The organism is Aureimonas sp. Leaf427 (assembly GCF_001425485.1).
Taxonomy (GTDB): Bacteria; Pseudomonadota; Alphaproteobacteria; order Rhizobiales; family Rhizobiaceae; genus Plantimonas.
Window position 1 is genome coordinate 395,019 of sequence record NZ_LMQW01000023.1, and the last position, 47,555, is coordinate 442,573.

46 protein-coding genes, 2 tRNA genes and 1 pseudogene (1 of these 49 only partly in view) are annotated in these 47,555 nt (G+C 64.4%); 29 read left to right on the top strand and 20 right to left on the bottom strand.

Annotation, left to right across the window (positions count from 1 at the left end):
* On the bottom strand, nt 1-233 hold the 5' portion of the coding sequence (locus ASG62_RS15155) for a hypothetical protein (protein ID WP_056691970.1). 100 nt of this gene lie to the left of the window's left edge; the window shows 233 of its 333 coding nt (coding positions 1-233); the start codon lies at nt 231-233; its stop codon lies off the left edge, out of view.
* A 172-nt stretch (nt 234-405) separates the two neighbouring features.
* Between ASG62_RS15155 and ASG62_RS15160 the strand changes: the two genes are divergently transcribed.
* From ASG62_RS15160 to ASG62_RS15170, 3 genes are all read left to right on the top strand, one after another.
* Nucleotides 406-481 (top strand) — tRNA-Asn (locus tag ASG62_RS15160).
* A 277-nt stretch (nt 482-758) separates the two neighbouring features.
* Nucleotides 759-1,043 (top strand): hypothetical protein, encoded by a 285-nt coding sequence (locus tag ASG62_RS15165; RefSeq protein ID WP_056691973.1) that lies wholly within the window; start codon nt 759-761, stop codon nt 1,041-1,043.
* 10 nt (nt 1,044-1,053) lie between these two features.
* Complete coding sequence (locus tag ASG62_RS15170) at nt 1,054-1,251, top strand: hypothetical protein (RefSeq protein WP_056691975.1); 198 nt, start codon at nt 1,054-1,056, stop codon at nt 1,249-1,251.
* Between the two features lie 62 nt (nt 1,252-1,313).
* Here ASG62_RS15170 and ASG62_RS26530 read toward each other — a convergent pair whose 3' ends face one another.
* Nucleotides 1,314-1,739 (bottom strand): hypothetical protein, encoded by a 426-nt coding sequence (locus ASG62_RS26530; RefSeq protein ID WP_156382165.1) that lies wholly within the window; start codon nt 1,737-1,739, stop codon nt 1,314-1,316.
* 124 nt (nt 1,740-1,863) lie between these two features.
* On the opposite strand from ASG62_RS26530, the gene ASG62_RS26535 reads away from it, so the two are divergent.
* From ASG62_RS26535 to ASG62_RS15180, 4 genes are all read left to right on the top strand, one after another.
* Nucleotides 1,864-2,133: a hypothetical protein gene (locus ASG62_RS26535; RefSeq protein ID WP_156382166.1), complete on the top strand. Its 270-nt coding sequence runs from the start codon at nt 1,864-1,866 to the stop codon at nt 2,131-2,133.
* A 568-nt stretch (nt 2,134-2,701) separates the two neighbouring features.
* Entirely contained in the window at nt 2,702-2,884 is a 183-nt protein-coding gene (locus ASG62_RS26540) for a hypothetical protein (protein ID WP_056691999.1), read from the top strand.
* A 479-nt stretch (nt 2,885-3,363) separates the two neighbouring features.
* Nucleotides 3,364-3,624, top strand: coding sequence for a hypothetical protein (locus ASG62_RS15175; RefSeq protein ID WP_056692002.1), 261 nt, complete (start codon nt 3,364-3,366; stop codon nt 3,622-3,624).
* A gap of 504 nt (nt 3,625-4,128) precedes the next feature.
* On the top strand, nt 4,129-4,314 hold the full coding sequence (locus ASG62_RS15180) for a hypothetical protein (RefSeq protein ID WP_056692004.1): 186 nt from the start codon (nt 4,129-4,131) through the stop codon (nt 4,312-4,314).
* 898 nt (nt 4,315-5,212) lie between these two features.
* Here ASG62_RS15180 and ASG62_RS15185 read toward each other — a convergent pair.
* From ASG62_RS15185 to ASG62_RS15205, 5 genes are all read right to left on the bottom strand, one after another.
* Nucleotides 5,213-5,755, bottom strand: coding sequence for a PAS domain-containing protein (locus ASG62_RS15185; RefSeq protein WP_056692008.1), 543 nt, complete (start codon nt 5,753-5,755; stop codon nt 5,213-5,215).
* Between the two features lie 275 nt (nt 5,756-6,030).
* Complete coding sequence (locus ASG62_RS15190) at nt 6,031-6,408, bottom strand: helix-turn-helix domain-containing protein (protein ID WP_082537057.1); 378 nt, start codon at nt 6,406-6,408, stop codon at nt 6,031-6,033.
* 602 nt (nt 6,409-7,010) lie between these two features.
* Nucleotides 7,011-7,511 (bottom strand): hypothetical protein, encoded by a 501-nt coding sequence (locus tag ASG62_RS15195; protein WP_156382167.1) that lies wholly within the window; start codon nt 7,509-7,511, stop codon nt 7,011-7,013.
* A 14-nt stretch (nt 7,512-7,525) separates the two neighbouring features.
* The gene (locus ASG62_RS15200; protein ID WP_056692016.1) at nt 7,526-8,026 is read right to left on the bottom strand and encodes a hypothetical protein; all 501 of its coding nucleotides are present in this window, start codon (nt 8,024-8,026) and stop codon (nt 7,526-7,528) included.
* A gap of 100 nt (nt 8,027-8,126) precedes the next feature.
* Complete coding sequence (locus ASG62_RS15205; RefSeq protein WP_162247009.1) at nt 8,127-9,569, bottom strand: chromosome partitioning protein ParA; 1,443 nt, start codon at nt 9,567-9,569, stop codon at nt 8,127-8,129.
* 402 nt (nt 9,570-9,971) lie between these two features.
* Here ASG62_RS15205 and ASG62_RS15210 point away from each other — a divergent pair, with 402 nt between their 5' ends.
* The 6 genes from ASG62_RS15210 to ASG62_RS15235 all read left to right on the top strand — a co-directional run bounded on the left by ASG62_RS15210 (nt 9,972) and on the right by ASG62_RS15235 (nt 15,893).
* Nucleotides 9,972-11,432 (top strand): cryptochrome/photolyase family protein, encoded by a 1,461-nt coding sequence (locus ASG62_RS15210; protein WP_056692024.1) that lies wholly within the window; start codon nt 9,972-9,974, stop codon nt 11,430-11,432.
* Nucleotides 11,433-11,590: 158 nt separating this feature from the next.
* Nucleotides 11,591-12,637 (top strand): cysteine synthase A, encoded by a 1,047-nt coding sequence (locus tag ASG62_RS15215; protein WP_056692027.1) that lies wholly within the window; start codon nt 11,591-11,593, stop codon nt 12,635-12,637.
* Complete coding sequence (locus tag ASG62_RS15220; protein ID WP_056692030.1) at nt 12,634-13,371, top strand: alanyl-tRNA editing protein; 738 nt, start codon at nt 12,634-12,636, stop codon at nt 13,369-13,371. The genes ASG62_RS15215 and ASG62_RS15220 overlap by 4 nt, the downstream gene beginning before the upstream one ends.
* 43 nt (nt 13,372-13,414) lie before the next feature.
* A complete protein-coding gene (gene sseA / locus ASG62_RS15225) occupies nt 13,415-14,290 on the top strand; it encodes a 3-mercaptopyruvate sulfurtransferase (protein WP_056692033.1) in 876 nt (291 codons plus the stop codon).
* Nucleotides 14,287-14,817, top strand: coding sequence for a GNAT family N-acetyltransferase (locus tag ASG62_RS15230; RefSeq protein WP_162245999.1), 531 nt, complete (start codon nt 14,287-14,289; stop codon nt 14,815-14,817). The genes sseA and ASG62_RS15230 overlap by 4 nt, the downstream gene beginning before the upstream one ends.
* Before the next feature lie 86 nt (nt 14,818-14,903).
* Complete coding sequence (locus ASG62_RS15235) at nt 14,904-15,893, top strand: alpha/beta hydrolase (RefSeq protein ID WP_056692232.1); 990 nt, start codon at nt 14,904-14,906, stop codon at nt 15,891-15,893.
* Nucleotides 15,894-15,908: 15 nt separating this feature from the next.
* On the opposite strand, the gene ASG62_RS15240 is transcribed toward ASG62_RS15235, so the two are convergent.
* Nucleotides 15,909-16,166: a DUF1127 domain-containing protein gene (locus tag ASG62_RS15240; protein WP_244487507.1), complete on the bottom strand. Its 258-nt coding sequence runs from the start codon at nt 16,164-16,166 to the stop codon at nt 15,909-15,911.
* An 81-nt stretch (nt 16,167-16,247) separates the two neighbouring features.
* Between ASG62_RS15240 and ASG62_RS15245 the strand changes: the two genes are divergently transcribed.
* Nucleotides 16,248-17,663 carry a PLP-dependent aminotransferase family protein gene (locus tag ASG62_RS15245; RefSeq protein WP_056692039.1) on the top strand — a complete coding sequence of 472 codons (1,416 nt, stop codon included), beginning with the start codon at nt 16,248-16,250 and terminating at the stop codon, nt 17,661-17,663.
* Between the two features lie 33 nt (nt 17,664-17,696).
* Here ASG62_RS15245 and ilvA read toward each other — a convergent pair whose 3' ends face one another.
* From ilvA to ade, 3 genes are all read right to left on the bottom strand, one after another.
* On the bottom strand, nt 17,697-18,953 hold the full coding sequence (ilvA, locus tag ASG62_RS15250; protein ID WP_056692042.1) for a threonine ammonia-lyase IlvA: 1,257 nt from the start codon (nt 18,951-18,953) through the stop codon (nt 17,697-17,699).
* Nucleotides 18,950-19,117: a hypothetical protein gene (locus ASG62_RS26545; RefSeq protein WP_156382168.1), complete on the bottom strand. Its 168-nt coding sequence runs from the start codon at nt 19,115-19,117 to the stop codon at nt 18,950-18,952. Before ASG62_RS26545 ends, ilvA begins: the two co-directional genes overlap by 4 nt.
* Nucleotides 19,118-19,217: 100 nt before the next feature.
* Nucleotides 19,218-21,020, bottom strand: coding sequence for an adenine deaminase (gene ade, locus ASG62_RS15255; protein ID WP_056692235.1), 1,803 nt, complete (start codon nt 21,018-21,020; stop codon nt 19,218-19,220).
* Nucleotides 21,021-21,162: 142 nt separating this feature from the next.
* Between ade and ASG62_RS15260 the strand changes: the two genes are divergently transcribed.
* Both ASG62_RS15260 and ASG62_RS15265 read left to right on the top strand, forming a co-directional pair.
* Nucleotides 21,163-21,390, top strand: coding sequence for a hypothetical protein (locus tag ASG62_RS15260; protein ID WP_056692045.1), 228 nt, complete (start codon nt 21,163-21,165; stop codon nt 21,388-21,390).
* Nucleotides 21,391-21,524: 134 nt separating this feature from the next.
* Nucleotides 21,525-21,610, top strand: a tRNA-Leu gene (locus tag ASG62_RS15265).
* Between the two features lie 73 nt (nt 21,611-21,683).
* On the opposite strand, the gene wrbA is transcribed toward ASG62_RS15265, so the two are convergent.
* A complete protein-coding gene (gene wrbA, locus ASG62_RS15270) occupies nt 21,684-22,283 on the bottom strand; it encodes an NAD(P)H:quinone oxidoreductase (protein ID WP_056692050.1) in 600 nt (199 codons plus the stop codon).
* Nucleotides 22,284-22,499: 216 nt separating this feature from the next.
* On the opposite strand from wrbA, the gene ASG62_RS15275 reads away from it, so the two are divergent.
* Nucleotides 22,500-23,276 carry a competence/damage-inducible protein A gene (locus tag ASG62_RS15275; RefSeq protein ID WP_056692053.1) on the top strand — a complete coding sequence of 259 codons (777 nt, stop codon included), beginning with the start codon at nt 22,500-22,502 and terminating at the stop codon, nt 23,274-23,276.
* A gap of 27 nt (nt 23,277-23,303) precedes the next feature.
* Nucleotides 23,304-23,801, top strand: coding sequence for a xanthine phosphoribosyltransferase (gene gpt / locus ASG62_RS15280; RefSeq protein ID WP_056692056.1), 498 nt, complete (start codon nt 23,304-23,306; stop codon nt 23,799-23,801).
* Nucleotides 23,802-23,825: 24 nt separating this feature from the next.
* Here gpt and ASG62_RS15285 read toward each other — a convergent pair whose 3' ends face one another.
* On the bottom strand, nt 23,826-24,980 hold the full coding sequence (locus ASG62_RS15285) for a sensor histidine kinase (RefSeq protein WP_056692060.1): 1,155 nt from the start codon (nt 24,978-24,980) through the stop codon (nt 23,826-23,828).
* A 591-nt stretch (nt 24,981-25,571) separates the two neighbouring features.
* Here ASG62_RS15285 and ASG62_RS15290 point away from each other — a divergent pair.
* From ASG62_RS15290 to ASG62_RS15310, 5 genes are all read left to right on the top strand, one after another.
* Nucleotides 25,572-29,417, top strand: coding sequence for a vitamin B12-dependent ribonucleotide reductase (locus ASG62_RS15290; RefSeq protein ID WP_056692239.1), 3,846 nt, complete (start codon nt 25,572-25,574; stop codon nt 29,415-29,417).
* Nucleotides 29,418-29,685: 268 nt separating this feature from the next.
* Complete coding sequence (locus ASG62_RS15295) at nt 29,686-30,807, top strand: patatin-like phospholipase family protein (RefSeq protein ID WP_082537061.1); 1,122 nt, start codon at nt 29,686-29,688, stop codon at nt 30,805-30,807.
* Nucleotides 30,808-30,818: 11 nt separating this feature from the next.
* Nucleotides 30,819-31,895 carry a cyclic GMP-AMP synthase DncV-like nucleotidyltransferase gene (locus tag ASG62_RS15300; RefSeq protein WP_056692243.1) on the top strand — a complete coding sequence of 359 codons (1,077 nt, stop codon included), beginning with the start codon at nt 30,819-30,821 and terminating at the stop codon, nt 31,893-31,895.
* Complete coding sequence (locus ASG62_RS25645) at nt 31,888-33,684, top strand: ThiF family adenylyltransferase (RefSeq protein ID WP_082537062.1); 1,797 nt, start codon at nt 31,888-31,890, stop codon at nt 33,682-33,684. Before ASG62_RS15300 ends, ASG62_RS25645 begins: the two co-directional genes overlap by 8 nt.
* 37 nt (nt 33,685-33,721) lie before the next feature.
* On the top strand, nt 33,722-34,204 hold the full coding sequence (locus ASG62_RS15310; protein ID WP_244487513.1) for a Mov34/MPN/PAD-1 family protein: 483 nt from the start codon (nt 33,722-33,724) through the stop codon (nt 34,202-34,204).
* Nucleotides 34,205-34,300: 96 nt separating this feature from the next.
* On the opposite strand, the gene ASG62_RS15315 is transcribed toward ASG62_RS15310, so the two are convergent.
* The 4 genes from ASG62_RS15315 to ASG62_RS15335 all read right to left on the bottom strand — a co-directional run bounded on the left by ASG62_RS15315 (nt 34,301) and on the right by ASG62_RS15335 (nt 38,502).
* Entirely contained in the window at nt 34,301-35,209 is a 909-nt protein-coding gene (locus ASG62_RS15315) for a hypothetical protein (RefSeq protein ID WP_056692066.1), read from the bottom strand.
* Between the two features lie 517 nt (nt 35,210-35,726).
* Nucleotides 35,727-36,281, bottom strand: a complete 555-nt coding sequence (locus ASG62_RS15325; protein ID WP_056692072.1) for a hypothetical protein — start codon at nt 36,279-36,281, stop codon at nt 35,727-35,729.
* Between the two features lie 370 nt (nt 36,282-36,651).
* Entirely contained in the window at nt 36,652-36,960 is a 309-nt protein-coding gene (locus ASG62_RS15330) for a hypothetical protein (RefSeq protein ID WP_056692074.1), read from the bottom strand.
* A 225-nt stretch (nt 36,961-37,185) separates the two neighbouring features.
* The gene (locus ASG62_RS15335) at nt 37,186-38,502 is read right to left on the bottom strand and encodes a TniQ family protein (RefSeq protein ID WP_056692077.1); all 1,317 of its coding nucleotides are present in this window, start codon (nt 38,500-38,502) and stop codon (nt 37,186-37,188) included.
* 187 nt (nt 38,503-38,689) lie between these two features.
* Here ASG62_RS15335 and ASG62_RS15340 point away from each other — a divergent pair, with 187 nt between their 5' ends.
* The 3 genes from ASG62_RS15340 (at nt 38,690) to ASG62_RS26550 (ending at nt 43,291) form a co-directional block, all read left to right on the top strand.
* Entirely contained in the window at nt 38,690-41,017 is a 2,328-nt protein-coding gene (locus tag ASG62_RS15340) for a DNA cytosine methyltransferase (protein ID WP_056692080.1), read from the top strand.
* A gap of 398 nt (nt 41,018-41,415) precedes the next feature.
* Nucleotides 41,416-42,324 (top strand): hypothetical protein, encoded by a 909-nt coding sequence (locus tag ASG62_RS15345; RefSeq protein WP_156382169.1) that lies wholly within the window; start codon nt 41,416-41,418, stop codon nt 42,322-42,324.
* A 154-nt stretch (nt 42,325-42,478) separates the two neighbouring features.
* Entirely contained in the window at nt 42,479-43,291 is an 813-nt protein-coding gene (locus ASG62_RS26550) for a hypothetical protein (protein WP_057180479.1), read from the top strand.
* Between the two features lie 112 nt (nt 43,292-43,403).
* On the opposite strand, the pseudogene ASG62_RS25650 reads toward ASG62_RS26550, so the two are convergent.
* Nucleotides 43,404-43,811: pseudogene (locus tag ASG62_RS25650) on the bottom strand (acetyl-CoA C-acetyltransferase); the annotation flags it as partial.
* Nucleotides 43,812-44,271: 460 nt separating this feature from the next.
* Here ASG62_RS25650 and ASG62_RS15360 point away from each other — a divergent pair.
* Complete coding sequence (locus ASG62_RS15360; protein ID WP_056692089.1) at nt 44,272-44,805, top strand: hypothetical protein; 534 nt, start codon at nt 44,272-44,274, stop codon at nt 44,803-44,805.
* Here the strand turns inward: ASG62_RS15360 and ASG62_RS15365 are convergent.
* Together ASG62_RS15365 and ASG62_RS15370 are read right to left on the bottom strand one after the other, a co-directional pair.
* Nucleotides 44,774-45,190: an N-acetyltransferase gene (locus ASG62_RS15365; RefSeq protein ID WP_156382170.1), complete on the bottom strand. Its 417-nt coding sequence runs from the start codon at nt 45,188-45,190 to the stop codon at nt 44,774-44,776. The two genes, ASG62_RS15360 and ASG62_RS15365, sit on opposite strands and share 32 nt — an antisense overlap.
* Nucleotides 45,191-45,252: 62 nt before the next feature.
* Nucleotides 45,253-46,368: a hypothetical protein gene (locus ASG62_RS15370; RefSeq protein WP_156382171.1), complete on the bottom strand. Its 1,116-nt coding sequence runs from the start codon at nt 46,366-46,368 to the stop codon at nt 45,253-45,255.
* A gap of 107 nt (nt 46,369-46,475) precedes the next feature.
* Between ASG62_RS15370 and ASG62_RS28055 the strand changes: the two genes are divergently transcribed.
* Together ASG62_RS28055 and ASG62_RS15380 are read left to right on the top strand one after the other, a co-directional pair.
* The gene (locus ASG62_RS28055) at nt 46,476-46,841 is read left to right on the top strand and encodes an ASCH domain-containing protein (RefSeq protein WP_056692098.1); all 366 of its coding nucleotides are present in this window, start codon (nt 46,476-46,478) and stop codon (nt 46,839-46,841) included.
* A gap of 462 nt (nt 46,842-47,303) precedes the next feature.
* A complete protein-coding gene (locus tag ASG62_RS15380) occupies nt 47,304-47,534 on the top strand; it encodes a DUF6429 family protein (protein WP_056697844.1) in 231 nt (76 codons plus the stop codon).
* Nucleotides 47,535-47,555: the final 21 nt, after the last annotated feature.

Genomic DNA, 47,555 nt, shown 5'->3' on the forward strand with positions numbered 1-47,555 from the left:
CTGCGCCGGCGCCAGCGGCGCACGAGCGCGATGTCGATGGAGAGGATGAGGAGCCCCAGCGGCAGCATCCAGATCCCGAAGATGGGCAGGACGGACAGGCAGCCGCCCAGGATGAAGAGGGCTCCGATCAGCATGCGCTTGTAGGGCGATTCCGGCAGCTGGAAGCGGCGACCAAAGATATCGAGCATCCGACCCTTCAGCCGGAACCAGCCGGACGATCGTGGAGACTCCATGGTCAAACCCTTGATATGAGACGAGAAGCCAAACCGAGATGGGCACCGGCGGAGGCTGTGGGAAGGGTATCTCTCCATATTAAATCCGACAAACGGCAGAAATCTCGGCCAAGGCGCTTGGCAAACCGCAGAAGCCTTTGCTATAGGCAGCGGCGCACGAGAGACGTGCCTTTCCCCGATAGCTCAGTTGGTAGAGCGCGCGACTGTTAATCGCTAGGTCGTAGGTTCGAGTCCTACTCGGGGAGCCATTTCGGCTCCTATCATCTGCTTCGTTGTTCCGATGCGCGGCCCATCTCGGCCTCGGTTCAGCCATTGGCCCGATCGTCATCGCGCGACGCGCCCTGCCCGCCCTCGGCAGCCCCGACATCGGAAAGCCCCGCCCCCTTATGTTCGGGGGATGTCGCACCCTGCCCCATCTCTTCCTTAAGTCTGCCCGTCGATCCGTGCCGGGCATTTCGCCGACCGGACTCGTCCTTCTTCCGCTTTCGAGCGTTACCCGACGAAGACAGGAGGCGAAGACACATTATGACAGCCGAAACGCATCTCTACTTTCCGCTCATGGGCAACGAAACGAGCGCCTACGTGAAGGTCCGTCTCTTCAAGGATGGGCAGCGGGACGGCGCCGAGGCGACCGTCGAGGGTTCGGGGGCCGAGGACCTGACCTTCGAGTATCCGGCCAGAGGAGAGCCGCGGACCGTTCTTCGCGACGCGCGCGACTTCGCGGCCGGGCGTGGACTGGACGTCCGCGTCGAACTGGATGGCGTCGAATGGGACTCGGATCTCGGCGTTCTCGTCGATTCGAAAGCATAGGGAACGAGCGATGTCGGACGAACTCTTGAAGGGCTTCGAAGCCGAAGCCGTCGCCATCAAGCGGCGTGAGCTGACGAAGGACGAGAAGACCGCCATCGGCGAGGAGATGCTGAAGGGCGCGCTGAAGCCGAACATGGACCGGCGCAAGCGCAAGAACGCGATTCGGACGGCCGTGGAGAGCGTTGGTCGGCGCGGGTCCAGCCGGTAGAGACCGGCTTCAGACGACGGAAAAGGCGAGGCCCGTCGCGAAAGCTGCGGGCCTCGTCCATGTTACGACTTCGGCTTCTCACCCGTATCGTCGCTCGGCTGCCCATTCGGCAGCAGCGGCAAGTCTTTCCCGTCGGACCCATCGGAGCGGCCCTGTGGCTGCGAGGCTGCGCCCGCGCCGTCCTTTGCGTTCGATTGGGCGGCACCGGCGCCGACCGTGCCGGCATCCGTCGCGGCGCCTGCGTTGTTGCCGACCGAGCCGCTTTCGGAACCGCCCGTCGCCGTCCCGGATGACGTAGCGCCGGAGGACGCGCCACCCGATGTGCCGCTGCCGGACGAGCTGCCGCCGGAAGCCCCGCCGCTCGACGACGCGCCGGATGATCCTCCCGAAGAGCCTCCCGAACCACCGCCTGAACCACCACCGGACTGGGCGAATGCGGGGAATGCGGCGAGGATGGCCGCCGCTGCGATCAACGACATGATTTTCATGTCTTTCTCCCGTGTGTGAGAAAGAGACGTTTCGAGCGGCAGGGCCGTTCCGCGGAAAGCGACGCCGGAATGCCTGGCTACGTAATGCGCCGGTCGGCCTGCCCCGCCCATTCGATCCTCACGAATGCAAATCGGCAGTGGCTTCGGGCAATCCTCGGCATATCCCTTCGCCAAACGGCCGAGCGAAGCCGACAGCCTTGCACTCGGCGAGCCGGCGCCGATCTGTTCGGCGGGAGCAATCAGCGCTCAAGAGATCATCACCGCGAGAAGGCCCCAGATCATCGCGCTGATCAGTCCGCCCGCGACGAAGCCTTTAGACGGGCTCAAAGGGTCCGTCCGCGCGAGCTTCTCGTCGAGCCGGCGCAAGAGCTTCCTGTTCCGTGTCCTCGTTTGAATCATGGTGTCCTCCTATCGACAGAACGGCCACCGCACCGGTTCGATCCCGACGTGCCCGCTATGCCTGGGCCATCGACATGACGAGCCGCCGTCAAATCGCACGCGGAGGTGGGTGACGGGCGATTGGAAAGGGGCCCAGGTTCAGCGCTCGATACGATCGAAGCCAACGACGATCATGGATGGACCGACAAGGGGCAGAGGTGATCATCGGCGATGGTCAGCGCGACGTCGGACGGGCTTGATCGATCGTCGCAAAGCGACTGGTGCGGACGCTGCCGATCGCGAGTGTCCCGCCCCTGATACCCGATCCGTGGCGATGACCGTGGCGCCATTCTGAATCCGCCGGCGCTTGGCGCGACATCGCGCAGGAAGCACCAAGCCAATAGTCGGCAAGGGCATCGAAAGACCGGTGACGCCGCCATCATCCACGACGGCGGAGACACACGCTTATCCGAGCAATTCCGCCGCATCGTTAAGTATTTAACGAAGCAAGAAAGACGATTGCGCTCGATGAACTTTTAAAGGAAGGGAGCGTTAGCAATCGTCAATGGCTGCATAGGCGCGGAATGTCACTCGAAACGCAGGAATTGCCACCATCGGTCTCGACCCGCACGCCGGTGAGACGGATACGCCGATGGATCGAGCGCGGCATTCTGGCCGGCGTCATCATGTTGGCCATCGGCCTCATGCTCGGGTGGTTCGCATTCCTCGCCTGGGCGCTCTACTGGCTCCTGTCGGGCCTCGTCTAGCGAGACAAGACCCAAGCGCTGCCCAAGACGCACCAGAGGCTCAAGGATAGCGCGATGCCGTTCGCGATGCCGATCGCCGTTCCCAGTTGCTGATCCGCATCCGGCCGCTTCGCCGTTCCGCGCTGAGTTTCCATGCTCGTTCCTCCCGACGCGATGGCTACACTTCGTCATAAATCTGACAAGGTAGATAATCGTGACTGAGGGCGAATACAGCATGCCGCCCGTTGCTGCATCGCACAACAAACGATTAAAGTTTTCGATTTGGAACAAGATGATGTGAGAGCCCGCGTCATCCTGATTGTGCCGGGCCGATCGATACGGCGGTCTTATCTTTCTTGCAGAACCGAGTGGGCCCACGTGGGCACGCCGTAACTCTCCATTAGTGAATCGAAATTTAAAGGATTGAGGATGACCTTCGCCATCCGACGTCGACTGAAGTCCAGCCTCTCTCGGGCATCCTCCGGATGCCCCGGAACCGTATGAAAGGCCCGCAGACCTCCCGCCTCGACAGAACGGAGCCCGACGGGGTCAATCTGGACGCCCGTTCTCTCGAGGCCATTGCCGAGCAGGCCATTGCGAATGGCTGGCCTGCCTTCGATGTCGCGACGACCGTCGCCGACATCGTCGGTCCCGTGTCCGCCCCGGTCCACCCGTTGCAGAGCGGGTCAGACCTCCCGGAGGCGTCGTCGGCGGTGCACAGGATCTTTAGCGAGGCTGCCAAACGTCTCGCCGAGACGTAAGCGGCAGCGGGCGCTCACACAGGCGTCCGATCGCGATACCAGCCTTGCCGAATGGAGGATATCCGTTCGATCGGTCCCGCCCGTCGTGAATGACCGCGACGTCGACAGACAGAGATCGCAGTGGCTCCGAGAGCGTTCGCCGCCTTCGAGGCAACCGCAAAGACCTGCGGGGGGTGACGTGTCGAAGGTTAGTCGCCCTTTCTCCTTCTCGGCGCCCCAAGCACTGCCGGAGATGAGTCGCAGCACGCGATACGCGCAACGGCCAGACTGCCGGCCGCGCACGCGATCACCGAATATGACGATGGACATCAACCGTGATCTCTAGCGTCGAGCGGTTCGCTCTGTCGAAAAGACCTTGCTGCGCAACGCTTAAAGCTTTCCGGCGCCGATCGGCTCGCAGGATTTCGTTAGTCTTAATGGGAAGTTAATCGTGGGTTCACTTTCGATCGGGTTTAAGATCAGCCCATGGCATTTCGCGCTGTAATCGTGTGGGTAGGATGATCGATGATGACGAGTGTGGAGGAAACGCAGGGGCGACTTCTCGAAACGCCTTCGACCAGCACCCCCTCGTCTCGCTGGGAGAAGCCGTTGATCGTCATCGTCCTGGCATTCGCCGCCACGTTGATGCTCGCTTGGCTGGCTTTTCTGGCCTGGGTGGGAAGCTTGATCCTTTTCGCTTTGTGGCCGTAGGCAGCGCTTCGAAGTCGACCGGACCGGCGCCTCGCTCTTTCTCATCGAAAGCGTGAAGCGGTATCACTGCGAAGCGCATCCCGAGCGCCGAGATGCCGATGGCTTAAGACGGCGTCGACAGCATCTCCTCCCAAGCGTTTCATCTTACCACCGCACGCTATTGTCGGGTCCTACGGTCGAGCGGACGGCTCCGCGACCGGGAGGGGTATCGTCATCGCACAGCATGCGGGCACACGGATCGCGACAGAAAACACTCCGCGAGACAGACTAAATTTCCCAAATGGTGGCCGCCGTTTTCCCTTATGCTGCAAAGCAATAAACCGATTTTTATTCAAATCACGACGGTTTTGTTTTGCTATGAATTTTCCCTCTCTGTACTGTCTTGAACAGGGAGAGACACGATGAGACACATTGCTAAGAGTACATCACAATTAATGCTGGCCTATCGTATGGGGCCGGCGACGGGAATTGCGAACGGATTGGCCTTGTCCGTCGGAATTTGGTGTACGATCGCAAGCATCTGGTTGCTTGTTCGATAGTCGCCAAAGACAAAGCAGCGTTTCGATTGAGGCCGCTCGACGGGGAGACTGATTTCGATACTGTCTCAAGCGACTGAATGCGACGTCCTTCTTGTGCTCTGCTGCAACAGGAGCAGAGGGTTACTGATGTGGTAGCGGTGTGAAGGCCCTATCAATGACAAGCAGGCGCGCTGGGGACGCATGACGGTTTCCAGCGTCGCGAGCGAATCACTCGAGGCTTCCACCTGAATTGCATCGGCTGAGGATCGGCTAGTGATCTTTGGGCCGCGTGAGGAGAGCGTGGCCGCCCGGATCGCGTGATACCGGCAGGATGATCGACACGGCGAGGCTTGGGTCTGCCATCCGATCCCGCTTCGCCGTCAATGGCTTCGCCAAGCCGGGTCGCCTTGAGACAGAGGCGATAGGTCGAGGGTCTTTGCCGTCGCGGTGCCGATATCCTTGAGGACCATTTCGAGAAGATGAAGACGGAAGGGCTCGTTCAGCGCCCGGGCCGTGTCGCAGGCTGCGATGACCTCGGCGGTCAACTGATCGAGCGTCGGATGGCGCGCCGTGGCGGGCGCGATCTCCATCGTGGTCCCCACGAACTGCACGATCCGGTCGTCTTCGAAGAAGCACTGGCCGACCGCCATCACTTCGCGCACGAGGCCGTCCCGTCGCCGAACCCGAAATCTCGCCCGGTAGGGGCTGCGATCGTCGATCGACGCCTGCGCCCCGTCGAGCGTGGCCTGGAGATCGTCAGGATGGATGGCTTCGCGAACCGTTTCGATCGGCGCCCCCTCCTTCAGGAGATCTCGATCGAGATTGAAAAGATCGGCGACGACGTCGTCGCCAATAAGTTTGTTCGCCTCGATCCACCAGATCCAGGTGCCTGCATAAAAACGCTCGGTCAGTTTTTCGATCAATGCCGTTCCCTGCCCGCCTCGCTGCTTGACCCGGAGGCGACGTAACCATGGGAACAACGGTTCGTCACGTCAAATGACGGGTGAACACATAGATCTGCTTCCGTTTTGAAGACGCGAGACCCGACCAACGCCGGAGAGCGTCGCGCGGACATGGAAACGCCGGTTTCGCGCCGACCCCAAACGCGAGCCGATGCCATCGGCGCGCTCGACGCGCATACGAGACCGTTGGCGGCAGGACCGCCGATTCGGCCGCGATCCCTCTTCGACGGCGAAGTTCAGCGTTGCGCGGCGAGGCTCGCCTTGCGCTGCTCGAACGCTTCCACGAGCTTCACGACCTGGAGGCGCAGGTTCGGGTCGGGGATGTGGACGTATTCCTCGAGGTCGAAGCCTGTCGAGACGGCCGTGTTGTCGAAGAAGGACGACACGCTGACGCCCAAGGCATCAGCGATCCGCTGCAGACGGCTCGCTCCGACGCGGTTCGTGCCCTTTTCGTACTTCTGCACCTGCTGGAAGGTCACACCGATCTTCGATGCCAGAAGGGACTGGGACATCCGAAGATGATTCCGCACCGCTTTGACCCGCGCCCCCACTTGGCGATCCACATCCGAGACGCGCTTCGTGGTGGATGGGAGGGTATCGACTTGATCACGCATGGGAATTCGTCCAGCCGGATTATACTAATTCCGTTCTACAAAAGAACGTAAGTCCTACAAATTTTCTTTTCGCCAAGACGCATTTTGCATCAGACGCGTCATTCCGCAAGATCGGATAAGGAAAAACCGCGATAGACATAACAAGTGTTAAGTCGCCATTACAGAGAGCCAAAACACATCAAGGGCGAGACCAGCGAAGTCCTGTATATGTTCACAGAACTATTGCCGTCGCGATGACGACGATGGGCGCTCACAGGCCGATGGAAGAGGCTGTTTCCGGCTCGTTTCAGCCTGCTCCGAGCGGTCCACGGTCGATGAGATGGGAAACGACGCCGGCCCGCCGGCCCTTCGCGCGCCGGTAAAGGTCCAGCTGCGGCAGCGCCGTTAGCGCCCCTTTTGCCGGCCTCGCGGGTATGAGACCCGTCAACGGCGGGGCCGTGCTCGGTTCAAGATGATCGTCGCGTCATTGCGGGGCGTGCATGACAACGACGGCCGATTTTGCGCAACATGCGCGAGACGATGGGGCGCACGAACGTCCCTTCGAAACCCGGGGCGGCCCGTCCGAACTTCGGCATGAGCTTCGGCCGAATGCCGACGACCGGTCAGAGCCCGCCGAGAAGGTCTTCGACCTTCTGGATATAAGAGCTGGAATTGCGAAGCTCGGCTTCGGCTTCGGCGAGCCGTTTCTGATAGTCGCGATTCTCGATCCGGGTTTCCCAGATCGTGACCTTGGCAGTCTTGAGAGCGGCCTCGGCCTCGGCCGCGCGCTTCTCGGCCTCGGCGAGCTGCTGCTCGAGGGTCGCGATGCAGCGTGTGTAGCGGAGCTGCTCCTCGTTGACGCGCTGGATGAAGGTTCGCGCATCCTGTTCGATCGCGACGAACTTCTTCTCGTAGTCCTGAATGATGCCGGCCGCCCGCTCGACGAGCCGAAGGGCGGTCGGCCAGTCGCGGCTGGGCGTCGGCAGGGCGGCCGTCGGCACTTCGACGACCGAGAGCGCGCCCCGCAGATCCAGGGCCTCGTCCGGCGTCGCCTCGACAGCCTGGTCGAGAGCGGCTTCCATTTCGCCGAGGGCGGTATCGAGCCCCTCGTCCCGGTCGATCACGCCCAACCTCGACATCACGACGAGCGACCGACGGCACCGAGATTGGCGGTGATGGCGTCGTCGAGCCGGGTCAGCCAGTCATTGGCCTCGCTCGCGCGCTGCTCGGCCGCCCTCGCCCGCTGGTTGGCGGCCTCGATCTCGCGCTGTGCGGCGCGCAGCTGGCCATGAAGCGCGGTGAGGTCGGAATGATGCTGCTGAGCCTGCTCTTCCGCTTCGCGGCGCAACTCCTCGTTCCGCTCCTCGCTGAGACGGATCGCCTCGGCGGCTTCCTGCACGAGGGTCAGGGCGGCCGCCCAGTCGCGGCGGGGCGTCTGGGACAGCGTCGAGGACTGCGCAGGCGCCGGTGCGGTCTGCAGCTCGATCTCCTCGGCCGAGGCGGAGAGGTTTCGGGCCGAGACCGCGCTGAGATTCGTCACCTTGTCGCGTCCGTTCTCGACCCGAACCACGTCGCTCGGGCCGCGCAGCGACCAGGAGCTGTCCAGATCGACTTCGCTGACTTCCGCCTCAACACCCATGTCCGCTCTCCCCAGATGTTCCATTCGGCAAGTCCGGAAACCGGCTTGCGCTGACCGCAATTCAAACGACGCCGGCCCGAAGGCTCGACGCGCCCGAGACTTATTCGGACTTCTTGTCCTGCACGGAGAAGAAGCTGACATTCGACGTGTCGAGACCGCGATCGATCGAGAACTGAACGGTGTTCTCGCCCTCGTCGCCCTGGCTCTGGAGCGCCCGCGCCTGCCGCTTCAGCACCTCGTTCTGGCGCTGCAGCGAAACGCGGTTCTCGCGCGCGATCTCGAGCGCCCCTTGCGCCAGAGTGCGCTCGGCCCGCTCGCCCTCCAGCTCCTCGACGAGCCGCCGGTTGGCGGCCTCGAGCGACAGCCGGTCGTTCTCGAAACGCTTGGTCAGCGTCTCCAACCGGCTGCTGAGGCTGGAAATCTTGGTCGTCGCGTTTTCCAGGGTGGCGTCCTTGGCCGCCAGCGCCTTGGTCAGCATCTCGGCGCGATCCTCCAGCTCCTGGCGCTGGCGCTGCCCGTCCTGGTTCTGCGTGACGTAGTGGTAGTTCTCGGCGCGAAGACCCTCCAGACGGCGCTCGACCGCGGCGCGCTCGATGGCGGCCTCCTTCAGCATCCGCTCGGCGGAGCGGAAGGCCTCGTCCTTCTCGCGCAGCTGGTTGCGAACGCCCGTCAGAATCTGTTCGGTCGTCGCGAGGCGGGCGGACACCGCGTCGAGCTTCAAGGCGAGGCCCGACCGCTCGGCGGCCAGAAGCGCCACGGCGGCCTCGTGCTCGGCATCGACCTTCTCGCGCACCGCCTGCTCGTCGAGAAGGCGCACCTCGATCGCGGAAATCGCGTGGAGATGGGCCTCGCGCTGCTGCGCGAGATCGGCGTTGCGCGCCTCCAGGCTGTTGACCCGGTCGAGCTGGCTGTTCGTCAGGTTGTTGAGGCGGCGAACCTCCTGCTCGTACATGGCGAGCTGCTCGGCATCGCGCCGCAGCTGGCCTTCCGCGCGCTGGAGCGACTGCTCGTTCGTCTCGTTCTCCGCCCGCTTGAAGGCCAGCTCGGCCTCCAGATGCTCGCGATGGTCGGACTCGGCGGCGAGCTGCTTCTGCGCGGTTTCCAGAAGATGCGTCTTCTCGATCACGACGAGACGACGCTCCTCGTTCACCGCGTCGAGTTCGAGGATCTCGGCCTCGAACTTCCGGGCGCGTGCCAGAAGATTGGTCACCTCGCCCTGCGAGGCGGAGAGCTGGCTCGACAGCCCGTCGACCTCGCGGCGAAGCTCCTGGCTGGCGGCAAGCTCGCGCGAGAGCAGGGCCTCGGTCTCCTGCACGCGCGCTTTCGCATGCGGCAGCTCCAGAACGATCGCCTCCAGCGGCCGGATCATCTGGTTGAAGTCTTCGCTGAGGGTCTTCAGGTCGTCCAGGCGGTCGATCATATGGCCGAAGCGGACGCGCAGAAGCTCGTTGCGCTGCCCGATGCCGTCGAGGGGCGCCAGCTGCGCGGTCGGCTCGGGCGGCAGCTTTTCCGTCTCGGCCTTCGGCGGCACAGCTTTATCCATCCGCTGTTCCTCGCCCTGCTGGTCCGTCTTGGTAAACTTCGAAGAGCGCCCGAACAGCGACCAGGAGGAACCCATTCGTCATGCCTTCTTTCGCGCAGAGCCGCTCGGCGTGCTCATTAAGCAAATTCGTTGCGCCAGAAACAGCGGTTTTAACGGCCCGTTCATATGTGCCGTAATCGGTACCATGTTTCCGTGGCTTGCGTGCAACTTAGAAGATGATTTCACAGTTTTGAGGCGCCTTCCCAGCGGCATCATCGGGTCGCTGGACGTGCGCGCCGCCGCGAACGGCTCCGCTGCGCAAGCCTTCCCCTAGATCCGCCGTTTGCCAAGGTCGACTTTCCATCGGCGCTGTCCATATGCGGGCTCCCGCGCGTCTTTGCGGAAAGTTTGGAAGGGGCGGCCATGACCAAGAGCGGTGAGGATCGGAGTCCGGTCGTCGTCTGGCTGCGGGACGATTTGCGCCTCGACGACAATCCCGCCCTCGCCCATGCCGCCGAGACCGGCAGGCCTGTCGTCCCGCTCGTCGTTCTCGAAGAGGATGGCGCGGGCCGGCCGCTCGGCGGGGCCCATCGCTGGTGGCTGCACCATTCGCTCCAATCCCTCGATGCCTCGCTGACATCGATCGGCTCGGGCCTCGTCCTGCGCCGGGGGGCGCCGGAGACGGTCGTGCCGGACATCGTGCGGGAGATCGGGGCCGGCGCGCTCTTCATGAACCGGCGCTACCACCGGCCCGCCGATGCGGCGGACGCGGCCATCGCCGCCGCGCTCGAAGAGGTCGAGGTCGAAAGCTTCCAGGCCCATATCCTGCACGATCCCGACGGCGTGCGCACCAAGACCGGGGGCTTCTACAAGGTCTACACGCCCTTCATGAAATCGCTGCGGGCGGCCGGCGAGCCGCGCGATCCGATGGATGCGCCGAAGAGCCTGAAGGCGCCGAAGGGCGGGCTTCCCCGATCCGACAAGCTGGCCGGTTGGAAGCTCCTGCCGACCAAGCCGGACTGGTCCGGCGGCCTGCGGGAGACCTGGACGCCCGGCGAGGCCGCCGCGCACGAGCGGTTCGGGCATTTCTGCGATTCCATTCTCGCCGGCTACGACGAAAGCCGAGAGCTGCCGGCCGCGGACGGAACGACGCGCATGTCGCCGCACCTGCGCTTCGGCGAGATTTCGCCCTACCGCCTCTGGCATCGCGCGGAGGAAGAAGCCCGCGGCAGCCGCATCCCCGGCAAGGCGATCGAGACCTTCCGGCGGGAGCTGATCTGGCGCGACTTCAACTATCACGTCCTCCACCATGTCGGCGCGATCGACCGGGAGAACATCAACAAGCGCTTCGACGGGTTCGACTGGCAGGGCACGAAAGCCGAATTGAAGGCCTGGCAGCACGGACGGACGGGCTATCCGATCGTCGATGCCGCCATGCGCCAGCTCTGGCAGACGGGGTGGATGCACAACCGCATGCGGATGGTCGTCGGCTCCTTCCTGACGAAGGACCTCCTCATCGACTGGCGCAAAGGCGAGCAGTGGTTCTGGGACACGCTTGTGGACGGCGACATCGCCAGCAACACCGCGCAGTGGCAGTGGATCGCCGGTTCGGGAGCGGATGCGCAGCCCTTCTTCCGCATCTTCAACCCCATCACGCAGGGGCAGAAGTTCGATCCGACCGGCGCCTATATCCGCCGCTACCTGCCCGAACTCGCAAAGCTTTCCGACAAGGACATCCATACGCCCTGGCTGGCGGGCGCAGCGTCCCTGAAGAAGGCCGGCATCCGGCTCGGCGAGACCTACCCCGAGCCCATCGTCGATCACGGCAAGGCGCGCGAGCGGGCGCTCGCCGTCTATCGCGCGACGCGGCCGGCATCGCAATGACGCCCGGCCGGACGCGGCAAACGAATTTTCCGGCGGAGGGGCGCGGGAAAGACGGTATTGGCGCACAAGCGGTCCAGCGCGACCTGCGCATTCTTGCCTTGCCGCGCAGGCAGCCATAGGTTCCCATCAGGTCCCCTCGCATCAGGCTGACGCTCTTCATGCCCCGATACAACAATGTCCTCGATGCCATCGGCAACACGCCGCTCATCCGGCTGAACCGGGCCTCGGAGGAAACCGGCTGCGAGATCTACGGCAAGGCCGAGTTCATGAATCCCGGCCAGTCGGTGAAGGATCGCGCCGGGCTCTTCATCATCCGGGACGCGGAGGAGAAGGGGCTGCTGGAGCCGGGCGGCCTTATCGTGGAAGGCACGGCCGGCAATACCGGCATCGGCCTCTCGCTCGTCGCGAACGCGCTCGGCTATCGCACCGTGATCGTCATCCCGGACACGCAGGCCGAGGAGAAGAAGGACGCCCTCCGGCTGATGGGCGCCGAGCTCGTCGAAGTTCCGGCGGTGCCCTACAAGAACCCCAACAATTACGTGAAGCTCTCAGGCCGGCTCGCCGAGCAGCTGGCGAAGACGCATCCGGCCGGCGCGATCTGGGCGAACCAGTTCGACAATGTCGCGAACCGCGAGGGCCATGTCGTGACCACCGCCGAGGAGATCTGGCACTCGACGGGCGGCGAGATCGACGGGTTCATCTGCGCGGTCGGCACCGGCGGCACGCTGGCCGGCACGGCCATGGGCCTGAAGCGCCGCTCGGGCCACATCAAGATCGGCATCGCCGACCCGATGGGCGCGGCCCTCTACAGCTACTACACGAGCGGCACCCTCGCCTCGGAAGGCTCCTCGATCACGGAGGGCATCGGCCAGGGCCGCATCACCGCCAATCTCGAAGGGTTCACGCCCGATTTCGCCTATCAGATCCCCGACGCGGAGGCGCTGCCGATCGTGTTCGACCTGACGCTGCGCGAGGGCCTCTGCCTCGGCGGCTCGTCCGGCATCAACATTGCCGGCGCCATCCGAATGGCGAAGGAGATGGGCCCCGGCCATACGATCGTGACCATCCTCTGCGACTACGGAAACCGCTATCAGTCCAAGCTCTTCAACCCAGAATTCCTGGCGACGAAGGGCCTGCCCTCGCCGAGCTGGATCGGGCGCGAGCCGAGCTTCGACATTCCCTATCTCGCGCCGGACGCGGCATGAGCGAGACAGAGGCCGCCTATCTGCAGGATGCCTATCTCTCCACGATGGAGGCGACGCTCCTGCGCATCGAGGAGGGCCCCGCGCTCGTCTTCGACCGCTCGAACTTCTTTTCCGCCGGCGGCGGCCAGCCGGGCGACAGCGGCTTCGTCGAGACAAGCGACGGGCGGCAGATCCGCATCCTCGACACGGTCCGCTCTGCCGACAAGAGCACGATCCGCCTTCTCGCCGAGGACGGCGCCGTCCTGCCGGAACCCGGCGAGACGCTGGTCCTGCATGTCGACTGGGCGAGGCGCTACAGGCTGATGCGCATGCACACGGCCTGCCACCTGCTCACCGTCGTCTGCCCCTATCCCGTGACGGGTGCTTCGGTCGGCGAGGAGGAGAGCCGGATCGATTTCGACATTCCCGATGCCGAGACCGACAAGGCGGCGGTGACGCAAGCGCTGATGGCGCTCGTCGCCGCGAACCATCCGGTCGGCACGCGCTGGATCACCGATGCCGAGCTCGATGCCGATCCCAGCCTCGTCAAATCGGCCAACGTGAAGCCGCCGCGCGGCAGCGGCCGCATCCGGCTCGTGACGATCGGCGAGGACGGCTCGATCGACGCCCAGCCCTGCGGCGGCACGCATGTGCAGGAAACGTCCGAGATCGGCGAGATCCATGTCGGCAAGATCGAGAAGAAGGGGAAGGTGAACCGACGGTTCCGCATCCGCTTCGGCCCCCTGCCCGCCTGACGCCAGCCGTCCGCCGCCGCCAACATCCTTTCAGAGCAGATCCATGACCGAAACGCTGATCTCCCCCGAAGCCCTGTCCTTTCTTCTCGGGCGGCCCGGCGTCGTCGTGCTCGACGCCTCCTGGTATCTGCCGGCGCAGAAGCGCGATCCCGTCGCCGAGTACAGGACGGCGCATATTCCCGGCGCCATCTTCTTCGATCACGATGCCGCCTCGGACGCCTCGTCGCCACTGCCCCATACGATCCCCTCCTCGCTCGATTTCGCGGCCTATATCGGCGGGCTCGGCGTGACGGAGGGCGACACGATCGTCGTCTACGACGGTCTCGGCCTCTTTTCCGCGCCGCGCGCCTGGTGGCTTCTCAAGACCTTCGGCGCGCGGACCGTACGCGTTCTCGACGGCGGACTGCCCGCCTGGGTCGCAATGGGACTTCCCGTCGAGAGCGGCACCGTGCAGCGGCCGGCGCAGCGCTTCGTGACGCTCTACGACGGCGATGCCGTGGTCGGGTTCTCCGAAATGCGCGACCTCGTCGAGACCGGCTCGCTGCCGATCGCCGACGCGCGTCCCGCCGGGCGGTTCGCGGGCGAGGAGGCGGAGCCTCGCGCAGGCGTGCGTGCCGGCCACATGCCGGGCGCACTTTCGCTGCCGGTCTCGGACCTCGTCTCGGACGGACGGCTGAAATCGCCGGACGAGCTTCGTGCCGCCTTCGAAGCGGCGGGGCTCGATCCCGAGGCGCCGATGGTCACGACCTGCGGCTCGGGCGTGACCGCCGCCGTCATCAATCTGGCGATGGACAGGCTGGAAGCCCCTCGCCCAAGGCTCTACGACGGCTCGTGGACCGAATGGGGCTCGGCGGCCGATACGCCCGTCGAGACCGGCCCCGCCGCCAAGTCCGGATCTGCCGCGGCGACCCGTCCGTGAAGATCGTCCGTCTCCTTTCGACGGTCGTCACCTATCTCGAACTGCGCGCCGCGCCGCCGCGCCTCGCGCAGCCGCCGGCCGCCCATGCCGATGCGCGGGTCGAGCGGGTGCGCAACATCCCGCTCTCATTCTATCGCTATCTCTATCGCGAGGTCGGGCGGGCGCATCACTGGACCTCGCGCAACCTCGCCGACGACGCACTGCTCTCGGAGCTCCGCCATCCCGGCATCGAGGTGCATGTCCTCACCATCGGCGGGGCGCCCGCCGGCTGGTTCGAGCTGGATGCGGCGCGCAAGCCCGGCGAGACGCGAATCGTGCATTTCGGCCTGATGCCGGATTTCCAGGGCGCCGGGCTTGCGCGCTTCCTGCTCGGCCAGTCCGTCGACGCGGCCTTCGCCACCGGCGCCCGCACGGTCACCCTGGAGACGAACGAGCTGGACCATCCCGCCGCCCTTCGGCTCTACCGGGAGTTCGGCTTCACGATCACGGGCACGCGCAGCGTCTCGACGCCGGCGATCGACGACTGAGATAGGGTCGGAAGACCCTGCGCGGAGATGACTCTGTCGCAGCGCGGCGAAACGGGCTAAGCCGCTTCGCAATGCCCACGAACCGGATGCGCGCCTTGATCCTACGCCTCGTTCTCGCGCTCGTCGTCGTTCTCGCGCTCGCTGCCGGCGGCGTCTGGCTCTTCGGGCCGCGCGAGCCGGCGGATCTGACGCTCCGCTTCGATCCCGCCGCCATCGGGGCGGACCCCGACGCCTATCTGGCGCGGACCGAAGCCGACGTTCCGAACCTGCGGCCGGATGCGGCGAAGTCGATCGTCTGGGCCTATCCGGCCTCGCGCGCCAAGACGCCGCTCGCCGTCGTCTACATCCACGGATTTTCCGGCTCGCGCGAGGACCTCCGCCCCCTGCCGGACGAGGTGGCCGAGCGGCTCGGCGCCAATCTCTACTTCACGCGCCTCGCCGGCCACGGCCGCGACGGAGCCGCCATGCGCGAGGCGAGCGTCAACGACTGGGTCAACGATCTTGCCGAGGCCCTCGCCATCGGTCGCGAGATCGGCGAGCGCGTCGTCGTGATCTCGACCTCGACGGGCGCGACGCTTGCGACGCTCGGCGCGACGCTGCCCGATCTCGCCAAGAGCATGGACGGACTGGTGCTGGTCTCGCCGAATTTCGGCCTGCCCCAGCGCTACGCCTTCGTGCTGGACCTGCCCTTCGCGCGCGATCTCCTACCCTGGCTGACCGACGAGACCTACAGCTTCACGCCCGTCAACGACGCTCAGGCCGCGAACTGGACGGTGAGCTACCCGACAGCGGCCCTCCTTCCGATGGCCGCGCTCGTCCGAACGACGGTCGCGGCGCGGCTGGATGCGATCACGCTTCCCGCCTTCTTCCTCTATTCGCCCGCGGACACGGTGGTCGACCCCACCGCCACGGAGGCGGTAGCCGCGCGCTGGGGCGGGCCGAAGCAGGTGCTGCAGGTTCCCTCGTCCGGCGATCCCGCGAACCATGTCATCGCCGGCCGCATCCTCTCGCCGCAGACGACCGAGGAACTGGCCGCCCGCATCGCCGACTGGATCGCGGCCCTTCCGGCAAAATAGGCTGGGAAGGCCCGTTCAGTCTTCGAAGAACGGCCGTGCGGCTTCCGCATTCGCCTGCTCTCGCGTCAGCCCGATGTCGAGAAGCTGCGCGTCGCTCATCTCGCGAAGCTGCTGGCGGCTGCGGTAGAGATCGCTGCGAAAGGTCACGAAGCGAACCATATCGACCGTCGTGCGCGCGATCGCGACCGCGGCCAGGGCCATCCGCTCACGGAACAGGACATCCGTCTGGCGAGCGACGTTCAACGCACTCCACTCTCCGCGATTGTCTCTCATTGTACCCATTCCTATCCAGCCAATCTCTGCATAAGGGGTACAATTGACAGTGTCATCTTGGCAAGCTAGTCTCTTGTCACGATGACAAGTTGGTTTCCCACTCCGTCCGAGGGCCCCGGCCCGTTCTACAGACGCCTCGCGGATGCGATCGAGCAGGCGATCGGCGATGGCACGCTGCCACCGGATTCCAAATTGCCTCCGCAGCGGGACCTCGCCTTCGATCTGAAGGTGACAATCGGTACAATCGGGCGTGCCTATGCGATGCTGCGCGAGCGCGGGCTCGTCGCGGGAGAGGTCGGGCGCGGGACCTATGTGCTCGGTCATTCGCAGGCGGCGCCGGGCGCCACCGTCGACACGTTCTCCGCCAATCTTCAGGGAACGCGCCTTGCCGAGGTGCCGGCCGACAAGCTGCGCTTCGACACGACGGCGGCGCCCGAGGTCGGACAGGCCGCCGTCATGGGCGAGCTCTTCGCGTCCGTCGCGCGCGACCATCCGCAGGAGATCGCGAGCTATTCGCGGCGGACGCCGGATCTCTGGCTGGAGGCGGGCGCATCCTGGCTCGGGCGGGGCGATTTTCGGCCGAAGCCGGAGGATATCGTCCCGACGCAAGGTGTGCTCGCGGGCTCGCTCGCCGTCGTCCTGGCGCTCGTCACACCCGGCGAGAGGGTCGTGGTGGAGGCACTGACCTACAGCCAGTTCGCGCGGAGCACCCGGCTTCTCGGGCGGCGAACCGTCATCGTCGAGACCGACGAGCATGGCATGGTGCCGGAGGATTTCGAGCGCGTCTGCGCGCAGCAGCATCCCAAGCTCGCCTTCCTGATGCCGGCCGCGCACAATCCGACGCTCTCCATCCTCTCCGAGGCCCGCCGACGCGCCATCGCCGAGATCGCGCGGCGCCACGAGGTCTGGCTGATCGAGGACGATCTCTACGGCGCCATGTCCGGCGACGCGCTGCCGCGCATCGCGGAATTCGCGCCGGAGCGGACCTTCGTGGCGGGCGGCCTGTCGAAGGCCGTCGCGGCGGGCCTTCGCGGCGCCTGGGTCGCCTGCCCCGCCCATTATGCGCAGCGCGTGCGCACGACGCACAAGATGATGACGGGCGGGCTCTCCTTCATCCTGGCGGAGGCCGGCGCGCGGCTGGTCGTCTCCGGCGAGGCCAAGGAGATCGAGCGGCGGTGCCGGGCGGAGGTCTCGCGACGCGAGGCGCTGGCGCGGGCGGTGTTCGAAGGCTACGACTTCGCCTCGCACCCCCATGTCCCGTTCTTCTGGCTGAAGCTGCCCTCGCCCTGGCTCTCCGGCACGTTCAAGACGGCGGCGCTGCGCGAGGGGGCGATCATCGACGACGAGGACGAGTTCAAGGCCGACCGGATGGAGCGAACCTTCCACCGCGCGCGCGTCGCCTTCTCCTCCGGCTCGCTGGACGAGATCCGAACCGGCTTCACGATCCTGCGCCGCCTTCTCGACAGCGGCGTCGCCGGCTACGACGCGGAGATCTGACGGCGGGCCCCTCGAACGAGGCCCGCCGACCGCTCAGATCAGAAGATCCGCCATGATGCGGTTTTCGGTGATGTCCTGGTAGGCGATGCCGTTCGCCTCGAAGCGCTCGAACAAAGCGGGAAAGCTCGCCGTATCCTTCGTCTCGATCCCGAGAAGGATCGAGCCGAAATCGCGGGCGGACTTCTTTAGATATTCGAAGCGCGCGATGTCGTCGTCGGGGCCAAGCAGGCCGAGGAAATCGCGCAGCGCGCCGGGGCGCTGGGCGAGGCGCAGGATGAAGTACTTCTTCAACCCCTCGAAGCGCAGCGCGCGCTCCTTGACGTCGGGCAGGCGCTCGAAGTCGAAGTTCGAGCCGGAGACGACGAGCGCGACCGTCTTGCCGCGAACCTCTTCGCCCAGCGCGTTCAGCGCGTCGATGGCCAAGGCGCCGGCGGGTTCGAGAACAATGCCCTCGAGGTTCAGCATTTCCAGCATGGTCTTGCAGAGCCGCCCTTCTGGCGAAAGCACGACCTTGTCCGGCGAGAACCGGCGCAGCGTCTCGAAGGGAAGAGCGCCGATTTCGGCGACGGCGGCGCCGTCGACGAAGCCTTCCATCTGCGGCAGGCGCGTCAGTTCCCCGCGCACCAGGCTGGTGTGCAGGCTCGGCGCGCCCAGTGGCTCGACGAGGCGAATGTCCGGCATCTCGCCGCCCTTCGCCAGGAAATAGCGAGTGACGCCGGAGGCGAGACCGCCGCCGCCGACGGGCAGGACCAGCATGTCCGGCTTGGCGCCGAGCTCCATCTCGATCTCGCGGCCGACCGTCGCCTGCCCCTCGATGATGTCCTCATGGTCGAAGGGCGGCACCATCGCGGCGCCGGAGGAGGCCGCATAGGCCTTGGCGGCGGCGTAGCAATCGTCGAAATAGTCGCCGACGAGTTCGATCTCGACGGCGCCCGCGCCGAAAATGCGCGTCTTCTGGATCTTCTGCTGCGGCGTCGTCACCGGCATGAAGACCCGGCCCTTGAAGCCGAAATGGCGGCAGGCGAAGGCGAAGCCCTGGGCGTGATTGCCGGCGGAGGCGCAGGTGAAGGCGCCCGTGGCCGAGCCCTCCTCCAGCCGCTTGCGCATGAAGTTGAACGCGCCGCGCAGCTTGTAGGACCGGACCGGGGTCAGGTCCTCGCGCTTAAGATAGACGCGCGCGCCGTAGCGGGCCGAGAGATGCTCGTTCAGCTGGAGCGGCGTCTCGGGGAAAAGCTGGCGGATCGCGCGTTCGGCATCGGCCACCCGGTCGAGAAAGGCGGCATCGCTCATGACTGCGTCACCGAGCCCGGGCGCGCGCCGGCGCCCGCCTCCGTGGTTCCGATAATGATGTCGCCCCGCACGGCCCATCCGAGAATCGCGGAAAGACGAGCCTCGGCGGCGGCCAAGGACGCAGCGCGGCTTGCGCCGTCGAGGACGTGGGAACGGGCGGACATGATCGAAACTCCTGGGGGTGGCGAGCCGGACGGCCGGGCTCGGCCCCCGCAATGTTCCAGACGCCCCGAAATGTAAAGACCGCGCCGCGCGGTCCCTCGATCAGAGGAACAGATCAACGATCTCGAAACGGTCGACGTCGACGAGGCCCTTGTCCGAGATGCGAAGGCTCGGAATGACGACGAGGGCCAGCAGCGAGTGCTGCATATAGGCATTGTTCAGCGTGCAGCCGGCCTGCCGCATCGCCTCGATCAGCCGGTCCGCCTTCTCGGCGACGATCTCGGCGCGCTCGTTCGACATGAGGCCGGCGATCGGCATCTCGACCATCGCCTTCTCCTCGCCGCCCGCGAAGAACACGACGCCGCCGCCGACCTCCCCCAGCCGGTTCGCCGCGCGCGCCATGTTGTCGCGGCTCGTGCCGACGACGATCATGTGGTGGCTGTCATGGGCGACGGTGGAGGCCAGCGCGCAAGGGACGGAGTAGCCGAAGCCCGAGACGAAGGCGTTGGAGACGAGCCCGGTGGCCCGGTGGCGCTCCACGAGGGCGATGTGGCAGACATCGGCCGCCGCATCCGGCTCGACGAAGCCGTCGACGATGGGCAGGCGAGCCTCCAGCGCGCGCGTCGGGGCCTGGTTCTCGACGACGCCGATGACGCGCACATGGGCCGCGTTCGAGCCCTCCGGCGCCTTTACCGCGAAATCCTCGGCCGACAGATGCTTGCCGAGCCGCACGGTGGATTTGGCCTCCGCCGGATAGGGATAGGCGGGCAGGTTCGCCACGAGACGGCCGGCCTCGGCAAGCTTCATCCCGCGCGCATAGACGGCGTCGATCGAAAGCGTCGCCAGATCGGACACGAGAAGCAGATCCGCCCGGCGCCCTGGCGCGATCGAGCCGAGTTCGCGGGCAAGGCCGAAATGCTCGGCCGTGTTCAGCGTCGCCATCTGGATGGCGGTGATCGGCTTCAAGCCTTGCGCGATGGCGTGGCGGACGACGCGGTCCATATGGCCGTCGCGAACCAGCGTGCCGGAATGGCAGTCGTCGGTGCAGAGGATGAAGTGCCGGCTGTCGAGGCCCATTTCGGTGACGGCCTTCACCTGCTCGGCGACGTCGTACCATGCCGAGCCGAGGCGGAGCATGGCCTTCATGCCCTGGCGCACGCGGGCGGCGGCGTCGGATGCGCGCGTTCCCTCGTGATCGTCTTCCGGCCCGCCCGCGACATAGCCGTGGAAGGGCAGGCCGAGGTCCGGCGAGGCGTAGTGTCCGCCGACGGTCTTGCCCGCGCGCCGTGTCGCCTCGATCGCGCCGGTCATGACGAGGTCGTTGGCCGCGACGCCCGGAAAGTTCATGACCTCGCCGAGCCCGACGATGTTCGGCCAGGCCATGGCCTCGGCGATCTCGGCCGCGCCGAGTTCGGCGCCGCCCTCCTCCAGCCCCGGCGCGGACGGCACGCAGGACGGCATCTGGACGAAGACGTTGACCGGCTGCGCCATCGCCTCGTCGTGCATCAGCCGAACGCCGGGCAGGCCGAGCACGTTGGCGATCTCGTGGGGATCGATGAACATCGAGGTCGTGCCGTGCGGAATGACGGCGCGGCAGAACTCCGTCACCGTCACCATGCCGCTCTCGACATGCATATGCGCGTCGCAGAGGCCGGGCACGAGATAACGCCCCTCCGCCTCGACCACTTCGGTCCCCGCCCCGATCGCGTGGGACGCGTCAGGCCCGCAATAGGCAAAGCGCCCGTCGCGGATGGCGATGTCCGTGTTCGGGATGATCTCACCGGAATGGACGTTCACCCAGCGCCCGCCCCGGATCACCAGATCCGCCGGCGCGCGGCCCATCGCGACGTCGACCAGCCGCGGCGCGGCGGTCTCGAAAGGGCTGAGGGTGGCGGTCTTGGTCATCGTCGCATCCAGCATTCATCGTCGGCGGCATTGTGCAGCGCGAGCGGGCGGCGTCCAGCGGGAAAGAAGTAAGGCATGCGAAAGATGTGAGCGCTATGATTGCACCCGGCGCAGACGATACGCTTCCAGAGGGCATGAACCGATGAAACTTCTGCTGGCTCTCGCCCTGATCGGCCACCTCGCGCCGCCGCCGCCGAGCGCATCGATATCGCCACGGTTCGAGACAGTCGAGGCGTTCTGCAAGGGCTGTGGCTGCCGCGGCGGGCCTGGCTGGCGCATCCATCGCACCGGCCAGTGCGCGAGCAAGAAGAACCTCGCCAAGGAATGCGGCAGCCCGCCCTCGCCGGCTTTGTGCACGAAGGAAAACTGAGGGGTTTCCGACAGGCGCCGAGACGATTGAGCGGTTGGGAAAAACGCGCTAGTCACGAGACGTGAGGCTCGATTGCAAAACCGTCAGCCGGTTCTGCAGCACCGGCCTCATGAAAGCCTTGCGCCACAAGGCTTGCGGGCGTGGCGAAATGGTAGACGCAAGGGACTTAAAATCCCTCGGGCCTCGTCCCGTGCGGGTTCGAGTCCCGCCGCCCGCACCACTCTCTCATCACATACAAAAAAGGGAAGCGCCCGGAAGACGCTCCCCCTGTCGCCGGTCGAGCCGGCCGTCCGTCAGCCGAAGAGCTTGGTCGCGATCTCGGCGATGTGCTTGCCCTGGAAGCGGGCGCCGTCGAGGTCGTTCGCGCTCGGCTGGCGCGAGCCGTCGCCGCCGGCGATGGTGGTCGCGCCGTAGGGCGAGCCGCCGGTGATCTGACTGTTGTCCATCTGGCCCTGGAAGGAATAGGGCAGGCCGACGACGATCAGGCCGTGATGCAGGAAGACCTTGTGCACGGAGAAGAGCGTGGCTTCGTTGCCGCCGTGCTGGGTCGCGCTGGAGGTGAAAGCGCCGCCGACCTTGCCGACGAGCTTGCCCTGGAACCAGAGACCGCCCGTGCGGTCCCAGAAGGACGCCATCTGCGAGCTCATGTTGCCGTAGCGCGTGGGCGCGCCGACGATGATCGCGTCGTAGCCGGCCAGATCCTCCGGCTGGGCCTCGGGGAAGTCGTGGTCGGTCTTGAAATGCGCGGCGGCGACGACGTCGGCCGGAGCCGTTTCGGGCACGCGCTTGATGTCGACCGATGCGCCCGCGCTCCTGGCGCCGTCCGCCACGGCCTTCGCCATCGTCTCGATATGTCCGTAGCTCGAATAATAGAGCACCAGCACCTTGGCCATGGTCGTTCCCCTCGATCACCGGCGACGCGCCCAACCGGCTGCCGCATCCGCGCCTAGAGATAGGCGAACCGGCGTCTTGGGAAGCCACCCGCGACGCTACGATCCGTCAACGCTGAGGCGACTGTCGGATGGGACATGGCGGCGCCTTGCATTTTGCCGCGGCGCAACGCTCTCATCGCGCTTCAGATTCGCCGATCCTTGACCCGAGTGCCCGCCATGACGACACAGCCGCCGAAGACCGCCATGCTCGCCATCGGAGACGAGATCCTCTCGGGCCGGACGAAGGACAAGAACATCGGCCATCTCGCCGAGGTTCTGACGGCGGCCGGCATCGATCTCTGCGAGGTCCGCATCGTCGGCGACGAGCCCGCGCGGATCGCCGATACGGTGAACACGCTGCGCCGCGAATACGACTACGTCTTCACGTCGGGCGGCATCGGCCCGACCCATGACGACGTGACGGCGGATGCGATCGGGGCGGCCTTCGCCCTCCCCGTCACCGAGCATCCCGAAGCCGTGGCGCTGCTCGCCGCGCATTACGAAAGGCGCGAGATGCCCTTCACCGAGGCACGCCGCCGGATGACGCGCACGCCCGAAGGCGCCAGCCTCATCGACAATCCCGTTTCCACCGCGCCGGGCTTTCGCATCGACAACGTCTTCGTCATGGCCGGTGTGCCCGCCGTGTTCCAGGCCATGCTCGACAATGTCCTGAAGGAGCTCCCGACGGGCGAGCCGATGCGCAGCGCCTCGGTCGACTGTCCCTATGGCGAAGGTGATATCGGCGGGCCGCTGCGCGCCGTGCAGGGGCGCCATTCCGGCGTCGCCATCGGCTCCTATCCGCGCTTCGGCGGCGGCCCCTCCGGCTATTCCGCCGAGATCGTGCTGCGCTCGCGCGATCCGGCCAAGATCGAGGCGGCGAAGGCGGATGTCGAGGCGATGCTTACCGAGGTCGGCCGCTCGCTTGGCCTTGTCGGCAAAGACGCCGGCGTCTAGAGGCTGTTTTTTGACCGGAGAGCCGTCATGTCGAGCGTCGAGAAGTCCTTTCCCGTTTCCTGGGATCAGTTCCACCGCGATGCGCGGGCCCTGGCCTGGCGCCTTGCGGGCATCCGCCCGGAGTGGAAGGCGATCGTCTGCATCACGCGCGGCGGGCTGGTCCCGGCCGCGATCATCTCGCGCGAGCTCGGCACGCGCCTGATCGAGACGGTCTGCATCGCCTCCTATCACGAGTATTCCGAGCAGGGAGAGCTGCGCGTCCTCAAGGAAATCTCGCCGCTCCTCATCGAGGACGAGGGCGAAGGCATCCTGATCGTCGACGATCTCACCGACACCGGCAAGACCGCCGGCCTCGTGCGGGCCATGCTGCCGAAGGCCCATTTCGCCACCGTCTACGCCAAGCCGAAGGGCCGGCCGCTGGTCGATACGTTCATCACCGAGGTCAGCCAGGACACCTGGATCTTCTTTCCCTGGGATCTCGGCCTGACCTTCCAGGCGCCGATCGCCAAGGGCTCGGCCGGCTGAGCCGAACCGGCTCGGCCGGGTCGATCAGGCCCGCTCGGCGAGATCGATCTCCGCGACGAGGACGAGGCCGGACCCCGGCCAGTCCCGCGTGATCGATCCATTGTGCTGGCGCACGACCAGCGTTTCCAGGAGCTTGGAGCCGAAACCTCGCGTTACGGGTTGGGCCGAGATGGCGACCCCCGTCTCGCGCCATTCCAGCCGCAGGCGCCGCCGACCCTCCCCGTCCATCTCGCGCCAGGCGACGTGGATGAAGCCGCCCTTCGCGATCGCGCCGTATTTGGCAGCGTTCGTGCCGAGTTCGTGCGCGACCATGCCGATGGAGACCGCCTCCTCGTCGCTGACGCGCACGGTCTCGCCGTCGAAGGTCAGGTGCGAGCCCAGCGTGCCCCGGACGCCTTCGTCGTAGTGGCAGAGCTCGTTGGCGAGGATTTCACCGACCGTGGTGCCGCGCGATCCGGCATCGGCGAGAAGCGACTGGGTGCGGGCGAGCGCCGCGATCCGCTCGACCACCGCCTCGCGCAGGGCAACCGCATCCCCCTGTCCGCGCAGCGTCAGGCTCACGATGGCCTGCACCTTGGCGAAGCTGTTCTTCACCCGGTGCTCCATCTCGCGCATGAGCAGCATCCGCGCCGCCTCCGCCTCTTCGCGGCGGCGAATCTCCTGGCGGAGCGACAATTCGGTCTCGATGATGCCGGCGAGATCGGCGAGCAGTTCCTCCTCCTCCTCCGTCCAGGTCCGGGGCACGACGTCGATCGCGCAAAGCGAGCCGATGACGACGCCGTCCGCCCGCCGGATGGGATGGCCGATATAGGCCTCGACGCCGAGATCGCCGATCGCGAGATTGTCGCAGACGAGCGGATGCGAGCGGGCGTCCGCGACGACGAGCGGCGCTTCGGTTCGAACGACATACTGGCAGAAGGAATGGGTGAGCGGCGTCTCGCGGCGCGAATGCCAGGGCTCGGGCAGGCCGATCTCGCCCTTGAAGAACTGACGGTCCCGATCGAGAATCGTCACCAGCGCCACGGGGGCGCGAAGCAGGCGCGCGACGAGATTGGTGACGCGGTCGAAGGCCTCCTCTCGGGGCGTGTCGAGAAGGTCTTCAGCGCCATAGGGTTCCGGATCGACGCCTGCGCTCCCCTTCTCCGCTTCCGACAGGCTCCCGCCCTCGTTCTGCGCCATGTCCGTTGACTCCACGCGGACCGTGGCGACGCGTCCGACACCATGACCGATCTCTGCGATCCTGCATCGCCTTGGGGGAAAAGGTGCATGTCGGCTTTTCGTCAAGGTTGGCCCCGACCGATTCCCTTTTCGGTCGCGTTGAAGATGCCGATGGGAAGGGCTCGTCGGTGTTATGCCCGCTATCCCCGATCTTCTTCCGATCCCGCTCGCCCGACCGCAATTCCAGCCCGCCTTTCCTTGACCGGACCGGCCTTGCAGCGTGACAACCGGCACCGGACGGTTCTGCAAATCTGTGGATAAATCGGACGCGGCGATCCTCGGCGGACGCTGCGGAAGATCGATCGGGACCTCAGCAGAATCGGCGATGGCGGGCATTTTAACTAAGTTTGACGAGAGCCGGGGAACGCCGGACTCGGCGATGGACCCGGCGGAAAGACTCGCTTAAGCATCTCGCATCTACTATATCTGGTGTCCGACACCGCATTCACGACTAAATGACCGCCGGCCACCGCCGGGCCACCGTCGAACCCCTTTTCGACGACGGGACCATCGCGTCCTGTCGGCTGACGCACCGAGGATGAACCCATGGGCATGACGATCGAACGCCGCTCGACCAAGGCCGGCACCAGCGCCTATGAGACGATCCCGTTCCGCGAGGCGACGAGCGAAATCAAGAACCCCGACGGCTCCATCGTCTTCCGCCTGGAAGGCATCGCGGTGCCCGCGCAGTTCAGCCAGGTCGCGGCCGACATTCTGGCGCAGAAGTATTTCCGCAAGGCGGGCGTGCCGAAGATCCTGCGCCGCGTCGAAGAGAACGACGTGCCGTCCTGGCTCTGGCGCTCCGTGCCCGACGAGGAGGCGCTGGCGCTGATCCCGGAAGCCGAGCGCACGGGCTCCGAGATGGACGCGCGGCAGGTCTTCGACCGCCTCGCGGGCACCTGGACCTACTGGGGCTGGAAGGGCGGCTACTTCGCCTCCGAGGAGGATGCGCGCGCGTTCCGCGACGAGCTCGCCTACATGCTCGCCACCCAGAAGGTCGCGCCGAACTCCCCGCAATGGTTCAACACCGGCCTTCATTGGGCCTATGGCATCGACGGCCCCGGCCAGGGCCATTTCTACGTCGACTACCTGACGGGCGAGCTCACCCGCTCGACCTCGGCCTACGAACATCCGCAGCCCCATGCCTGCTTCATCCAGTCCGTCGCCGACGATCTCGTGAACGAGGGCGGCATCATGGACCTCTGGGTGCGCGAGGCGCGCCTCTTCAAGTACGGCTCGGGCACGGGCTCCAACTTCTCGAAGCTGCGCGGCGAAGGCGAGAAGCTGGCCGGCGGCGGCAAGTCCTCCGGCCTCATGAGCTTCCTCAAGATCGGCGACCGGGCCGCCGGTGCCATCAAGTCGGGCGGCACGACGCGCCGCGCCGCCAAGATGGTCGTGGTCGACATCGACCATCCCGACATCGAGAAGTACATCATGTGGAAGGTGCGCGAGGAGGAGAAGGTCGCCGCCCTCGTCACCGGCTCCAAGACCGTCTCCAAGCACCTGAAGCTCATCCTCTCGGCCTGCGTGAACTGTGAAGGCCCTGAAGGCGACTGCTTCGAGCCCATGAAGAACCCGGCGCTGAAGCGCGCGGTGAAGGACGCCAAGCGCGCCCAGGTTCCCGAGAACTACGTCAAGCGCGTCATCCAGTTCGCGCGCCAGGGCTATACGGACATCGAGTTTCCCGTGCTCGACACCGATTGGGACTCGGAGGCCTATCTGACGGTCGCCGGCCAGAACTCGAACAACTCGGTGCGCGTCACCGACGACTTCCTGCGCCTCGTCGAGACCGACGGCGACTGGAACCTCACCGCACGCCGCGACGGGCGCGTGGTGAAGACGCTGAAGGCGCGCGAGCTGTGGAGCCAGGTCGGCTACGCCGCCTGGGCCTCCGCCGATCCCGGCATCCAGTTCCACACGACGATCAACGACTGGCACACCTGCCCGGAGGGCGGCGAGATCATCGCCTCCAATCCGTGCTCGGAATACATGTTCCTCGACGACACCGCCTGCAATCTAGCCTCGCTGAACCTTCTCCAGTTCCGCGAAGCAACGGGCCGCTTCGACACCGAGGCCTTCGAGCATGCGACGCGCCTCTGGACGATCGTGCTCGAGATCTCCGTCCTCATGGCGCAGTTCCCCTCCAAGGAGATCGCGCAGCGCTCCTACGACTACCGCACGCTGGGCCTCGGCTTCGCCAATATCGGCGGCTTCCTGATGACCTCGGGCATTCCCTACGATTCGGCCGAGGGGCGCGCGATCTGCGCCGCCGTCTCGGCCCTGATGACGGGCGTCTCCTATGCGACCTCGGCCGAGATGGCCGGCAAGCTCGGCGCCTTCCCCGAATACGAGCGCAATGCCGACCACATGCTGCGCGTCATGCGCAACCATTCCCGCGCCGCCCACGGCACCGCCAACGGCTACGAGGGGCTGGCGGTCGATCCCGTTCCGCTCGACCATGCCTCGCTGAAGGACAAGCGCCTCTCCGGCCGCGCCAAGGCCGCCTGGAGCCATGCCGTCGAGCTCGGTACGCAGCACGGCTACCGCAACGCGCAGGTCTCCGTCATCGCGCCGACCGGCACGATCGGCCTCGTCATGGACTGCGACACGACGGGCATCGAGCCGGACTTCGCCCTGGTGAAGTTCAAGAAGCTCGCCGGCGGCGGCTACTTCAAGATCATCAACAACGCCGTTCCCGCGGCGCTGCGCACGCTCGGCTACGGCGAGGCCCAGATCGCGGAGATCGAGGCCTATGCCGTGGGCCACGGCAATCTCAACCAGGCGCCCGCCATCAACCCCGGCAGCCTGCGCGCCAAGGGCTTCGGCGACGAGCAGATCACGGCGCTGAACACGGCGCTGAAGAGCGCCTTCGACATCAAGTTCGTGTTCAACCGCTGGACGCTGGGAGACGCCTTCTGCAAGGACGTGCTCGGCGTGACCGACGCGCAGCTCGCCGACTTCTCCTTCGAGCTCCTGCCGCATCTCGGCTTCTCCAAGGCCGATATCGAGGCGGCGAACGTCCATGTCTGCGGAGCGATGACGCTGGAAGGCGCGCCGCATCTTCAGGACAAGGACCTGCCGGTCTTCGACTGCGCCAATGCCTGCGGGCGCATCGGCAAGCGCTTCCTCTCGGTCGAGAGCCACATCCGCATGATGGCGGCCGCCCAGCCCTTCATCTCGGGCGCCATCTCCAAGACGATCAACATGCCGAACGAGGCGACCGTCGAGGAGTGCACCAAGGCCTACATGCTCTCCTGGAAGCTCGCGCTGAAGGCGAACGCGCTCTATCGCGACGGCTCCAAGCTCTCCCAGCCGCTGAACGCCTCGCTGATCGCCGAGGACAGCGACGAGGACGACGACATCGTCGAGGAGACGGCCGCCGCCCTCATCGCGGCGCCCTCCGCCGCCCGCGCGACGGAAGTCGCCGAGCGCATCGTCGAGCGCATCGTGGAAAAGGTCATCCGCGACCGCGAGAAGCTGCCGAACCGCCGCAAGGGCTATACGCAGAAGGCGATCGTCGGCGGGCACAAGGTCTACCTGCGCACCGGCGAGTTCGACGACGGCCGCCTCGGCGAGATCTTCATCGACATGCACAAGGAAGGCGCCGCCTTCCGCGCGATGATGAACAACTTCGCCATCGCGATCTCGCTCGGCCTGCAGTTCGGCGTGCCGCTGGAGGAGTATGTGGAGGCCTTCACCTTCACGCGCTTCGAGCCGGCCGGCATGGTGCAGGGCAACGAGGCCATCAAGAACGCGACCTCGATCCTCGACTACATCTTCCGCGAACTCGCCGTCTCCTATCTCGGACGGCAGGATCTCGCCCACGTGCAGCCCGAGGATTTCGGAGCTTCGACGGTGGGTCGGGGCGTCGAGGGCGACAAGCCGGCACCTCTGCCGATCTCGTCCGGCATGGTGCGCGGCCAGACCGCGAAGTTCCGCCTGGTCTCCTCGAGCGATCCCGTCGGCTCGGCCGCAGCGCCGGCTCCGAAGGCCGCCGCCTCCGCGGTCTCGGCCCCGGCCACCCCGATCGGCGCCGCCCGCCCGGCCGCGATCGGCTCCGCCGCACCCCGCATGGCGACGGCCGCCAAGACGGCCGCCGAGCCCCTCGCCTTCCGGCGCGGTGCCGAGGCGCCTCTGTCGAAGCCCTCGCCGATCACCGACCTCTCCCCGGCTCAGGGCCTCTTCGACAGCCCGCTCGCCTATGCCGCCAGCGAAGAGGACAAGGCCCGCGTCGAGGCCGCCAGCGCGCCGAAGACCACCAGCGCCGACCGCCGCGCCCAGGCTCTAATGAGAGGCTACACCGGCGAAAGCTGCTCGGAATGCGCCAACTTCACCATGGTGCGCAACGGCACCTGTCTGAAATGCGACACCTGCGGAGGTAGTAGTGGTTGCTCATGATATGCCGACTGGGATTTGTCGGAGTCACCAAAGTTGTGGAATCGGAACCAAAGTTCTGAACTCCCATGTATGAAGCAGGAATTATAGCCTACACCGACACGAGGTGTTTTTCGTTCAGGGCCAATGACTAAACCTGCGCGGCGCATGCCGCGCAGGAATTCATTCGGGAACAAACCATGATCGAATGGTGGCGCAGACGAAATAGGTGCGGGAACGCCAGATGCTTGGGTTGCCGCAATGCGGCGCTTGTAGAGGAAGCCAACCGAAGATGACGAGCTCCGAAGCCACCGCGATTGCCCCTTACCGAGTGCTAAGTCTCGATGGCGGCGGCATGCGCGGCATCTACACAGCAGCCTTCCTTGAGAGCTTGGTCGGACAGTTCGCTGTCTCGCGTGGCGAACGTTCGCTTGACCTCGGGCGCGGCTTCGACCTCATCACCGGCACGAGCACAGGGGCTATCGTCGCCTGCGCCTTGGCGATCGGCAAACCCATGACCGACGTCGTAGACCTGTACCGCGAGCATGGGCCACGGATCTTCCCTCACCGCATCAAGGGAAGGCGAAGCGCGATCTTCCGAGCGATGACCGGGTCGTACTACGTCCGTCGCGGCGACCAGGCCCTTCGAACAGCACTCTCCTCGGTGCTGGCAGACGAGACAATCGGCGGCGTCTTCGAAAAGCGCGGCATCTCACTCTCGATCCCGGCCATCGACATGAGTTCCCACAAGGCTTGGGTCTTCAAGCGAACCCCCAAAAGTGGTCGCCGCGACGATCGCTACCCTCTGGTGGACGTCTGCATGGCATCGAGTGCCGCACCCATCTACCGCTCCCTGGCCGCCGTCGAAAACCCGGCTTCGCCGAACGCGCCCAAACAGGTTTTTGCGGACGGCGGCCTATGGGCGAACAACCCGATCATGGTCGGCATGACGGACGCGCTGCTCAATGCCACGCCGGGCCAACCGATCGAGATCTTCTCGCTCGGCACCTGTCCGCGACCGGAGGGCGAGCACGTGACCGAAGCGAAGGCGCATCGCTCGATGCTCAAGTGGCGGCTCGGCGCCGACGTCGCGCCGCTTGGCATTGCGGCGCAGGAGTTCGCCTTCGACCACATGGCGCGCCTCATCGCGATCGCCCTTCACGAGTCGGGGCGTTCCATCCGGACCGTAAGGTTCCCGAACAAGGACGTCCCGGCGAGCATGATGCCGTTCCTGGCGCTTGACGACACCCGGCGTGAGGCGATGGACCGACTGGTGCAGCAGGCGTACCGGGACGCCAACATGACCAAGAGTGCCTGTGACGATCCGGGCAACCCGGAAGGCGCGCTCATTAAGGACCTGTTCATGTCCCTTCCGCCCGCACCGTCGGCCGCGGCGGCTGAAAAAGACGGGTGAAGGAGACCACCATGTACGACTGTTCCAACGACATTCTCGCCTACCACGACGAGCGCGTTACCCTTCCCGACCCCGAGCGGACCGAAATGCGAAACCGCCGGGACTCGAACCGCGACAAGGCTTGGCGCGGTCTGGAACGCGAGGGCGATCCGACGCCCATCGAGTTTCGAAGCCAAGGCAGCTACGCTATGCGGACGATGGTTCAGCATCCTTCGAAGGACTACGACATCGACGATGGCGTCTATTTCTGGAAGGAGGACCTCGTCGACGAAAAGGGTCGCGAGCTCAGCGCGCGGCAGGTCAAGGAAATGGTGCGCGATGCCGTGGACGACGGAAACTTAAGCACTCCACCTGAAGTTCGCCGGAACTGCGTCCGCGTGCAGTATGCGAAAGGCTACCATGTCGACATCCCTTGCTACCGCCGGGTAACGACGAAGGACTGGCTCGGGAACGAGTCCCACCACCATGAACTCGCGGGGCCGACCTGGAAGAGATCGGACGCCCGCGACGTGACCGGTTGGTTCAAATCCGAGAACGAAGCGCAAAGCCCGGACACCTCAAACGGTCGCCAGCTACGGCGCGTGACGCGCGAGATCAAAATGTTCGCGAGGAGCCGGGCTGGCTGGTCCGGGAAGATCCTCAGCGGTTTTGGGATCACCAAGCTGGTGACCGAAACCTACAGGGCCCACGCGACGCGCGAGGACGTCGCGCTCTACGATACCATGCGGGCCATGCGCGATCGCCTGGAAGTGAACCTTGTCGTTGATCACCCGGTAACGCCTGCTGAGACCATTACCACCCAGGGGCCCGACGGCTCCGGCGACCCCAAGGCTGCATATCTCAGGGATCGATTGTCGGAGGCGCTTGACGACCTCGCATCGCTGAACGAGGCGGACTGCACGAGGGAACGTGCGCTGGCCACGTGGGACCGGGCGTTCGCGACGACGTTCTTCGGCGCTCGCAAGGAGCCGGCAAAGGTCGCAGCGGGCGTAGCTACGCCAAGTGTCCTTTCTTCCGGCTTCTGGGCGGACCGCGAGGCGGCGGCCGCCAGCGCCGTCAGGAAGGAAGGGGGCGGCCGACATGCCTGACGGCGGATTCCTTCAGCCCCGCGACGACGCCACACGGGCGCTCGACGAACGGCTGCAGGAACTCGGCGGGGGGTCAGTGCGGCGTCTGGATCAATCGGACCTCGTCGTCTATGCGGGTCGTGGCTTCGTCGACGGATGGCGCGTCGCGATCGGTTTCACGGATGGGGTCGTCAGGCATCTCGACGTTCTCGTCCAACCCAGCTTTCCTGCCGGGCTGCCCAGGATCGCTCTCGTCGAGCACCCACCGAAGCTCACGTGGCCGCATGTCGAGAGCGACGGCGTCCTGTGCCTCCTACCGCTAGATGCAGAGGTGGATCCTCGGGACCCCGCGGCCGTCACGACCAACCTTCTCGGCAAGGGTTCCCGGCTTGTGGAGGAGTTGCTCCACGGGTCGTGCATCGACAGGGACTTTCGGGAGGAGTTCCTTACATACTGGAACTACGACCTCAGTTCGCGTCATGAGCCGGACAGCTTGCTCAACCCGGTCCCGCCCTCCCGGTCCGTAAGGGCATGGCGCGGTGCGCGTCACACGGTGATCGCCGAGGACGACGCGCAACTTCGGGATTGGCTGGGCAACCGTTTTCCGGGCTTGGACACGCGCCACGCGCGGATGGAGGAAGCCCTCTTCCTGTGGCTTCCAGAGCCTCCGCTCCCGGCCATGTATCCCCACCGCGCGAGGGATTTCGATCGTCTTGCCGACTTGGCCGGCGCGACCGAAATACTCCACCGATCGGTCGAGAGGATGCCAAATTCACTTCTCGTGGCGATCGGCGCGAACGGACGTGGCGGACCGGGCTTGGTGGGCGTGACGATCGCGAAACCTAACCTAACGATGCGGGCTGGACCGGAACGCTCGCCGTCGGTCCATCGTGGCTTTCGCCCGGGCCGCCTGCCGGCGGCAGTCGCGATCTCCCGGATGCTCGGCGACGAACCTGTGCGCCGGATGGCAATCCGTCGCGCCGACCACAGCTGGGTGCACGGCAGGGGAAACGATGCCCGCGCCCTGACGCTGGCCGGAATGCGGGCGGTGATCGTCGGATGTGGATCGGTCGGCGCGCCCGTGGCGCTGGCCCTCGCGCAGGCGGGCGTCGGATGCCTCGACCTGGTCGACTACGACACACTCAGTTGGGCGAACGTCGGTCGCCATCCGCTTGGAGCCGAATCGGTCGGTGCCAACAAGGCCGAGGAATTGGCACGCTCGATCAGGAGCCGCTTCCCGCATCTGGCGGTCGCCGGGTTGCCCATGGACGTGTTTGCACTGATGGCGTCGCGCCCGGACATCCTCAACGATGCGGACGTGGTGGTGGCGGCGACCGGAAGCTGGGCGGCCGAGCATGCGCTCGATCGATGGCACGAGGCGGCGGATCGGCCATCTCCGTTCGTATATGGGTGGACCGAAACGCACGCCGTGGCCGGACACGCCGTGGCGATCGCGTCTGACGGCGCCGGCCTTTTCGCCGGCATCGGCGAAACCGGGGTGCCGAAGCTTAAGCTCTTCGACTGGCCGGGAGGCGACAAAGCGCTCGAGGAGCCCGCGTGCGGCGCGCACTATCATCCGTACGGCCCCGTGGAACTGGGATACGTCACCTCGCTGGTGGCCGATCTCTCGGTGGCCTGCCTGCTCGGCACGGTGCATCGTTCGACGCATCGAATCTGGGTTACCGGAAAGACAAGGGCTGCAGCTCTCGGCGGTCGACCGACGGAGGAATGGGATCGACTTGGCTTGGCGGATGGCGGGAGACAGGCGGAACTGCCTTGGCCGGACGGCGACCCTGGGGATGGCGCGTGAGATGCCGCTGACCTATCCCATAGGTGGCAGTGGCCAGATGCTGAGGCTGCGGCCCGATGTTCTCCGGACATTCAACCGCCATCGGCAAGGCTGGCTGTTCGGACGGGAAAGCGGCGGTCAGCTATTCGCAGGTTTCGAGGACCCTGGAACGGTCGACGTGCAGGAGGCCACGCCTCCCCGCCATGCTGACGTGCGAACTCGGCATTCGTTCATGCCCGACCGCCGAGCCGAGACCCGCGAAATCCAGGACCGACACCGATGCGGACTGCACTTCGTCGGGGACTGGCATACCCATCCGGAGGCACGGCCGTCCCCATCGACGACCGACATCGTCAGCGCCCAGGCTGCCTTCCTCTCGTCGAGTCATCACTTGAATGCGTTTCTAATGGTCGTCGTCGGCCGTGCCCCGTTCCCGGACGGCTTGTTCGTGGCGCTATGCGACGGCAGCTCATGCCACCGTCTACAAGCGCAGCCTCGTAGGAGGCGCTGGATGTATATTGGGGGGCATTCCAAAGGCTAGCAACGCTCGCTATCAGGACTGTGGACGTTAAGTTGCGTTGGCGCGGAGCGAGACAAGGCGAGGACGATCCGGTCTGCTATCTGAAGCCAGTTGTCGTTAACTCGACGGGGAACGTTGCCCGCCGATGAGGACCCGCTTCGATGTCCGTATGAATTCCGCATGGAGGGCGACGATCTCGCCTGCCAGCGAATGGAACTCTTCCACGACCTGCCGAAACATCTGCGGGTGATCGAGTTCCCATTCCCCGGGAACGGAAAACCATTCGGAGTTCGATCTCGACGGGTATGTCTTGGCGTTCAACAGTCCGACATAGGCATCTACCTTCTGCCAAAGGGAGCGCTTGGCCAGTTCAAGTTCGGGGTGAAGGAACTCATGCTCGGCGTTGTTCCAATCGTAGACGAAGGTCCGAAGGGGTTCGAAACGGTCCAACCGAAACAGAAATCCGGCCATGTTATTCTCGTCCACGAAGCGAATAACGCCGTTGGACGGCAACAGGGCCAACAGCTTCTCGGCCAACGCATCGTCATGCTCCCGCGCCGCGTCGTCTAAGGACCTCAATTGAGGGTAGTGACGAAAGAACACGTCGTCATCGAGCATGAGATCCGAGGCGATGTCGTCCCAGAATAGAATGGCAACGGTAAACTGGCCGGCAGCCGTGCGCGTGTCGGAGATCATGCGGACCGCGTGCTGAATTCGCGCGTCGCGAGGCGCCGTGGTTACAACGTACAACTCGTCGAGGCTGGGCTGGAAGGACTCGGCGGCCGTGATCTCGCTCAAGACGGTAGCCTGGGTCACACCGCCGACAGTATTCTTTCCTTGAAGGCCTATCCGGCGACCGGAAGGGGTCGTCCCCCAACCGTCCACGCCGTTCTGCGCCTGTCCGGTCCGGCCGTTACGAAAGGAATTCGGCGTGCCCCACCGCAATTTCGCTGCGGCCACGGCGATATCCTCGAACTCGTCCCAGGATTTTGGCGTCGGGATGTTGGAAGCGGACAGGGTCGGCATGACGAAACCTTTGTCAGGAAACCTTAGCGCTGCTGAACCCTTCAGAAGTCACTTGGCGGCCTCATCAGAGACAAAGGCTCCGTGCGCTAGGAACGCGGGCTGCCGGTCTTCTTACAAAGCACGCGGACCTACCGCACCAGGCCTCCGGAGGAAACCGGAACACGGTGCCGAGCACTCGGCGCCCTTTCAGGAGCGAGGACGGCGGTTCCTGGCACGGCAGTAGTCGCGCATTTGCAGGTCAGTCGATCGTAAGGAGGCTGGCCGTACTGCGGGCCGCTGCGGCGTTCAAGGAAGTGGAGACGACATCGAGCAACCCAGTTGCACCATATACCTGCGCCCCGGCTATCGTAAGTCGCACCATGCGACCGCCGTCGTCCGCGCCGACGAGCCCTGCGGACGACCGCGCTTTGAGGATCCAGATCAGAAGCTGGATAACACCAAAGGGTTCGCAAGTGCCGCCTGTCGGGCGCAACCTTCCGTGGGCCAAACTCTTGCCCCGTGCCTTCGAACCGTACCGTCAGTAGCGCCTCGCCAGAGACTCCGAGGTGTCGCGGCACGCTCGGCGTACACGAGCGTCGCGTTCCTCGATGATCGCCGCGTGGTAGGCCGATTCCCTGCCCCGCCGCTCGTTGCGTAGGCGCTCTCCGGCATCCGACGCAACGACGACGCCGGGGTTCAGCGTCAGGCGGTGGCTGTTGCCGACGACGAAGACCGAGTCGTCCGGGACCCACTCCACGTTCAGCAGCGGGACCTCGATAAAGGGCTGCCCAGTCGCCTCGGTGAGTTCCGCCGTCAGGTTGACCCGCCGCAGCTCGAACGACGTCCGCATCTCGTGTGAAACGAGGTTCGGCGCCGCCAGGTCGCGCGCAAGGTTGTCCGCCTGCTCGAGCGTCCCGGCGTACTCGACCGTATACCAGCGGTTACCCCGCATCGCGATCAAGAGCCAGCCGGACACGTGACCGTCGACGTCCCCGTCGGAGCGCCGCAGGATCGCGACGTCGCGGTCGACCATAACGGCGCGCCGTGCCTCTCCCGGGAACGGCTCGCTCCATTCGGTCGACACGGGCGGCATGGACGTCCCGCGCCTCCCCTTTCCATTCCTTCCGGCCATGTTCCCCTCCGCAACTTCCAACGGAAGCTCGGGGAGCTGACAGAAAGCGACAAGCGGCCGTCGGTTACGACCCGTTCAAGCGCGCTAGATCCACGTCTTCGCGGCAGGTCGCCCGAGCCCAGCGGATCCCTGACTGGTGGAGAAGTTTTCCAGTTTGTCTGTGAAAGTTTTCGCTGCTGCAGCCCTCGCGCCGGGACCAGCGGAGCACGCGGCTGCCGACCAGCTTTCGATAAGATCGGCGATTCCTCTCCTTCCTTATAGGACACGCCGTCTCCGAAAGCAGCGGTGGCTCGCCAAGCTAGGTGGCGAGTTGCATTTGCCGGCAACCCGATCAGCGGCCTGCGGCCTCTGTCATACGCCTGGCGGAATGGATGAACTCCGGATGGCTCTCGTATGTCGTCAGCAAGACGGCGCCAAGCAGTGCCAGGGTTCCCTTGGCAGCGGTCTGCGGCGTGAGGCCCTCTACTTCAATCGCTTTGATCGCCCTCCTAGCTTCGCTTTTCGCAAGACGGTAGGGGGAACCAGCATCGAGGTGCGAGTGATCACCAAAATCTTCGCTTCTCTCGAATGCGAGCATGTCACTCACCGCCTTATTGAGCGCGGTAATGGCTACGTCCACCTCATAACGGTCTTGGGACATGTCGATCGCTTCCTTTCGTTTGACCAGCGCGTGATGGCGCTCGAGCGTCAGTTGGGAATGCCGACGATTGTCATCGGCACCCCTCGCTGACTGCGAGATGGAAGGCTCTCGGATAGCGCCGTCTCCGGCAAGCCCCCGGCGTCCACTTTCGGCGCCACTGCCGCGACGAGCGCCGAGCCGCTTTCACGACTTCAGACTCCGATCGGCCAGAGGCTTTCCGCCGGCTTACAAGACCTCCCTGTTCATTAGCGTCTGCAACGCGTCCGAGTGGTAAAGATCCATGGCTGGGGTGGCGCCAGCCAGGTACGGCGCGATGACAGCCGAAGACTTGAGACGCACGATGTCCTCGAGGTCCAAGCATGCTTCGTCGGCCAGTTCCTCCCCGGTGAGCGACCTACGCCGGATGTCCGCCAAGTCGTCCGCCAACGCACGCTCGACCCCGCGACGACGAAGTTCGTCACCCTCCTCCAGGATGATCCCCATCCCTGCGGCGACCTTGATGAAGTCGGGTTTCTTGAACCCCGAGATCAGTGCCGCATGCTGCAGCGTGACCATCTTACTGGAGAACGTCGGCTTTTCGAACAAGGTAGTGTCGACCCCGAACGGAAGGCGTTCAAGGGCATGCTCCTCTACGATCTGCGCCAGGGCTGTCCGGGCCTCGTGACCGTCCCGCCCAAACCGCTGGTCGTACAGACGGTTGTAGAAGCGACCGTAGACGGCCTTCGGGCCACCCTTCCCCGCTCGCGGCATTTCGAAGAGCTCTTGGAGCCGGCGTTCAATCCTATTCGGCCAATCCTTGGCGATCTCTAGTCCAGCGGAGCGAACCCCCATCGCCTCGCCGAAGGGCAAGCTCCTGATGTCGAGCGCCTCCTTTCCGACGGTCGCCAGTTCGCCAAGCCACGACAGCACCGCCGAAGCCTCGCCCAGTTCGAACTCATCGAGGCCTGGCATCAGCACACGTTCCGTCACGCCAATGCGACCGAGCACGTAAAGATCTGCGGCAATCGATGCAGTATCGGCGATGTCTACCTTCCTCCCGGCACACTCGCTCCAGAGGTCGGCCGTGATGGTGGCCGACGTCGTATCCGCGGTCTCCAGCAACACGTTCCCGTGGACATGGCAGTGATGAACGTCTCTGAGACACCACCATGCCCGGACGAAGGGCACCCGCGCCGGGGTGTCTTGCCCGCCGCGCAGATCTTCCGCGACGCAGTTAGGGCAAAAACGGACCTTTCTTCCGATGGCGGGATTGCGCCAGTCCCATGGCATACGGATGATTTCGCCGCGCAGGCGTGCCTTCACCCTGCTGGTCCCGACAGGCGACCATTCACGAACGAGGTTCGGATCCACACCAGCGATCTGGCTCAGCTCATCGATCTGATTGCCGCGGCGGACCTCAGCCTCCGATACACCGATGACGCTCCCGAATTTCGCGACGTCCTCGTATCCGTTGTGACGGGCCAGACGGGTCAGCAGCCACGCTGCCGGCTCGCCGGCCCCGAGGCTGACTTTCTCGACAGACCTCGCCAAATGAATGTTCATATCAGCTATTTCCGATTGATGATGAACGGGATCTACGCAACCGAAAGCTAATATTTGGTGTCTTGTAGTTGTTTACTATTGAGAACCGCGTCGCCGTTGCTAGCTGCGATTGCACTACTGTTAAAAGTCTAATCGCCTTCCGAAACGCAGCTTAACCCGGAGGTGCCAAACCTCGACGTGACAACTCATGATCGAGACGCAAATGGCCAAATCGAAACCGAAAGTCATCAAGACCGAAAAGCAGCTCGCCGCCGAGCAACGCAGGCTCAAAGCGCTGGCTGTCAAGCGTGCCGAGCAGCGCGCGATCACCGATCGCGTCAGGGAACTGTGCGACGACGTCAATTCGATCGGAAAAAACAGTCTCAAGGCCACTTTCGAACTGGGTTTTGCGTTCCAGGAAGCTGCCACCCTCCTCAAGGGATCGTTCGGCGTTTGGGTAAAGCACCAATGCCAGATCGAGCCTCGGACCGTCCTCGGGTATCGCAAGGTGGCAGTCCGCCTCGGCGCCCATAAGGGAGTCCTGCTCGAGACCAACCTGACCCCGTCGGCGGCAGTCGTCCTTGCTTCCGCTCCGGATGCGACCATCGAAAGGGTCGTTGCCAGCCTTGCTTCCGATCGCCGGATCAGCGTCGCCGAAATGAAGTTGGCGATCCGTGAACAGCCCAATGAGCCCGATACGGTCATCGGAATGAAGGCGTTCCGGAAGGCCGCCCGCGAGCATGCCGCCGAGGTTACGCGCAAGCTTGAAAAGCTGTCGGCCGCGCTCGCATCGACCGAACGGGACCCGTCGTTCGATATCGTTGATGCGGCCCGGTCTCTCCATACGCAGCTCATGGCAATGGCATCCGGATCGGATCCCCAGGACGCCAACCGCAACACGGTTCGAGCTCTGGCGAACGCCGTTGGCAAGCTCAAAATCTCCTCGAATCCAGAAGACCTCGGCGTCGCCGCCTCTCTCGTCCAAGACCAAATTGACCATCTGCATTCCGCCCCGCCGATGAACTCGGTGCCCCAGGAGTCCGAAACCATGACAGCGACGATCAAGCCCGAGCCACTTTCGCGTTTGCAGGACTCGCTGTTCGGGTCTGTCTTCAAACACGGCCTGACTGCCTTCGAGGTCTGCGCGGGCGGCGGCGGTCAGGCTGCGGGCCTCGCGAAGGCCGGGTTCAAGCACGTGGGCATGCTCGAACGTGAAGCCGGACCGTGTAAGACGTTGCGCGCTGTCTTCGGTCCGGAGCACGTCATCGAAGCTAATCTTGTCGGCTACGAACCGGGTGATGTCGGTCCGATCGACCTTCTCGCGGGAGGGGTGCCTTGTCAGCCATTCTCACAGGCAGGGAAGCGCAAGGGCAAAGACGACGATCGCGACTGCTTCCCCGAGGCTTTGCGTCTTGTGAAGAGCTTGAAGCCGCGCGCCGTGATGTTGGAGAACGTGACGGGCCTGCTGGGCCCGGCACATGATCCGTACCGCCTAAGCATCTTAAGGAAGCTCTCGAAGATGGGATACGAGGCGGAGTGGCGGGTCGTTCATTGCACTGACTTTGGAGTCCCCCAGGATCGCAAGCGCGCCATCCTCGTAGCCTTCAACGACAAAGCGGCAATGGCTCGGTTCAAGTGGCCCGTGTCCGCCGGCAACTATGCCGAGATGCCCTATACGATGGCGGAGGCCCTCGCATCCGTTCTGACTGCCCGGGGCTTCGAGCTGCCACAGGATCTCGTTGATCGGCTCGATCGCACCGCGCCGACGGTCATTGGCGGCAGCCTAAAGAAGGCCAGCCCGGATTTCGGACAGCCGAAGTCGCGGGAGGTCTGGGGGAAAATTGATTTTGCCGTCAGCCGATGGGGCGACTACGCTCCGACGCACGACCATGTCGGGGAACTGATGCCGACGAACAAGGTGATTGCGGCGCTGCAGGGCTTCTCACCGAAGTGGCCCTTCCAGGGAAGCAAGCGCGACGTCTATCGGCAGATCGCGAATGCCTTCCCGCCAGTTGTCGCGCTGCACCTCGGTTGTGCCATCGCGTCCGCTTTGACAGGTGAGGAGTTTCACCCCGAGGCCCAGCGGCGATATGAAGGCCGCCACTATGTCATCACCCCTGACAGCCTCCGTCGCAAAGGCGGGCCCGTGGCTGCTCCTTCACATGTCGAACGGCAGCCGGAAGGACAGCGGAAAACTTTGCCGCTGGCACTGTTGCGGGAAACGTCCTCGATGAGCGACCCCAGCTGGGCCGAAGGCGACGTACTCGACATCGACTACAGCGCGTTGCGGCGCAAGTTCGGTCCGTGGCCGGAAAACATGTGGAAGCATCAGCGCCAGTATGGAGCGCCAGTCGGGGCTTTGACGGAGAGCGACTATGCTCCGTACGAAGGTAACGACAGGGAAGAGACCGAGGCCGAGCACTTCGTACAGTACTGGGTCGATCCAGAGGCTTGGCGAGCTGGACGACTGCCGGAGCCCAAGACCGCAGTCACTAACGACGCCGTTTCGGAGTCAGAGGCAACCATTGCCGACTGATGGGTGGTGCTAAACACAAAATGCAACAAAGCCATCCCTACACCACCTCGGCCTCCGGTGGCCGAGGTAGTGCCAGACGGCGGTAGAAGCTGGACGGAATGGTCTGCGGCATCTTTCGACGTACGGATCCAAAGGAAGGTATCCGCGGGCGCTTCGGTTGAAGCGAGCGGTGTTGTCTTTAATTCCGAGCGACCGTGGGTCGGGAGATCCACCGCGTGAAATACTGCAATACCCGTCGCCATCGAAAGCCGCATGCGCGAGGCCAGTTACGCTGAGCAACATGCTGACATCCGTTTTCGTCGCAAACGGAAAATTTGGCGATTGGACTCCGTCGACTGCATATGCAGAATTCGACGAACCTTCGAGCGAAAGGCGGTCGGATGCGTCGAGTCTCAGTCGTGGCACTGACTTGCTCGCTACTTGCAAGCTGCGCCATCCATCCCGCGCCGGGCGACTACGACAAGAGCTACACGCTCGGCATTGTGCAGAGCATTCGCTGTGAAGCGCGCGACGGCATTCAGCAGGCCCTCGTCGAGATCATGAAAGATCCGGGCGAGGAGCAATATCTCAATGACGCCGACACGCAGGAAGAGCGTCGCAAGCTGGAAGCCGGCGGCGAGCTTGTCAATCTTCGGCAGGATCGTCTTCACCCGCAGCTGCAGACTCTTCTCTCCAGCATCAAGGGTATCGTCGTTATCTACGATTTCCGTTTCGAGCTGACAGAGACGAACACGAACTCAGTCTCCGCCGGGCTCAGGGATGTGGTTTCTGCGGGGTTGTTCGATCTCGGTCTAGGGGCTGCCGCCAATCTCACCCGGCAGAACACCCGGAGTTTCCGGACAGTCGACGTCGTTGAGGAGTATTTTGTCAGACGCGAGCTCGATCGAACCTGCCAACGATCCGTCGCGGGAGGACGCTTCCGCAGCAACATCCTCTATCCTCTGGCGGGCCGCATCGGACTGGCGGAGACACTGCGGACATACCTTCTCCTCGTTGAGACGGCCGGGCTGTCGAAGCCAGCAAGTCCCTCGGAAGCCGCCGTTCCGCGAACTCTGGTGGAAAAACTTACTTTCACGACGGAACTGTCGGTCGGAGCGGACCCAAAGCTCACGCTTGAGCCAGCGACCGATGACATTTTTCTGGCAAGTGCCATCGGCTCCTTCAAGGCCGCCCGCAAGGACGTCCACGAAGTCACTGTCGCACTTTCGCTTGCGCCCAGTACTGAAGAATACCGCACAGAGGATGCCATCATAGAACTGAACAGGCGGCAGCTGCTCGACTCCCTTCAAGCCCGGCGCGGTTTTTAGGTTGACTGACTAACGACCGGGTTGCCCGAACCGAGAATGACCGCTCAAGCGTCTTTGGCTCACCCCCCGAGAGATGGCAGGAGCCGTAGTTGCCAATTTGAGGACCCTGGTTGTGCCTTCGGCTGCCAGTTCCGTCTTTTGCAAGGTAGTAGAATTGGGAAATCAGGAGATCGGCACGTATCAAGACCGTGTGGTGGGCTTTGTTGACATTCTTGGGTTCGCCGACCTGGTCCGTCGCGCGGACAAGGATCCAGGATTGCGTGATGATATCGCTGAAGCCCTGGGAAAAGTGAGACGAGTGGCATCACCCGGCGAGGGTGAGAGCGATTTGCGAGCTCAGAATTTTTCCGACAGCCTGATCCTTTCAGCCGCAGACACGCCGAATGGGCTTTGGCACCTGTTGCTCTCGATCGATGCGTTGGCTTGGAATCTGCTGCAGCTCGGTGTGCTGATACGGGGCGCGGTTACGATCGGCGGGATGCGACACGAGACTGATTTAGTGTTCGGCGTCGGCGTGAACGAAGCGGCAAGGCTCGAATCCACGGTCGCAAAAATGCCGCGAATCATACTCGGCGCCCGTGCCTTCGACGCAGCCGATCGCTACGCGAATCGGTCCGAGGTTTGGTCTGCCTATCGCAACTCCAGACTTCTGCGGGACCGAGACGGTGTTTGGTATCTGAATTATTTGAACGACATCGCGTGCTTCAATCATCAGGGCGGAAGCAACTCCGACATACTGCAGCACCCGCTATGCGAAGTCGGTAAGCAAATACAGTCGATCATGCAATCGAAGCTGGACCGTACGCTTGATCAGCCGGAAATCTACGCCAAGGTGGAGTGGTTCGCGCGCTACTGGAACGAGGTGGTCGCCAAACACCCCGATCCGGCCATTACCCCCGTAATCGGTGAACTGCGTCTCGCAGGCATGGAAACGCGGCATGGTGCGCTGCCATTCCGAAGTTTCTGAAACTGATCGGTTGCGCCTTCTCAGCCCGCGACCACTTCGCACCATTCGAGCTGACACGAGACCTCTCGGTTTCGTCACGTCGGCGCCTATCGTGGCTATGCGGGGTGCAACGCCGGACGAACCGCTTCACGTTCTTGAGGTCGCCCATCTTGGTTCCGGTCCGCAGGTGCGCGCAATGTGGAACCATCGACATGGAGTCCATGCCGACGGCGACGATGATCTTGGCGTCACCGGTCGCGATCTGCTGCATGCCGAGCGCGACCGCACGAAGGCCAGAACCGCAGCGCTGATTCATTCCCCAGGCGGTGGCCTCCCGGGGAATGCCGGCCTTCATGGCCGCCTGACGGGCGGGGTTCTGGCCTTCTCCAGCCGAGAGGACCTGACCAAGGATCACCTCGTCTACTTCGACAGTATCGACACCTGCACGATCATGGACGCCGCGGATAACGGCGGCTCCCAGCTCGTGGGCCGGAACGTTCGCGAACGAGCCGTTGAACTGTTGAACTGATCCGCCCCCCAAGCCAAAAGTCCATCACGCTCGAACCGGGGCGGAGCGGTGAAATCGCGCTTGCGACTGTTGCACCTCGACATGCCGACCCGCATCGCAGACTGGTCACAGCGGAATTATTCATCGACGGTGTGTCACAAGGTCCAATCTGCGAGGCACTCGTTTCAACGTGAGCATCATCCTCATGCCACATCGGCGAGCGCGTCAGTGGGCCTGAACTGCCAGGGCATAAGATCATCGATGCGGCTCTGGTTGGCGAACGAACGTGAAAGGTTGATCACCTTTGGGCGCTGGCCGGGGAACACTTCGGGGTTGGCAAGGTACTCGTGGCACGTCATCACCTTGTGCGGTGTCGCGGCATTGTCGATGTCGCCGGAGGGGCCGACGAGGACGTCGCGCTCCGATCGAACGGTTGACTCCTACAGCGCATGAAGCGACTCCGAGGGTCGTGTCGTGCGGAAGGAAAAATTGATTGCTTCTCGTGACAGGCACGTCCGGCGTCGGAAAGACGTTCACCATCGAGGCCGCCATCCGCTTCAACATCTCGCTGCTGAGGCTTAGCGGGAGTGGTATCCTTCGCAGTCTCGACCGACCCGTCGCCGGACTTTCAGACGTCGAAGCTGACGAGAACCAAACAGCCATCCTTGAATTCCTAGGCAGAATTCCGGACGCCGAAGCGCCGAACATCCTGTTCGATGGACATGCGGTTCTCGAGACGGAAAATGGGCTTTGGCCCATCCCGCTGTCCATCGTCGATCAAATGCGGATTGATGGCGTCGCGCTTGTCGCGGACTCAGTCTCGGCAGTCGCACTTCGCCGCAAGGCCAAGGGCCGATCGTCGACGTTTGCTGACGTCACGGGGCTTCAGAAGATGGAGGAGCTTCGTTCACGACGCATCGCTCAACACCTGTCGGTCCCATACGCCTGCGTGCAGAGTGGGGATGCGCCTGCAATGGTACGTTTCCTGGAGGCTGTCAGGAGACCGCGTGGCGAAGATAGCCGTTAAACACGAACTCGCGCCGACCGGGGCGGTAGGCTGACTCGACGGTATCGGTCAGTTCAAACCCTAATCCGACAAGGGCCGGCCCCAAGGTTGCGATTCGCTCTTCCGGAACGGTCGCGAGGGGCTTGCTACCCAGTGAGCGCGCGCTGTCTCTCAAAAGCCGGATGCCCATCCCCGTGCCGACGAACCGATCCGCAACCCAAAGCGTGCAAACCTTTCGCTCGTCCGTGTCTTTGAGGATCGTAAGCCCGGCCAGTTCACCATCCCGCACGACGGTCTCCAGCCGCCGGGTGCCGTCATGAAGCCCCGGCACAACTTTTTGCCAGAACCACGCCTCGAAATCGGGATAGTAGCGATCGAAATGGCGCACAGCGTCGTAAACCCGCAAGACATCCGTCTGGCAGTGTTCACATCTCTCGTACTCTGCGCGGCCGCGATCCAATGCTAGCTTCACTTTTTTCGTGGCCCCTTCGATAAACGCGCCCAGCCGAATCGCCGGAGCAGGTCGGACCAGTCAGTCCAAAGGTAGAGTACCGCCCAGCAAAGGGCCAGCAGCATTAGGGAACGCCAGGCTGGCCAGTTGCAAAGTGACATGCTGACCGCCTGCAACGCACTTCCCGTGGCGCCGAGAAGGATGATCCCAACCACGTAGGCGTAAACCTTCGCGGACTCGTACGAGAACTTCGCGAATACGACCACGCTCTGGTCGGCCATCGGCGGGTCGAATTCCTTCTTCCAATGGTAGACGACGAAGCGACCGAGGTCTGACCCGAAGGTCTCGGGAGCGTAACCCCGCCAGAGATCTGCCTCGAGCAGTCGCACCTTATAGGGCGGTGAATGAGCGGCGAGAAGCTCGAATGCCATATCCCGAAGGAGAAACGCGTGTACCGCGGAGATCGGGACCGCATGTCGGTCGTCCCTGTCGAGGGTCGACTGGAGCGACGACTGGATGCTGCGCATCTCGTTGAACCGGATTTCCGTGTACTCGCGCTGCTTCCAGTTAAGGCTCAGCGACCCTTCGGAGCCACTCTTCTTCGAACTGAACGTTACCGAGGCCGCGGCGTCCAGACCAATTCGGAACCGCAGATAGTGTCCGCCCGGTTCCCGCATGCCTGCACAGAATGGCTCCTCGAAGGTGAGGATCGTGCCGCAAGTTCGATCACTGTCTTCAAGGACACGTGTGGTCAGGCGGCTGGGGTTCAGGCCGCCGTGACACGTCAGATAGTGCTGCCTTCCCTTTTGAACCGTGAAGCTCTCCTGGCCGACGCCGACGGAAGCGCCGAACTCGACGACCTCGTTGAAAACTCCCCTCAGCAGGTGCTGCTTCTCCCGTAACAGGCCCATTAGGTCCTGGGGCCGCTCCTTGAAGGTGAATGGCAAATAGATGGAAAGAGTCCCCAATTGCTCGGCGTTCCGCATTAGGATTCCCACGTCGAGGAAGTCCTCGTCGGCCTTGCGGGACCGGACGTGGCGCCAGAGATTGAAGTGCATCTCGGCCGATGGCATGGCTGCCCCGGGTGGCGAGTCCTTCGACTTGGTAAACCATAGGGTGATGGTGTCTGACACGGACCTCAATTCACCCATGACGTTTCGGGAGAGCCTACCCTTGCACGCAAAACGTTAGTGAACGATGGAGAGCGCTCAGGATTCGCCTTGGATCAAACGGTGCCGAAATGAAGCCAGTCCCTCCAAAGTCCCTCGTCGTCAGGTCGCCTTGGGTCGAGCTGCTCATGACCGGCGAGAAAACCTGGGAGCTGCGCACGAAACCGACGAACGTGCGCGGGGCCGTGGGACTGATCCGGGCCGGAAGCGGCCTGATCGTCGGCGAGGCGAAACTGGTGGATGTCGTGGGTCCGCTCGACGAGGGCAGCCTCCGTTCGGCGAAGAACTTGCACCGAGCAGACGACATCGAGGCAATCGTCCGCAATCGATGGCTATATGGATGGGTCTTCGAGGGTGCGAGGTGCTACGTGGAGGCAGTGCGATACAGGCATCCGCCAGGTGCCGTGGTTTGGGTTCGGACCGAGCCGAGTCCTTGACGCTGCGTTGAGGTCGGAAGCGGCTACAATAGCCGCCGGCAGGTGCAATTTGAAGAGCTCTGCCTTTACGTCTAAGGTCGGAGCGACCTGGAAGCGTCTTTTGGGCTGGCAAACCCGGTCTTGCCGTATCCCGCCCCAGTGACGTCGGGCCGTACCAAATGGTCATGGCGGATCCTGCGTGTTTTCGGTCCTGACCAGCTTCTCCCGCAAGGCAGTATCGGCGCGTAAAGTGGCCGCCGTACCGAAGAATGCTACCACCAGTTCGTGTGCGTGGCCGGACGCGAGCCTCGACCCGGTCAAACCGGCGTAGCCCGTCCGCATTCGATCCGCGCAGTCTTTATGGTTGTCATTACGGATCCGCATCCGGCATAAAGTCGATGATCGAAAGCGCTTCACCACTTGGTAGTACGCATCCGATGAAGACCGCGGCGTTTGCGTGGTTTGCATGATAAGTTTGCGAGCATGGATATCGATGAGGAGAAGATCGACGCCGCTGTTCTGGCGCTCTTATGGCTGACGCTTCACGATGAGCGCCGTGCCTGGAAGAGCTTTGACTGGGACGCGATGGATCGCCTGCACCGGAAGGGAATGATCTGCGATCCGGCGAGCAAGGCCAAGTCGGTCGTGCTGACCGACGAGGGGCTGCGCCAGGCGGAGGTGCTGTTTCGAACCCTGTTCGCGCGGACCGGGTGATCGGGCCTATTGGGATGCTCG

Coding starts and splice junctions, on each gene's coding strand:
- ASG62_RS15165 (WP_056691973.1), top strand. CDS start 759: ATGACAGCCGAAACGCATCTCTACTTTCCGCTCATGGGCAACGAAACG.
- ASG62_RS15170 (WP_056691975.1), top strand. CDS start 1,054: ATGTCGGACGAACTCTTGAAGGGCTTCGAAGCCGAAGCCGTCGCCATC.
- ASG62_RS26530 (WP_156382165.1), bottom strand. CDS start 1,739: ATGAAAATCATGTCGTTGATCGCAGCGGCGGCCATCCTCGCCGCATTC.
- ASG62_RS26535 (WP_156382166.1), top strand. CDS start 1,864: ATGCAAATCGGCAGTGGCTTCGGGCAATCCTCGGCATATCCCTTCGCC.
- ASG62_RS26540 (WP_056691999.1), top strand. CDS start 2,702: ATGTCACTCGAAACGCAGGAATTGCCACCATCGGTCTCGACCCGCACG.
- ASG62_RS15175 (WP_056692002.1), top strand. CDS start 3,364: ATGAAAGGCCCGCAGACCTCCCGCCTCGACAGAACGGAGCCCGACGGG.
- ASG62_RS15180 (WP_056692004.1), top strand. CDS start 4,129: ATGATGACGAGTGTGGAGGAAACGCAGGGGCGACTTCTCGAAACGCCT.
- ASG62_RS15190 (WP_082537057.1), bottom strand. CDS start 6,408: ATGCGTGATCAAGTCGATACCCTCCCATCCACCACGAAGCGCGTCTCG.
- ASG62_RS15200 (WP_056692016.1), bottom strand. CDS start 8,026: ATGGGTGTTGAGGCGGAAGTCAGCGAAGTCGATCTGGACAGCTCCTGG.
- ASG62_RS15205 (WP_162247009.1), bottom strand. CDS start 9,569: ATGGATAAAGCTGTGCCGCCGAAGGCCGAGACGGAAAAGCTGCCGCCC.
- ASG62_RS15210 (WP_056692024.1), top strand. CDS start 9,972: ATGACCAAGAGCGGTGAGGATCGGAGTCCGGTCGTCGTCTGGCTGCGG.
- ASG62_RS15215 (WP_056692027.1), top strand. CDS start 11,591: ATGCCCCGATACAACAATGTCCTCGATGCCATCGGCAACACGCCGCTC.
- ASG62_RS15220 (WP_056692030.1), top strand. CDS start 12,634: ATGAGCGAGACAGAGGCCGCCTATCTGCAGGATGCCTATCTCTCCACG.
- sseA (WP_056692033.1), top strand. CDS start 13,415: ATGACCGAAACGCTGATCTCCCCCGAAGCCCTGTCCTTTCTTCTCGGG.
- ASG62_RS15235 (WP_056692232.1), top strand. CDS start 14,904: ATGCGCGCCTTGATCCTACGCCTCGTTCTCGCGCTCGTCGTCGTTCTC.
- ASG62_RS15240 (WP_244487507.1), bottom strand. CDS start 16,166: ATGAGAGACAATCGCGGAGAGTGGAGTGCGTTGAACGTCGCTCGCCAG.
- ASG62_RS15245 (WP_056692039.1), top strand. CDS start 16,248: ATGACAAGTTGGTTTCCCACTCCGTCCGAGGGCCCCGGCCCGTTCTAC.
- ilvA (WP_056692042.1), bottom strand. CDS start 18,953: ATGAGCGATGCCGCCTTTCTCGACCGGGTGGCCGATGCCGAACGCGCG.
- ASG62_RS26545 (WP_156382168.1), bottom strand. CDS start 19,117: ATGTCCGCCCGTTCCCACGTCCTCGACGGCGCAAGCCGCGCTGCGTCC.
- ade (WP_056692235.1), bottom strand. CDS start 21,020: ATGACCAAGACCGCCACCCTCAGCCCTTTCGAGACCGCCGCGCCGCGG.
- ASG62_RS15260 (WP_056692045.1), top strand. CDS start 21,163: ATGAAACTTCTGCTGGCTCTCGCCCTGATCGGCCACCTCGCGCCGCCG.
- wrbA (WP_056692050.1), bottom strand. CDS start 22,283: ATGGCCAAGGTGCTGGTGCTCTATTATTCGAGCTACGGACATATCGAG.
- ASG62_RS15275 (WP_056692053.1), top strand. CDS start 22,500: ATGACGACACAGCCGCCGAAGACCGCCATGCTCGCCATCGGAGACGAG.
- gpt (WP_056692056.1), top strand. CDS start 23,304: ATGTCGAGCGTCGAGAAGTCCTTTCCCGTTTCCTGGGATCAGTTCCAC.
- ASG62_RS15285 (WP_056692060.1), bottom strand. CDS start 24,980: ATGGCGCAGAACGAGGGCGGGAGCCTGTCGGAAGCGGAGAAGGGGAGC.
- ASG62_RS15290 (WP_056692239.1), top strand. CDS start 25,572: ATGACGATCGAACGCCGCTCGACCAAGGCCGGCACCAGCGCCTATGAG.
- ASG62_RS15295 (WP_082537061.1), top strand. CDS start 29,686: ATGACGAGCTCCGAAGCCACCGCGATTGCCCCTTACCGAGTGCTAAGT.
- ASG62_RS15300 (WP_056692243.1), top strand. CDS start 30,819: ATGTACGACTGTTCCAACGACATTCTCGCCTACCACGACGAGCGCGTT.
- ASG62_RS25645 (WP_082537062.1), top strand. CDS start 31,888: ATGCCTGACGGCGGATTCCTTCAGCCCCGCGACGACGCCACACGGGCG.
- ASG62_RS15310 (WP_244487513.1), top strand. CDS start 33,722: ATGCTGAGGCTGCGGCCCGATGTTCTCCGGACATTCAACCGCCATCGG.
- ASG62_RS15315 (WP_056692066.1), bottom strand. CDS start 35,209: ATGCCGACCCTGTCCGCTTCCAACATCCCGACGCCAAAATCCTGGGAC.
- ASG62_RS15325 (WP_056692072.1), bottom strand. CDS start 36,281: ATGCCGCCCGTGTCGACCGAATGGAGCGAGCCGTTCCCGGGAGAGGCA.
- ASG62_RS15330 (WP_056692074.1), bottom strand. CDS start 36,960: ATGTCCCAAGACCGTTATGAGGTGGACGTAGCCATTACCGCGCTCAAT.
- ASG62_RS15335 (WP_056692077.1), bottom strand. CDS start 38,502: ATGAACATTCATTTGGCGAGGTCTGTCGAGAAAGTCAGCCTCGGGGCC.
- ASG62_RS15340 (WP_056692080.1), top strand. CDS start 38,690: ATGATCGAGACGCAAATGGCCAAATCGAAACCGAAAGTCATCAAGACC.
- ASG62_RS28055 (WP_056692098.1), top strand. CDS start 46,476: ATGAAGCCAGTCCCTCCAAAGTCCCTCGTCGTCAGGTCGCCTTGGGTC.
- ASG62_RS15380 (WP_056697844.1), top strand. CDS start 47,304: ATGGATATCGATGAGGAGAAGATCGACGCCGCTGTTCTGGCGCTCTTA.